This window comes from Xenorhabdus sp. KK7.4 (assembly GCF_963876465.1).
Classification (GTDB): domain Bacteria; phylum Pseudomonadota; class Gammaproteobacteria; order Enterobacterales; family Enterobacteriaceae; genus Xenorhabdus; species Xenorhabdus stockiae.
Genome location: NZ_CAWNQF010000071.1, coordinates 1 through 57,671, shown reverse-complemented (window position 1 = coordinate 57,671; position 57,671 = coordinate 1). Strand labels below are relative to the sequence as shown.

The 57,671-nt window shown below is 42.5% G+C and carries 64 protein-coding genes (1 of these 64 running past the window's edge); 30 read left to right on the top strand and 34 right to left on the bottom strand.

Going from position 1 to position 57,671, the window contains the following annotated elements; translation table 11 throughout:
* From AACS90_RS11105 to AACS90_RS11075, 7 genes are all read left to right on the top strand, one after another.
* A protein-coding gene (locus AACS90_RS11105; RefSeq protein WP_099122736.1) for a hypothetical protein crosses the window boundary here: on the top strand, positions 1–1,561 show its 3' portion. Its footprint begins 182 nt before the window's first position; only the last 1,561 of its 1,743 coding nucleotides appear in the window; the start codon falls outside the window, past its left edge; its stop codon occupies positions 1,559–1,561.
* Between the two features lie 42 nt (positions 1,562–1,603).
* A complete protein-coding gene (locus AACS90_RS11100) occupies positions 1,604–2,038 on the top strand; it encodes a hypothetical protein (RefSeq protein WP_099122735.1) in 435 nt (144 codons plus the stop codon).
* Between the two features lie 8 nt (positions 2,039–2,046).
* Positions 2,047–4,998 carry a DUF927 domain-containing protein gene (locus tag AACS90_RS11095; protein WP_099122734.1) on the top strand — a complete coding sequence of 984 codons (2,952 nt, stop codon included), beginning with the start codon at positions 2,047–2,049 and terminating at the stop codon, positions 4,996–4,998.
* The gene (locus tag AACS90_RS11090; protein ID WP_099122733.1) at positions 4,991–5,542 is read left to right on the top strand and encodes a hypothetical protein; all 552 of its coding nucleotides are present in this window, start codon (positions 4,991–4,993) and stop codon (positions 5,540–5,542) included. Before AACS90_RS11095 ends, AACS90_RS11090 begins: the two co-directional genes overlap by 8 nt.
* A gap of 66 nt (positions 5,543–5,608) precedes the next feature.
* Positions 5,609–6,202, top strand: coding sequence for a hypothetical protein (locus AACS90_RS11085; protein ID WP_099122732.1), 594 nt, complete (start codon positions 5,609–5,611; stop codon positions 6,200–6,202).
* A gap of 161 nt (positions 6,203–6,363) precedes the next feature.
* Positions 6,364–6,798, top strand: coding sequence for a hypothetical protein (locus tag AACS90_RS11080; RefSeq protein ID WP_099122731.1), 435 nt, complete (start codon positions 6,364–6,366; stop codon positions 6,796–6,798).
* Between the two features lie 36 nt (positions 6,799–6,834).
* Complete coding sequence (locus AACS90_RS11075) at positions 6,835–7,014, top strand: hypothetical protein (protein WP_099122730.1); 180 nt, start codon at positions 6,835–6,837, stop codon at positions 7,012–7,014.
* A 592-nt stretch (positions 7,015–7,606) separates the two neighbouring features.
* Here AACS90_RS11075 and AACS90_RS11070 read toward each other — a convergent pair.
* The 30 genes from AACS90_RS11070 to AACS90_RS10925 form a co-directional block, all read right to left on the bottom strand.
* Positions 7,607–8,692, bottom strand: coding sequence for a Replication protein (locus tag AACS90_RS11070; protein ID WP_099122729.1), 1,086 nt, complete (start codon positions 8,690–8,692; stop codon positions 7,607–7,609).
* Between the two features lie 324 nt (positions 8,693–9,016).
* The gene (locus tag AACS90_RS11065) at positions 9,017–9,586 is read right to left on the bottom strand and encodes a recombinase family protein (RefSeq protein ID WP_099122728.1); all 570 of its coding nucleotides are present in this window, start codon (positions 9,584–9,586) and stop codon (positions 9,017–9,019) included.
* Between the two features lie 798 nt (positions 9,587–10,384).
* Positions 10,385–11,074: a helix-turn-helix transcriptional regulator gene (locus AACS90_RS11060; protein WP_099122727.1), complete on the bottom strand. Its 690-nt coding sequence runs from the start codon at positions 11,072–11,074 to the stop codon at positions 10,385–10,387.
* A gap of 438 nt (positions 11,075–11,512) precedes the next feature.
* Positions 11,513–18,427 (bottom strand): LPD38 domain-containing protein, encoded by a 6,915-nt coding sequence (locus tag AACS90_RS11055; protein WP_099122726.1) that lies wholly within the window; start codon positions 18,425–18,427, stop codon positions 11,513–11,515.
* Positions 18,427–19,236: a lytic transglycosylase domain-containing protein gene (locus tag AACS90_RS11050; protein ID WP_099122725.1), complete on the bottom strand. Its 810-nt coding sequence runs from the start codon at positions 19,234–19,236 to the stop codon at positions 18,427–18,429. The genes AACS90_RS11055 and AACS90_RS11050 overlap by 1 nt, the downstream gene beginning before the upstream one ends.
* Positions 19,237–19,246: 10 nt before the next feature.
* Positions 19,247–20,641, bottom strand: coding sequence for a hypothetical protein (locus AACS90_RS11045; protein WP_099122724.1), 1,395 nt, complete (start codon positions 20,639–20,641; stop codon positions 19,247–19,249).
* A gap of 8 nt (positions 20,642–20,649) precedes the next feature.
* Positions 20,650–21,159: a hypothetical protein gene (locus AACS90_RS11040; RefSeq protein ID WP_099122723.1), complete on the bottom strand. Its 510-nt coding sequence runs from the start codon at positions 21,157–21,159 to the stop codon at positions 20,650–20,652.
* A gap of 1 nt (position 21,160) precedes the next feature.
* Entirely contained in the window at positions 21,161–21,397 is a 237-nt protein-coding gene (locus AACS90_RS11035; protein ID WP_099122722.1) for a hypothetical protein, read from the bottom strand.
* The gene (locus AACS90_RS11030; RefSeq protein WP_099122721.1) at positions 21,394–22,239 is read right to left on the bottom strand and encodes a hypothetical protein; all 846 of its coding nucleotides are present in this window, start codon (positions 22,237–22,239) and stop codon (positions 21,394–21,396) included. Before AACS90_RS11030 ends, AACS90_RS11035 begins: the two co-directional genes overlap by 4 nt.
* Positions 22,240–22,247: 8 nt before the next feature.
* Positions 22,248–24,065, bottom strand: a complete 1,818-nt coding sequence (locus AACS90_RS11025) for a hypothetical protein (protein WP_099122720.1) — start codon at positions 24,063–24,065, stop codon at positions 22,248–22,250.
* Positions 24,055–24,501, bottom strand: a complete 447-nt coding sequence (locus AACS90_RS11020) for a hypothetical protein (RefSeq protein ID WP_099122719.1) — start codon at positions 24,499–24,501, stop codon at positions 24,055–24,057. The genes AACS90_RS11025 and AACS90_RS11020 overlap by 11 nt, the downstream gene beginning before the upstream one ends.
* Positions 24,502–24,509: 8 nt before the next feature.
* The gene (locus AACS90_RS11015) at positions 24,510–24,839 is read right to left on the bottom strand and encodes a hypothetical protein (RefSeq protein ID WP_099122718.1); all 330 of its coding nucleotides are present in this window, start codon (positions 24,837–24,839) and stop codon (positions 24,510–24,512) included.
* Entirely contained in the window at positions 24,821–25,261 is a 441-nt protein-coding gene (locus AACS90_RS11010; RefSeq protein ID WP_099122717.1) for a hypothetical protein, read from the bottom strand. The genes AACS90_RS11015 and AACS90_RS11010 overlap by 19 nt, the downstream gene beginning before the upstream one ends.
* Complete coding sequence (locus AACS90_RS11005; RefSeq protein WP_099122716.1) at positions 25,251–25,859, bottom strand: hypothetical protein; 609 nt, start codon at positions 25,857–25,859, stop codon at positions 25,251–25,253. The genes AACS90_RS11010 and AACS90_RS11005 overlap by 11 nt, the downstream gene beginning before the upstream one ends.
* Positions 25,856–26,455: a hypothetical protein gene (locus AACS90_RS11000; RefSeq protein WP_099122715.1), complete on the bottom strand. Its 600-nt coding sequence runs from the start codon at positions 26,453–26,455 to the stop codon at positions 25,856–25,858. The genes AACS90_RS11005 and AACS90_RS11000 overlap by 4 nt, the downstream gene beginning before the upstream one ends.
* A complete protein-coding gene (locus AACS90_RS10995) occupies positions 26,439–27,044 on the bottom strand; it encodes a hypothetical protein (protein ID WP_099122714.1) in 606 nt (201 codons plus the stop codon). Before AACS90_RS10995 ends, AACS90_RS11000 begins: the two co-directional genes overlap by 17 nt.
* A gap of 14 nt (positions 27,045–27,058) precedes the next feature.
* The gene (locus tag AACS90_RS10990) at positions 27,059–27,700 is read right to left on the bottom strand and encodes a hypothetical protein (RefSeq protein ID WP_099122713.1); all 642 of its coding nucleotides are present in this window, start codon (positions 27,698–27,700) and stop codon (positions 27,059–27,061) included.
* 51 nt (positions 27,701–27,751) lie between these two features.
* Positions 27,752–28,648 carry a hypothetical protein gene (locus AACS90_RS10985; protein WP_099122712.1) on the bottom strand — a complete coding sequence of 299 codons (897 nt, stop codon included), beginning with the start codon at positions 28,646–28,648 and terminating at the stop codon, positions 27,752–27,754.
* Positions 28,649–28,657: 9 nt separating this feature from the next.
* A complete protein-coding gene (locus AACS90_RS10980; RefSeq protein WP_099122711.1) occupies positions 28,658–29,623 on the bottom strand; it encodes a hypothetical protein in 966 nt (321 codons plus the stop codon).
* A 27-nt stretch (positions 29,624–29,650) separates the two neighbouring features.
* A complete protein-coding gene (locus AACS90_RS10975) occupies positions 29,651–30,745 on the bottom strand; it encodes a hypothetical protein (protein WP_099122710.1) in 1,095 nt (364 codons plus the stop codon).
* Between the two features lie 9 nt (positions 30,746–30,754).
* A complete protein-coding gene (locus AACS90_RS10970; protein ID WP_099122709.1) occupies positions 30,755–30,940 on the bottom strand; it encodes a hypothetical protein in 186 nt (61 codons plus the stop codon).
* Positions 30,937–31,254, bottom strand: coding sequence for a hypothetical protein (locus AACS90_RS10965; RefSeq protein WP_099122708.1), 318 nt, complete (start codon positions 31,252–31,254; stop codon positions 30,937–30,939). The genes AACS90_RS10970 and AACS90_RS10965 overlap by 4 nt, the downstream gene beginning before the upstream one ends.
* Positions 31,254–31,460 carry a hypothetical protein gene (locus tag AACS90_RS10960; RefSeq protein WP_099122707.1) on the bottom strand — a complete coding sequence of 69 codons (207 nt, stop codon included), beginning with the start codon at positions 31,458–31,460 and terminating at the stop codon, positions 31,254–31,256. The genes AACS90_RS10965 and AACS90_RS10960 overlap by 1 nt, the downstream gene beginning before the upstream one ends.
* On the bottom strand, positions 31,457–31,645 hold the full coding sequence (locus AACS90_RS10955; protein ID WP_099122706.1) for a hypothetical protein: 189 nt from the start codon (positions 31,643–31,645) through the stop codon (positions 31,457–31,459). The genes AACS90_RS10960 and AACS90_RS10955 overlap by 4 nt, the downstream gene beginning before the upstream one ends.
* A complete protein-coding gene (locus AACS90_RS10950) occupies positions 31,642–33,669 on the bottom strand; it encodes a hypothetical protein (RefSeq protein WP_099122705.1) in 2,028 nt (675 codons plus the stop codon). The genes AACS90_RS10955 and AACS90_RS10950 overlap by 4 nt, the downstream gene beginning before the upstream one ends.
* A gap of 9 nt (positions 33,670–33,678) precedes the next feature.
* Positions 33,679–34,191, bottom strand: coding sequence for a hypothetical protein (locus AACS90_RS10945; RefSeq protein WP_099122704.1), 513 nt, complete (start codon positions 34,189–34,191; stop codon positions 33,679–33,681).
* Position 34,192: 1 nt separating this feature from the next.
* Positions 34,193–36,202, bottom strand: a complete 2,010-nt coding sequence (locus AACS90_RS10940) for a hypothetical protein (protein WP_099122703.1) — start codon at positions 36,200–36,202, stop codon at positions 34,193–34,195.
* Positions 36,203–36,284: 82 nt separating this feature from the next.
* On the bottom strand, positions 36,285–36,602 hold the full coding sequence (locus AACS90_RS10935; protein WP_099122702.1) for a hypothetical protein: 318 nt from the start codon (positions 36,600–36,602) through the stop codon (positions 36,285–36,287).
* The gene (locus tag AACS90_RS10930; RefSeq protein WP_099122701.1) at positions 36,599–38,125 is read right to left on the bottom strand and encodes a hypothetical protein; all 1,527 of its coding nucleotides are present in this window, start codon (positions 38,123–38,125) and stop codon (positions 36,599–36,601) included. Before AACS90_RS10930 ends, AACS90_RS10935 begins: the two co-directional genes overlap by 4 nt.
* Positions 38,125–38,820 (bottom strand): hypothetical protein, encoded by a 696-nt coding sequence (locus AACS90_RS10925; protein ID WP_099122700.1) that lies wholly within the window; start codon positions 38,818–38,820, stop codon positions 38,125–38,127. Before AACS90_RS10925 ends, AACS90_RS10930 begins: the two co-directional genes overlap by 1 nt.
* Here AACS90_RS10925 and AACS90_RS10920 point away from each other — a divergent pair, their 5' ends adjacent.
* Positions 38,821–39,309: a hypothetical protein gene (locus AACS90_RS10920; RefSeq protein WP_099122699.1), complete on the top strand. Its 489-nt coding sequence runs from the start codon at positions 38,821–38,823 to the stop codon at positions 39,307–39,309.
* Between the two features lie 153 nt (positions 39,310–39,462).
* On the opposite strand, the gene AACS90_RS10915 is transcribed toward AACS90_RS10920, so the two are convergent.
* Positions 39,463–41,445: a YadA family autotransporter adhesin gene (locus AACS90_RS10915; protein WP_099122698.1), complete on the bottom strand. Its 1,983-nt coding sequence runs from the start codon at positions 41,443–41,445 to the stop codon at positions 39,463–39,465.
* Between the two features lie 384 nt (positions 41,446–41,829).
* Between AACS90_RS10915 and AACS90_RS10910 the strand changes: the two genes are divergently transcribed.
* The 8 genes from AACS90_RS10910 to AACS90_RS10875 all read left to right on the top strand — a co-directional run bounded on the left by AACS90_RS10910 (position 41,830) and on the right by AACS90_RS10875 (position 46,426).
* Positions 41,830–42,450, top strand: coding sequence for a ParA family protein (locus AACS90_RS10910; protein ID WP_099122697.1), 621 nt, complete (start codon positions 41,830–41,832; stop codon positions 42,448–42,450).
* A 52-nt stretch (positions 42,451–42,502) separates the two neighbouring features.
* Entirely contained in the window at positions 42,503–42,742 is a 240-nt protein-coding gene (locus AACS90_RS10905; RefSeq protein ID WP_099122696.1) for a plasmid partition protein ParG, read from the top strand.
* Between the two features lie 367 nt (positions 42,743–43,109).
* Positions 43,110–43,472: a hypothetical protein gene (locus AACS90_RS10900; protein ID WP_099122695.1), complete on the top strand. Its 363-nt coding sequence runs from the start codon at positions 43,110–43,112 to the stop codon at positions 43,470–43,472.
* A 90-nt stretch (positions 43,473–43,562) separates the two neighbouring features.
* Positions 43,563–43,922, top strand: a complete 360-nt coding sequence (locus tag AACS90_RS10895; protein WP_241538282.1) for a hypothetical protein — start codon at positions 43,563–43,565, stop codon at positions 43,920–43,922.
* A 16-nt stretch (positions 43,923–43,938) separates the two neighbouring features.
* Positions 43,939–44,310, top strand: a complete 372-nt coding sequence (locus AACS90_RS10890) for a hypothetical protein (protein WP_193757244.1) — start codon at positions 43,939–43,941, stop codon at positions 44,308–44,310.
* Positions 44,311–44,441: 131 nt separating this feature from the next.
* Positions 44,442–44,801 (top strand): hypothetical protein, encoded by a 360-nt coding sequence (locus AACS90_RS10885; protein WP_193757243.1) that lies wholly within the window; start codon positions 44,442–44,444, stop codon positions 44,799–44,801.
* A gap of 348 nt (positions 44,802–45,149) precedes the next feature.
* The gene (locus AACS90_RS10880; protein ID WP_099122694.1) at positions 45,150–45,629 is read left to right on the top strand and encodes an Hcp family type VI secretion system effector; all 480 of its coding nucleotides are present in this window, start codon (positions 45,150–45,152) and stop codon (positions 45,627–45,629) included.
* Positions 45,630–45,631: 2 nt separating this feature from the next.
* Entirely contained in the window at positions 45,632–46,426 is a 795-nt protein-coding gene (locus tag AACS90_RS10875) for a DUF4225 domain-containing protein (RefSeq protein ID WP_241538281.1), read from the top strand.
* A 4-nt stretch (positions 46,427–46,430) separates the two neighbouring features.
* On the opposite strand, the gene AACS90_RS10870 is transcribed toward AACS90_RS10875, so the two are convergent.
* The 3 genes from AACS90_RS10870 to AACS90_RS10860 form a co-directional block, all read right to left on the bottom strand.
* Positions 46,431–46,754: a hypothetical protein gene (locus tag AACS90_RS10870; protein ID WP_099122693.1), complete on the bottom strand. Its 324-nt coding sequence runs from the start codon at positions 46,752–46,754 to the stop codon at positions 46,431–46,433.
* Positions 46,755–46,974: 220 nt separating this feature from the next.
* Positions 46,975–47,565, bottom strand: a complete 591-nt coding sequence (locus tag AACS90_RS10865; RefSeq protein ID WP_099122692.1) for a hypothetical protein — start codon at positions 47,563–47,565, stop codon at positions 46,975–46,977.
* A gap of 595 nt (positions 47,566–48,160) precedes the next feature.
* On the bottom strand, positions 48,161–48,814 hold the full coding sequence (locus AACS90_RS10860) for a hypothetical protein (protein ID WP_099122691.1): 654 nt from the start codon (positions 48,812–48,814) through the stop codon (positions 48,161–48,163).
* Between the two features lie 1,290 nt (positions 48,815–50,104).
* Between AACS90_RS10860 and AACS90_RS10855 the strand changes: the two genes are divergently transcribed.
* The 14 genes from AACS90_RS10855 to AACS90_RS10790 all read left to right on the top strand — a co-directional run.
* Complete coding sequence (locus tag AACS90_RS10855; RefSeq protein WP_099122690.1) at positions 50,105–50,461, top strand: hypothetical protein; 357 nt, start codon at positions 50,105–50,107, stop codon at positions 50,459–50,461.
* Positions 50,462–50,577: 116 nt separating this feature from the next.
* Positions 50,578–51,018 (top strand): antitoxin PaaA2 family protein, encoded by a 441-nt coding sequence (locus tag AACS90_RS10850; protein ID WP_099122689.1) that lies wholly within the window; start codon positions 50,578–50,580, stop codon positions 51,016–51,018.
* Positions 51,015–51,299: a type II toxin-antitoxin system RelE/ParE family toxin gene (locus tag AACS90_RS10845; RefSeq protein WP_256376542.1), complete on the top strand. Its 285-nt coding sequence runs from the start codon at positions 51,015–51,017 to the stop codon at positions 51,297–51,299. Before AACS90_RS10850 ends, AACS90_RS10845 begins: the two co-directional genes overlap by 4 nt.
* 71 nt (positions 51,300–51,370) lie before the next feature.
* Positions 51,371–52,498, top strand: coding sequence for a hypothetical protein (locus AACS90_RS10840; protein WP_099122687.1), 1,128 nt, complete (start codon positions 51,371–51,373; stop codon positions 52,496–52,498).
* 139 nt (positions 52,499–52,637) lie between these two features.
* Positions 52,638–52,880, top strand: a complete 243-nt coding sequence (locus AACS90_RS10835; RefSeq protein ID WP_099122686.1) for a type II toxin-antitoxin system ParD family antitoxin — start codon at positions 52,638–52,640, stop codon at positions 52,878–52,880.
* Complete coding sequence (locus tag AACS90_RS10830; protein WP_099122685.1) at positions 52,873–53,157, top strand: type II toxin-antitoxin system RelE/ParE family toxin; 285 nt, start codon at positions 52,873–52,875, stop codon at positions 53,155–53,157. Before AACS90_RS10835 ends, AACS90_RS10830 begins: the two co-directional genes overlap by 8 nt.
* A gap of 303 nt (positions 53,158–53,460) precedes the next feature.
* Positions 53,461–53,892 carry an antirestriction protein gene (locus tag AACS90_RS10825; protein ID WP_099122684.1) on the top strand — a complete coding sequence of 144 codons (432 nt, stop codon included), beginning with the start codon at positions 53,461–53,463 and terminating at the stop codon, positions 53,890–53,892.
* 156 nt (positions 53,893–54,048) lie between these two features.
* Complete coding sequence (locus tag AACS90_RS10820) at positions 54,049–54,558, top strand: antirestriction protein ArdA (RefSeq protein ID WP_099122683.1); 510 nt, start codon at positions 54,049–54,051, stop codon at positions 54,556–54,558.
* Between the two features lie 30 nt (positions 54,559–54,588).
* Positions 54,589–54,861 carry a hypothetical protein gene (locus AACS90_RS10815; RefSeq protein WP_099122682.1) on the top strand — a complete coding sequence of 91 codons (273 nt, stop codon included), beginning with the start codon at positions 54,589–54,591 and terminating at the stop codon, positions 54,859–54,861.
* 11 nt (positions 54,862–54,872) lie between these two features.
* Positions 54,873–55,202: a DUF5983 family protein gene (locus tag AACS90_RS10810; protein ID WP_099122681.1), complete on the top strand. Its 330-nt coding sequence runs from the start codon at positions 54,873–54,875 to the stop codon at positions 55,200–55,202.
* A gap of 139 nt (positions 55,203–55,341) precedes the next feature.
* Positions 55,342–55,980 (top strand): hypothetical protein, encoded by a 639-nt coding sequence (locus tag AACS90_RS10805; RefSeq protein WP_099122680.1) that lies wholly within the window; start codon positions 55,342–55,344, stop codon positions 55,978–55,980.
* Positions 55,981–56,013: 33 nt separating this feature from the next.
* Positions 56,014–56,526 (top strand): hypothetical protein, encoded by a 513-nt coding sequence (locus AACS90_RS10800; protein WP_099122679.1) that lies wholly within the window; start codon positions 56,014–56,016, stop codon positions 56,524–56,526.
* A gap of 15 nt (positions 56,527–56,541) precedes the next feature.
* The gene (locus AACS90_RS10795; protein WP_099122678.1) at positions 56,542–56,868 is read left to right on the top strand and encodes a hypothetical protein; all 327 of its coding nucleotides are present in this window, start codon (positions 56,542–56,544) and stop codon (positions 56,866–56,868) included.
* Positions 56,869–57,061: 193 nt separating this feature from the next.
* On the top strand, positions 57,062–57,671 hold a 610-nt coding region (locus tag AACS90_RS10790), incomplete at its 3' end, for a hypothetical protein (RefSeq protein ID WP_153043677.1).

Here is a 57,671-nt window from a genome sequence, read left to right as displayed (position 1 = left end):
GCCTATGACCGTTGTTATGCTTCGACCATCAAAGGTCGGACGCACATTTTATCGTGATACGTATGTGGAAGGCAGTAAAGAAACCCCCGATTGTTACTCTAATGATAATATTACGCCCGCTGCCGATGCGAAACATAAGCAGTGTACGCGCTGTGATTTATGTCCACAAAATCTTCCCGGCTCTGGCATTAATGGTGAATCGAGGGCATGTCGTTATCGGCAATCTATTGCCGTTTGGACACCGGGAGAAAATGACAGTACGTGGGATACCATTTTTCAGGTGAATTTATCATCAACTGCTATCTTTGGGGAAAAACCGAATACCGATGGTTATATGGGACTGAATGCCCTCGTTAACTGGTTTAGAAAACAAAAATTAGATCCCTCGAAAGCCTGGATTCAGCTTTATGTCGATCCTTATTCAGAACATAAACGTATTTTGATGAAACCCAAAGGATACGTTGCTGATCCCGAAGAATACCAACAGGTACGAAAACTGATTGAATCTGACGAACTTGACCGCGTACTGCGGCTCGGTGTTTTGGATACAGAACAAGCAGAACAACTGAGTGCCGAGGGATTCGGACAAATGCCAGCCCATTTGCAAACACCAGCGGCCCATACGCCAGTACGCAATACCGAATCAGTTAATACGGGACAGGAGACTGTAGACCCCTTTACCGGTGAAATTATTTTCTATGACAATCCTATCACCGATAACATACCTACCTACTGGCGGCATACGGAGCTGGGCGCAATTGTTATGTTACAACCGGGGACAAACTTACCCGTTGAAACACCTGACATAGAAGAAGTTACGTTAGCTGATTATCAACAATATGAAGCACACTTAGCGGAAGAACGTCGTATTGCAGAGGAACGTCGTATCGCAGAAGAACAACGTTTGGCCGAAGAGCGTCGTCAGTCAGAAGCTCTGGCAAGACGGGCGGCGGAAGCCAATCGGCAAGAAAATGGCGCGGTCGCAGGCCGTACCCGTACCCGAACACCGGTGACAGACGGACAAAATACCTCAGACGATCATAAAAGTGGCGTCCGCACACGCAATCGAAGTGCCGTGAATACACTACAGAATACGTCAATAACACAAGATAATACTGTACGTACACGCAGTAGGCGTAACGAGGTAGCATCACAGGATACCGTTTCAAATCCAGAGCAGCCCACTCAGACACGTACCCGAAATACGCCTGCGGACTCCTCAGCTGTACTGGGGCGTCGTCGTCACGCCGCACCGACACAAACCAGTTCAACAGGAATAACACGGACGCGAGGTGCAACGGTGACATCCTCAGCAAAAGAACAGCGTTCTGCCGATGTGAATACGCCGACACAACAACGCGTCAGTCGCCGTGCTTCTGTCGTTGAAGCAACCGAAGCCGAAGAGACTTTCTCGAATGCCTCACCGAGCTTACGTGCCGCACAACAACAAGCTGCAGAAGCACCAGATGATGAACAACCCAAGACGCGAGGTAAAGGCAGCCTATTAACCCCTGAAATGGAGGCCGCTTTGAACGCAGCGTTGTTACAAAATAACGATTAATCGCATCAACGATGATCCAATCATGGCATTAAGGAGACGAGAATGTCAGAGGCTACGTTATCTGTGGAACTTACAGAACTTGCGGTAAAGTTGGGTATTAACAATAAAACGTTGGGTTATCTCTTACCCAATATGTCGGCGTCCCAGATTGGACGTCTTGTCAATGCGTCAGCGTATCAGGCTAAATATACCGATGAAGTCCGTTTAGCCATTATGGTATTAACGGAAATAGATGCCGTGGGCGCATTACCGTGCAGTCCTAAGACAGTCTATCCCAATATTCTTTTAGCCTTTGCTGAAAAAGTACAGACCGCATTGAAATACAAATACACGTTGGAAGAGCTGAAACATGACAGCACTTGGGCCAATGATCTCAGTGACGACGGTGAACTTCCCTTCGACGATTCAAAACGCGACTGGGATGTTATTGGATTAAAAAATATTCAATCATTGATTAAAAATAGTATTAACCTATAAGGCACCGTATGGACTTCTTAACGTCGGTTGTTCCTCCAGAGGGTGAAACGGTGCTTGTCACCATCAAAAAGAATCCTCGGACAGCGACAGGTAAAGAAGTTCGTAACTACTGGGTCAATATCCGCGATGGTAATGCTGCCAGATTTATTCAGCAGCATGAGTCAGGAGAGACGGACTTATACTTTGCCATGTCTTCCTTTAACACAAAAGGAACGGAATATGCTGGGCGTCGGGATGATCATGTACAGGAAGTGAAATCCCTATGGCTAGATATTGATGCAGGGAAAGAAAAATTCGAGAAACACCCAAAATGGGCCTACCCCAGCTTTGAAATGGCCTATACCGCGTTTTCCCAATGGCTCGTTGACGCGGATATGTGGCAACCGAATTATATTATTGCCAGTGGTGAAGGTTTACATATTTATTGGATACTGGATAAACCCGTGTCACCGGAACAATGGCGGGTACTTCATGGGGGTTTAGAACAACTCGTCCACACACACGGTTTAAAAATGGACGCAGGCGCAAGTATGCGCATCAGCGGTATTTTACGCGTTCCGGGGACACGACATACCAAAAGTGGTAATGCCGTTCGTATTATAGCCACTGAGTCCACACCCTATACTCTTGCCGAAATGCAGGAAGTATTACCTTATGTACAACCGCAATCGGATAGTCTGGGGGCGATGCCCGATTTTCTTCAAGATGAAAATGATTTTCAGGATGCGGTATGGGGGGTGCAAAAGAAATCATTTTCATTTGCTCAGATCATCGCACGATGTGATATAGGCAGTACAAACCCCAAACCAGGCGGCTGTGACCAACTCGCCTTATGTTATGAACAACAAAGTACCACCGACGAACCGACATGGCGGGGAGCTTTATCGATTGCGATAAATTGTTTTGATGGTGAGGAGTGGATACATAAAATCTCAGATCAGTATCCAACTTACTCCGTTACAGAAACGGAAGCTAAAGCACAATCCGTGATAGATAAACCTTACACCTGTGACATGTTCAGTCGTCTCAACCCGGATGTCTGTCGTGATTGCCCCCATTGGGGCAAAATTCGATCACCCATTGTACTTGGCAAAGTCATTGAAGAAGCCTCCGAAGAAGAATTAAAGTCCATTATTAACCATATTCCGCAAGCACGTCCGGTAACGATACAAGATGGCCAACTCCCCTCAATTACATTACTGAGCAAACAGGTCGCGGAGATAACGGAGCAACCGTTACCATTGCACCGTGATTATAAAATTGCGTCAAGTGCGATGGGGTCGGGGATCTGGAAACGGGCAAAAGAGGCCGATGGAAAAGAAATATTAATTTATAAATATCCGCTTTTGTTTCTTAACCGCGTTTATTCGCCACAGAATGGTGAGTCATTTGTGATGCAGGTGACGATGCCACATGATCCTGCAAGGGTATTTGAATTACCTGTATCCGAGTTACCCAAAGATCAGAGTTTACAGGGCTTATTAAGTAAACATGGTGTCACGGTCACCTCAAAAGGGCAATGGGGAAATCTTATGACCTTTTTACGTCGAACCGCAGAGCAGGCTGCCGATGTACGGGCCGCTGATAAGCAGCACCAACATTATGGCTGGACAGACGATATGTCTGCTTTTCTGTTGGGGAATACCGAGTTTCGTGTGGATGGTTCGGTACGACCAATGATACTGGCGAATAATGGGGGCAGTATGGATAAAGCCTTTCGTATGAGTGAGGATGCGTCTGTAGCCGGTTTTCGTAAAGCGATGGATTTAATTAATGTGCCAGATATGGAGCTGCCACAATTTTTAATGGGTGTGAGTTTTGCCGCCCCATTATTTAAATTAATGGGCGTCCAGGGCTGTCTTGTTCATAGTTATGCAACGAAATCCGGTGTTGGCAAAACAACGTCTGCCCGCCTGGCGGTATCTATTTGGGGACGTCACCAAGTAGATGGAGGCAGTGGTATTGAAGGTCTGACCCGTGACACGGCAGTTGCGCTCTATCGACGATTAGGTGAATTAAATGCCATCACCATGTTCATTGATGAAATCACCGAACGTCAGGGCAAAGAACTGACGGATTTTGTTTATTCCGTAACACAGGGGCGCGATAAAGACAGAGGATTACCCAATACGAATCGTTTGCAAGAAAATAATGGCTCCTGGACTATGGCGGTTTTGTCAACAGGAAACTTATCACTGACACAACAACTGGTAAATATGAATGCGCTGTCTGAGGCGTTAAATGCCCGTGTTATCGAACTCGACATGAGCAATCTACCAAGCCTTTGGGGACGCAACAACGAGAACAAAGACTTCGTTGAGCAAACATTTATGTTAGCCCGCACGATCCATTCTGGTGCTGTTGGAAGACTCTGGTTACGCAACCTCATGCGTAACATGGATCTGGTGAAAAAGCTCTGTGAAGACGTGAGTCGAGAATGTCAGGAATTTTTTGATTTTACACAAAAAGAACGTTACTGGACATGGACAGTCTCACTGGGAATTGCGGGATTAATTCTTGGTAAAGAATTGGGAGTATGGGATTTTGATGTGGCACGGGTCATGACTACCGTGAAAGAACAGTTAGAAAGAATACGTGTCAACGTCGAGCAGGATAAAGTCACCCCGACGAGTATCTTTGAACACTTTATTTCAGCCACATTTGAGAACCGTCTGGAAATCAGAGCAGCAAACACCCCCATTATGTCGAACCAGCTTCCCTCGAAAGAACTCGGTTTGCGTCAGGAAAATTACAGTCATAAATTATTTATTAATAAGGGTTTTGCACGACGTTGGTGTGAAAGTAATAACTATCCTTTTGACCTGTTTAAAGAGCACATGAAGCTATTGCGTGCACGAGATACCCGTAAGCATATGCTAGAAGGTGTCACCAGTATTCCGACAAAATCAAAAAGGCCCAATGTGTGGGAACTTGATCTGAGAGGAGAAACAAATGACTAAACCATCGACACGAAAAAAATCGGTGATCCCGTCTGCCGATAGCCTGCAGGATATCCCTATTGAGCCGAAGCAAAGCAAAGCTCCCAGAAATAAACAATCGTTTGTCGCACCGGATACATTGCAGAAGTCGGAACAGTTAGAAACACAAGCAGCCGTATTACGTTCTGCTACGGAAGATGTCGCCGTTGCCGTTAACTATCCGCCGTCATCCGTACCCGAAATACCGATAACACCATCGACGATGCCGGATGTGAGCATTCCACCCGAATCGTCGTTTAATACTCAGGTTATGACGCAATTGCTGACCGCATTAGCGCGACAGCAGCCATTAAAGACTCCACGTCTTGTGACGGCTGGGGTCGTGAATTATATGCACGTATTGAAAGATATTGATGCAGTTGAGTTTGACCAAAAACTCGATGATCTCTATGCCATGTTACAGTCCCGTGCGGTAGCCAGAAGTGAAAATGCCAAACGACTGCAGAATATGACGTTAGCCATGCACATTTACCAGGAATTCACTGAGCTATGGCTCAATGCATAATGATTAATTGATGCGACTTCTCACCGCTTGCGGTGAGGAGCAGCAGATAAAAAAAGAGAAATTACAATGAGTGTTGTGATCTACGATGCCTTAGAAAATTGTTTGTATGCAGATTCTCTTTGTGTTGATAACTATCATCGCATGACGATTCAAAAAATTTTCACTTACAATCTGAATGGTACAAAAGACACTTTCCCCAATGCGAGTGAAATGTCATTTCATGAACGTGGGTTGGCGGGTTTTGTTGGTGATCCGTCAATCGGGTATGCCCTTATTCATGCCTATATGTGTGGTGGAATGAATTTTTGTGAACAATCCCGCAAAGAATTGCTGGCACATTTACGAGATGTTGATGATGCAGATACAGGAAATATATTAATTATTCCTGAAAAACAAAATTATCTGTGGCTGACGTCAGGACTTTCTGTTCCTTTTTTCCCAGTGCCAAAACAACGGATTGTGATTGGTGATGCTCAAATAACATCACGTGTATACAGCAACCTTGATCATGGTATGTCCCCCAAAGAAGCCATCGAAGATGTCTGTCAGGTCAGTGGAAAATTTGATGCAGCACATTTGGTTTCTGGGCCGGTGATTCATGTGACAACCTCTTCACAGAACACGGAGCTATTTATCAATTTAAACGATATAATTAGATGAATAATACAAAATTATTAATTTAAATGGCATAAAATAGAATTAATTTCATTAAACAAATAATAAACACCTTTAATTCTTTTCAAATTAACTCCCTGAATACACTATATTTATCTATTTAACATAGAAGCCTTACTTATGCCCTGTAAAAAAAGGATAACACTATGAAAAATAGATTTATTAAGGGGAGTGCCCTTATTATTCTGGCGCTTATTCTTGCAAGTATGATGATTTATATGAGTGTATCCCATGCAGAAACGTTAAGTAAGAAACAACTCATTCAGGAAGTCATTAAAGAAACAAAAGCGACTATCGCTGCGTTAAATCAGAACCTTCCTAAACGGATTGATAACTATACGATAATGGAAAAAATAAAACCCAATGATAATGGGTTCATTTATACCTACACAGTGTCAGTGCCTATTACAAAAGAAATGGAAAAAGAACTCCATTCCAATGTGCTTCATATGGTTAAGTCAAACTGGTGTGCGCAAACCTGGTTTAACAATTCGATTTATCAGCCAATCGTTTCTTTCATTTATAATGGAACAAAAAATACACAATCAACCTTTATCATTAACAAATATGACTGTAATTAAAAGACTTTGTTTTTTTAATGGAAGTAGGAGGTGTATATGAACAACGAATTTTCAGAAATATTGGGGTACGTTTTAGGTGGTATTTTTTTTATTGGGTGGTTAACAGCTATAATATTCGATGCTTTGCATAAAGAAATTACGTTGATGATCTCTGATATAGTTATGTTTCCTTTTGGGATTATTAGAGGTATTGGAATGTGGTTTGGAATAAATTGACCATAAGCCCTCTGATAAGGAGAGATCCCCCTCACGTGCAGAGCTGTGAGCGAAGCGAACCTATGGCACGGAACGTGCTTGTACTCGATAGTGTTGCGTCTGAGATGATGACTTGACCGCGTTGGTTTTGAGATTATATCGTAGTAATATCTTGTTGTTGTATGGTTTTTTTTCTGAGTGGCGCGGCGTTAGCCGCTGCAAGCGAAGTCCTTTCTTCTTTTTTCTTTTTGTTTCCTTTTGTATCAATTGTCACTGTTTTTCCTTTGAACGTAGTGAAAAGGACTAACATCTTGCGTTGTGGCCTTTATTTAGAGGCCCAACGCAATGTGATTCCTTATTTATAAGGCTTTTTTGTTCAGAAATAACTTTCGAAATTAATTATATTCATGGGTCATTGTTCGAAATTAAATGAGGATTTATTATCCAATCGGCGAGTGTTAAGACAGATGATCTCTTTTAAGAGAAAAAAATGACATAATCGTTGGAAACACTGATGATTCATCTGAACAAAAAATAAGCCATTTTCGAGTAAAATCAACGGAAAAACCGCGCCTGTGCACGGTTTCATTTGATATGACGATTAAACCATCGATTAGGTGAGTATGACCCCTTCCTGTTCAAGCAAGAGACGATAAAACTGGTCTGAATTTTCCGCTAAATGCGGATGCTGTGCCTTTAACTTGTTCAGGGCAATATGAACCGCCACTGGTGTTGTTGTATATTGCCACTTAACATACAAATCCCAGTATGGTCGAGAGGTTTTATTTTTTTTCTGCAAGCGTGAGAGCGCCTGCTGAGTGCCATTCAGTTCCGCTTCCAGATTCTCTGATTTAGGCTTATCCAAACCGTCAATTGTCTCTTCAATATGTTTGATGGCTTTCGCTTTTTCTTCCAGTAAATCAGGTGCAACAACAGAGCGTTTTATGTTTTTCAGTAGCTTACACAAGGCGTGTTTATTTCTGATATCAATTCCCAATCTTTCCATGCGTAATAAATGGCGCTGGTATTTTTTATTCAGATTTTCAAGCTGACCACTGTCAACGGCCCAGTTCTGAAAAGCGATCAGACTTTGCCGTATCTCCTCACGGGGAATGCCTTTAGAGATGAAAAAATCCGGTGTCAGCCAGATACGTACAGGTTTATTTTGTCCAGCGTCACGATCTTTATCCCGATGAACCACAAGATGCTTCATTTGTTCAAAGACAGAGAGTGCATGTAAAGCAATATCATATGCTTTACGCCCGTTCTCATATTGATGCAGTACTCCCATTGTACTGGCAATAAATTCAAAGGGCACCATGACTTCAAACAGATAATCATGGCCCGGAAAAAAATCGGCATGAGCGACTAATGCCAGTGCGAGCGAGGTCATGGCCTCACGGCTTTCCGTGCGGGCACGCACACGCATCGGCTTACGGGTATAATGGATATTATTTCGTTCAGAATAGGGAATGTATCCCTTTTGTCGCAGGGTGATTAGGTCACTATCCCGCCACCAGTCGTGGCTTTTCAGCGTACGAGCGAGACGCGCAGGCGTTCCCCTCGGAACCTGAATATTTTGATTCGGTGTATTACGCCGGTGGATTTTGGACTGCCCTTTTCGCAGGGCATTGGACTCGCCACGCCGGGTACGAATAGGGTAATCAGAAGCTGATAGGGTGTGTTGAACTTTATACACAACCCCTGCACTTATGGCGGGGATCAAAAAGTTGCAATAGAAGTCTCATCGTTCTATACTCCTACACAGAAACCACAAACGATTTCTGCTCTATGATACCCCGTAATTCTGCTTCCTCCGCCAAGATGACTCAGATTATGGGGTTTCTGCTTTTTAGCAATCAGTTAATTGGATTTCCTGATTGTATTTAGTCACCTTTCGGCGTGACTGACCAGAAATTCTGATTTAAAAACACACATTAATGTCTATTAACTTTAGCACTCTAACGCTCAAGGATCAATTTATCCTCATTAGGGGGTGCCAATTTTGTAAACTTTGCGACATCTACGCATTATCCCTGTTTTTAAACGCATTCAAGACCCGATAAATGGTTGCTTCACCGAGTTTAAAATCCTTTGCTAACGTCCCTATTGTGGCCCCAGCCTGACGGCGCATATAAATGTCGTTTCGCATGGTATCATTTAATTTTGCGGGACGCCCGAATTTAACACCTTTTTCTATCGCTTTGGCAATCCCTTCTGCCTGACGTTCGCTGCGTAAGTCATTTTCAAACTCCGCAATAGACGCCAACATATTGAACATCAAACGCCCTGACGAAGTTCGGGTATCAATATTTTGATCCAGAACAACGAGGTCAATATCTTCTTCCTGAAAGCGGGTAGCAATTTGTGACAAGTGCGTCACAGAACGGGCGAGACGGTCTAGCTTTGTCACAACCAACGTATCCCCGTCACGTAAATAATTCATACATGCCTGGAACTGTGGTCTGTGCGCTGTCCGACCACTCCGTTTTTCCTGATAAATTCGTTTGCAGTCAGCCTGAGTTAATTTTTCAAGTTGAATATCTAAACTTTGGCCTGTTGAGCTGACCCGTGCATAACCTATCTTTGCCATAATTTATCATCGCTCTAAAGACATTTGATTATTTATCATAGTCTTTTTGCGACCATATTTCATGGGCTATTAAAAATAATTTGCACTTTTTGATAGACTGTTGAACATCAAGTAATACATTCAAAATCCCCTTCTTCTTATCATATCGTGATTAAGAAGGACAACATCTACTCAACAAACGATGAACCACAAAGACAGAACGTGTCGAAGCGGATAAAAACGTTGAGTACCGTTGATTATCTTCGGAATTTTAATTTAATGTGTTTTCCCTGGCTAAATAAAAACAGTAATACTTGAAAATAAAAGAGATAAAATTGTGATAATTATAAAAATATGTTTTCCTACATATGTGTTAATGTTAAGTATTATTACTCAGTCTTACAGAGTAAAAATTACTCATATTACGTATAAAAAATATATTTATGAGGGCATCTGCAAAATCCTCTACAAAATAGATCATTAAAGATGATGCAGTTTGTGTTACAGTCAAAGTGATTATAAAAAACACTTATACTATGTTTATCAATTTCGGGAAGAAAGTTGACTCTCGTAACCACAATATTGGAGAAAAATGATATATAACACTTTATAGTTAATAGGGGGTTTGGACAGGTGAATTATTAGAGAATAAAGTTCACGATGTCCAAATAAATTGATTTATTCAGGAAGAAATTTTCTGTATTTATTAAAATACAGTATATCAATTTGCCATTCATGAAAATGTAAAATTAATTTTTCTTATACCCTGAGTCTTATCCTTTTCATGATCGGATATATTTTTTGGATATATGTAAATGGCTATTTTTCTAACGTGAAAGACATTGACCCTCTGAAAAAACTTTCGGGTATGTAGTTAGCTATATTATGTTCATAACAATAATCAACTAAATCTCTCTTACATTTTATCCCTGTTTTTTGATATATATTTTGAATATGATTGGCGATGGTTCTTTGGGATAAAAATAACCTCTCAGCAATTTCTTTAGTCGGAAGCCCCTGCAGAATATAAAACACTATTTCCCACTCTCTTTTACTAAAAAATTCTGAGGGTGGTGTAAAAACTAATGAGGTTTGCACATTTATTTTGTCTAGCCTTTCGAGTGTTATCGTATCTACAGGTCTGCCATGAAAGATGGTTCCTCGGCATACCCCATTTTCATCCATTAATGGATACTTATCACAATACCACGGCTGAAGGTAGGGAAGGTTGTTAAAAGAATGAATTTCAATAGAGGTCACTCTATCTGCTAATGTTTCAACTCGTCTGTCCTGTCTTTGAAATTCATCCTGAAAATTTGACGTGCATGATGGAATTTCACCATCAAAACGACCTTCTATATTATATCCTTTAGGTAGACAAAGTAAGTCATTATGTCTTTTATTGGCATAGATAAATCGTGAAGTGTGATCTTTCGCACCCCAGGCATCATTACTATTTTCCCAAAATTTAATTAACGGCATAATTAAACTTTCTATTGATCTATTCATACGTTACCTTTTGCATATCTTCCTAATTAACAATTTATTCTCATGTTTATAATTTATATTAGAAACAATATTCACTCTCTTTGTAGCTTTACGTTATCAGATTAAATGTTTAATTGAAAACACTCAATATTAAAATAAATAAGAGGTGACGGATTAATTATGTTATTTTTTAATCTGAATGAGATGTAATTTTTGATGACTAACAGTTCGATTATAGGCTAAAGAGAAAATGGTTATCGCAGTTCACTTTAATAGTCTTGAAAGATGATGGGATGTCAATTCACAATATAATGAAGACCTTCAAGGATAATCGCGCCCCACACGACACCTCGCCAAAAGGCACAACACGGACAGGTATAGGCAGAACCGACGAAAAACGAATACACATATCCGAGCGGTGAATGCCATCCACACAAGACGCGTTTCAGCAAAGGAATTTTAGTGTTCATTAACGATATCCTGCAGTTCAATCAATGCCTTGCCATAAATAAGACTGCTCTCGTCATCATACTGACGCATCAATTCCTGATAATGCGCAATCGCCGCTTCATCACCGTCATAAAAGGCTTTGTCCAATGCGCCATTCAGTTGTGATCGTGTCAGGCCCTCAACGCGCAGATTACGCATTGCCTTTGCCCGCTGGTTTTCAATCTTAGCAACCGGATCGTTTTTCATCAGGACATTATATGAACCATCATCATTCAGATTGTTAAGACGGCCTGCCGCAGTAGCCTGAGTAATTAACTCACGATATTTTTGTGTGACAGCATAGTTATTCGTTTTGTACCGATAAGCACTCGTCGCCGTCTGCAGGATAGCATTATCCCCCCACCCAACAGGCCGAAGGGGGGGCGTCGTGGTATTACGTACCATGTTATAGACACCACCGAACAATGATGAGAGCAACGCATCCGTTCTGGCCGGGGAAATATCGACCATACCATTCGATTTTTCATAGAAGAAACGAGTCATGTCTTTAAGAAACTCAGGTGTGGTCGTCTTGCCACGTTCAACGTTTGCCGGAGTCGTGATCTGTTTGCCGCTCCAGTCTACCGGATACTTATTATCGACTTCTTGCCCGAACTCGTTCACACCCATTCCTATCGTGATAAGCGGCTGGGCGGCTGTCGGTAGCATCATTCGCGTGACAGTGTAACTATCTGCATCACCGGCAGGCTGAACGGGCACAAAGGTTTCTGCTGCAGAACGAAGGAGTGACCCTACGGCTTCTCCCATGTCTATTTTTCCGTGTCCTAATAAAACGAGGTTCTGTATCGAAAGCATAAAAGGACGTACTTCATAAGGCATTTCACCACAGATATCCCCGAAACAGATAGACTTCTTGCGCGACTGACTACGGGCGAACTTTGAGCCGCCATCCGTATCTTCATCATCGGGATCATCAAGCGCCGATTGTGTTGCAGCGGCAGCCAGAATGCCTAATCCCATGAGACCGAAGCGACCCACTTGTGTAGACATAATACTGGATATTAACGGCAACGATTGCATTCCTGCATTCCAGAAAGCAAAAAATGCGGGTAAGATTTTACCTGAACCGTGTCGGGTAAAGTTACCCGCCAGATCACGGGAACCTTTGGCCGCTTGTGTAATCAAGTCCTGATTATTTGCAGCCCACTCATCCAGTTCTTTCTGTGTCATGTTCCGAAGATCACGACCAGACTTATATTCCAGAAAATTTAAAAACGCAGAATAACGAAAGACTTCATCACTGGCATGAACAGCACGAATAAAACGATAGTGCATATTTACGGCTGCACTTCCTAATCCCGGAATGCCTTGTTGTTGGAGAATATCTATGGGGTTAGTTGCCGTCTCCGCATTGAGACGTCGGCTAACTGCATCCAAACCATAATAAGCTCCTGCATTATTGCCAGCACCGACCTTTGCAAAGAGCTTTCGCATTGGGTTATCGGTTTTCATGGTGACGCGATCCCGCATAATTTCAGGTAATAACCGAACAACATCGACAAGTGATTTTGTTGCGAGAGTATAATGGTCACTGGCAGACATATTTCGGTCAAAGGCCCCGGAGAAATTCAGCAACGTTAGCACCGTGTTCCATACTGGTGTTTTTAATAAAAACGACGGACTGTAGGTTGTCATATTCGATGCTATGTAACCTGTTGTGGTACGAAGCATTGTCAATAAAGGTGCCATCTCCGGTTTCTGAATTGCCCGCAGCAAATCTTTACCAAAGCGGGTTTGGGTATCGACGACAATTTTGGCTTTCTTGTCACCTAAAAATACCCACACGCCATTTTTATCATTCCATTTCTGGTTTGCCACCGCAATCACATTACCCGCATCATCACGTTCCAGCTTATGGGTTTCCAGTTTAAACAGATCGGCCATACCAAGACTGTTCACCATTTCGTAGAGTGCCCGCAACGCATTATTGCGGGCAACGTTGGCATAACGAATTTGCATTTGATGCAGCATATTCGCCACCGGATCGGCGGCTTTGGTATAGCGTCCTTGAAAGGCTTTATGAATTGATGGACGTTTTTCTCCGGTAGATAACAAGGGGACATAATTATAGGCTTGTTTCATACGGTAATAACTTTCCGTCGAAATCAATCCCGATTTACGTTCCTCATCCAGTAGCATCTGATTAATGTCCCGCATGGGTTTAAGAATGGACTCGATTTGTGCCTGTTTGTCTTCGGGCAACGTGGACAGAAATTCATACGCACCTTCAAGCCCTGAATGTGTTTTCCCCTTGTTATCTGTCCAATGAAATGCCGTGGGATTTTCATGAATACGGGTAGGTACGCCCATTAAGACCAGTTCCTTTTTTATCTGATCCATTTCAATGGCCCGTTGTGCATAAGCATAGTCATGGAAAACATGATACGGAATACCAATAGCCCGCAGACCCTCAATGATACTTTGCTCAATCGTATTCAGTTCGGCACCTGGCCGCCCTGTCACCGCACGCGCACGGGCCATTCCCTCAGTCAGTTTTTCATACAAATTAAGCGGCTTTCCATCGGTTCCCCGGTATCCGAGTCTATCTGCAATTCTATCTATTGCTTTCGTCGGACTGAAAACATCTACGTTGGTCGCCCAAAAATGACTCCACAGACTGGACAGCTGAGTAGTGACTTCTTTGGCTATGGTTTGCGCCGTTTCATTACGTTTGCCGATAGAGTCCAGAATCTTATCGCTCATATCCACAAACGCTTGACCATAGAGATCCGACTGACGAATTTCACCCACAAGCGGCGCGGTGGGGTTTTCACTGATGTCGCCTAAGCGTGCGCCATAATTATCCGCCGCCCATTCTGACGCTTCATTCGCGGTATCAACAATATGCTCACGAAACGGCACATTTTCACCGTCAATTGTGACCTTATAGCGCCCACTGGGTAACATATCGATACGCCCTATGTATTGCCAGTCTCCCGAATTTTCGAGCGGTATCCGCAAAATACCCGAATTAAAGTTCTTATTGCCCGCAATACCAAAATTCTTAAATTCGCCGGCAAGTTGTCCCGATACAGGCATAATATCGGCCCCAACAATCAAACGGGTGAGACCAATAATATCGGACAGATTATCGAATTCTTTGGGTTTTAAACCTAAAAACCGGCGCACGGCATCAACCAATGAACCAAAGGCTTTGCGAAATTTCGGAATGGCGTGTGTGGCAAGTGGATTGGTTCGCAAATAAGCCTGCAGTTGGGGATTGGAAAAGGCTTCGGAAATAAACTCATCAATCGATCTTTGTGCATACTGCAAACCATCGGGTAAATTCCGTTTCTTCGCAAATTCACTGTACATCATGATGAGGTTCGAACGCGCTTTCACTTGTTCAGCACTGAGTTCGAGTATGCGCTTTTCATCATTTAAAACCTGATAGAGTGCATGATGGGTCGCTTCGTGGATCAGATAATAAGGTTGGTCAGCAACCTTATCCCGAATGTAGATGGTTGCATTAACAGGATCATAGGTCGCGTTGACTTCCGCATTACGGACAACAATAGGTTCTGCTGTCAGTTCAATATTCACCGGATACGTTTTGCGTGCGGCTTTCAGCATATTCATCAGCTGCTGTACAATCGGGCTGGTATGCCCGTTGATTTTGACTGCTTCCAGTGCGCCGAGAATATCGCCCATTTTCAGTCGAGTCAGCATGTCAATATTCGGCTGACTTAAGTATGACCCGACTTTAATCTCCCCCGCCGGTAAAGATCTCCCCAATGCTTCGGCCTTAAGCACCTTTTCTGCCAGACGCATTCCGGCCTGATAGGCTTTCGGGTGCACTGTTTCATAGGCCGCTAAGATATCATTGAGAATAGCCCGATTACGATATAGTACACCCGAAGTCATACCCTCGGCTTTCGCCTTGCGTTCGGCCAACAAAGCTACCATACCGGCGGCATCATTCACAGCTGGCAACGCCAGTCGTGTATCACGGTCATTGACCAATGCCCCCACATTTAACGGATCACGAGCATCAGGATGCTTACGCAAGGTTTCCGCAAAAAGCTGTACTCGTTGAGATAAGGCCGTCGTCGCTGTATGCGTTGCATCGGGACGCGCTGATGATATTAAGGGATTTTGCCTTCGCGCCTGACGAATGAGATTATTGGCAGCGGCGGCAGATTGTTCCTCTGCAAGTCCACGCCTAATTTGGCGTTTGCGCTGGTTCAGCCGTATTTTCGGTGTCTGCGCAAGCAATTCATCCGTATTAATGAGTGCGTCTTCCTCACGTTGTAAGTGTGCTTCTGTCCGGCGCAGATGATTGTAGCTCTGACTTTCACGTGGCCCTAAATCTTCCGGCGTTCGCATGGCCTCCAGATGCGCGAATACCTCGTCTTGCCTGTCCCGTAAATTACGCACATCCTGTAACTGCGCAGCCCGTGCTTCCTGACTGGCCTCCTGCAAACGTTGTTCGTAAGCGGGCAAAAAACTCGCCAATTCCAGCGACGGACTTTTTTTCTCCCCGGTTGCTTTCTCGTATGCCTGTGCCAGATATTCATTGGCGTTTGTCCGCAACTGAGTGACCCGTTTTTGTGCTTTAATGGTATTGACCGTTTCGGGCATCACAGCAATCTGCTGGTCAATAGCATCAGCAAGAAGGGTTTGTTCTGCAGCCAGACGTGCAAGTTTGTCACTGTCTGCTTTTGCCAGTTCAGCTGCGGTTACTTTTTGTCGTGCTAGAGTCGCAAGTTCTATATCACGGAGCACTTTGGCTTGTGTCTGCGCCTCTTCCTGACGTAAATGATCGGTCAAACCCAACGCGGGATCATCTACGGGCATCACCGCAAGCATTTTCTGTAATGCGGTATTGGCCGCAATTCGTTCAGTACGGATTTGTGCCAATTTTTCATCCAGTTCTTGGATGCGTTCTGCGTCTTGCTCTGTGCGTAAGCGAGTCAATAATGCTTCTTCTGCAGCGCGTTTAATGCGGTCTGTCTGCTCTAGATGATACAGGGTATTTGCCCGTTCTTCGGGTGATCGGTTCTTAGCCCAGTCAATAAAACTGCCATCATATTCCGCCATTGTTAATGGTGTCGTCCGTTGTCCTTTATCTTCCAATAACAATTGAGGCGGCACTAACTCCATTACGGGTGCGGTTTCATTTGGCTTCTTTCGTAATGGATCATTATCGATAGCAAAAATTTTATGATAGCGTTCCAGATATGCTGGGTGCATATCCAATGACTGATTACCAAATTCTTTTTGCAGGATAACCGCATCATCATCGGCGGTCGGGCCATACTGTTCTTTATCCGCAATCGGATTATTGTCTATCAAATGACGATAGCGTTCTTCCAGACTGGCACGTTCAGCGGCCTGCTGTTCTTTTTTCGCTTTACGAAACAGACGTGATCCGCTGGCATCCATTGCCGCAAGACGTTCCTGCAAGTTCGCTTCCAGTAACCCATTCAATGCCTGTTCCTGCTGAGCAATATCTTTTCTTCCCGCCTCATCTGCCAACGGCCACGCTTCTGCCAGTTGGGCTTTCGATTCCGTCGCATTATTAAAGACCGTTTCATCCCGTGCGATCCGTCCCAGATTGGCGTTCTGTTGACGGGCATGGAGTGCTCCTGGAATACCACCGGTAAAGGGTGCATAGACACCTGCCGAGGCCATTGCCTGAGTGACTTTTTCCCAGTCCACCAGGTTGACATTAAACTGTCCGTTTTTATCAAATCCCATTGAGAGTGCCGCATCTAAACCTGACGACGGCATATTACTAGCTGCATCAACCACCGCTGACCCAAAATAGGATTTTAAGATACCTTTCGCCCCCTTGAGATCGGCGGCTTTTCCAAACCGTAATAGTAAATTCTCAGGGTTAATCCCGTAGGTATAACCAAATTTAGACAACGCGGCATCCACCAAACCTTTACCAAAGACTGCTGCACGTTGCTCTGCAGAAAGTTTATAATCGTTCTTTTCTCCCATATTTTGTGCTGTATGACCTGCACCCAATAAGGCATCTGCCGCCACCTGTGAACGTAACATCATTTTGGCGCGTTGCTTTAGCGTCTGTTCAACAGCTTCTTTTCCTAACAGTTTTGCACCACCTTTAGCGCCTGCCCGTAACAGAAAACCACCGCCTAATGAGGGTAAGATCAGAATGGCGGCATCTTCTCCCAATCCCGTAGGATTGCTTGCCATATGGGCTACCGCTTCTGCGTAACGACCTTGTTCAAGCAGTTCATCACGTCGTTTCACATAATTTCGACGAGACGGTGTTTCGGTCTTTTCACGCGTATCTTTGTCAAACTCATGCACACTTTCCGCTATCTCTGATGATAAGGTTGACGGAGCGAGTGCATTTAATAATCCCGCACCAGCATCTGCTGTACCGGTAATGGCTTGTGCAATTGTTGAGCCTACACCCTGCCAGAATCCCGATACGAGTTTACTGTTTTTAATCTTATCGTTATTGACGGTAAAAAGTGCCCCATTAATTTTACTCGCAGGTTGTGCTAACTGTGCTTCGGTAAACCGTCCAGGGAAACGTTCGTTCACTTCCTTATAAAGACTGTCCAACATCTCACGCTGCGTTTCCTGCGATTTATCCCCAAATTTTTTTGCCCGTAAATAGCCCGTCACATTGACGAAGTTATCAGTCGGAAAAAGATTTGGATCATTCGTATAATCCGGCTTTGGTAAAGGACTCGTCTGCGTATTACCGAGACCGTTTTCCTGAGCCAAAAGCGTTGCTACCAACGCATTATTTTCTTCACTGAGCTGTCGGGCCAATGGATTGGTAATCGTCTGAGAAGATTGCATCGCAAGTGCATTGCGCTTAATGAGGCCAATATTCCCACTACCATTGACTAAAGGAACTTTTAATGGATTTATTGCCATCACGTTACCCCTTGCAATAAGCGATCAATCTCTGCTGCCGTCGCTGGACGTGTGCCAAAAAGTCCCGCTAAAGGCACGGGGGGCTGGCCGTTATCATCATCAGAACTGGCAATACGCTGTACTCCCGATGTCATCCCCTCGGTGCTTCCATCGGCTTGCATGAAGGGCGATGTGTCTTGTGGTAACTCATACCCTACACCGAGCATTTTTGACATATCACCCAAACCAGAAAATTCTAAGTCTAATCCGCTTTGCGCGGTCGTTGGTTGTGTCGTTGATAGACCATACTGTTGCAGCGTTCGCGTAATCGCCGGTGAATAGTTCACCAGTCCCAGATTCGGATTTGTGGGTGTTCCCATAAACTGTCTGATCCGATCCACATAATTGCGCGTGATTTGGGGCAGACTGGCAAATGAACGCTGACCACTCATCAATTGCCTAAGTCGCCCATCTCCCGCATTATAGCCCACGGGAATTAAATCCCACGGTACACCACGACGTCGGGCATCCTGTATATATTCCGCAATTCCATTAATCGACTGTTGTGCATCAAGGGGATCACTAATGTTATAGACTTTACGGTAAGCGGGTGTTAATTGCGCAATGCCCAGCTCTCCGGCTGCGCCCGGCGTGTCGAGGCCCTTAGCTAGCCCCCACCTCGATTCCACACCCAAAATACCTTGAATTAACTTAGCCGCCTGGGGTTCCAGACCATACTGCTGTACCGCTTGATGAACTTTAGGTGCATAATATTCCATACGTGAAACGTATTGTGGATTATTTTTCCAGTACCCATCGGTAAAAGCCATCAGCTCCCCCTTAACCAAGTCCGACCTTATTGGGATCAGGATTTCCCAGCCCGTAATCACTCTGTAGTTTTTCTAAGAGTTGTTGTTGCATTTCTGAGGGTAATTGTTCAAAAGGCACTTGCGGAAGTTTTATGGACTGTGACTTGCCGCCCCGATTTAATTCCAGTTGGGCTTTATTGATATCCGTTAGCATCTTCATTATTTTGAGTTGATGCAACGGATCGTTCGCCAGCGCCGGATTGCCTGCCGTTTTCGCCATCAACGCATCTAATTGCGCCATTTGTTGTGTATAGGTCATATCCTGCTTATACGCGGCATCAGCTCCAATACTTGTAGCCGTCAACATAGGCGGCATATTGGCCGATATTTTCGCGGCGACAACGGAACCATTCGGTAATCGGATAAGGGTATTCCCATCCGTGCCATGTCCATAGGCTTGCGGTGTGGTGGCAAGTAAGCCGTGATTGACCACTCCCGCATTCGAATCAAGATAAAGCTGGCCGTTAATCTGGTTATTACCCAGCACACTGGCTTGCATCGTAGGATTGGCTAATACGCGATCAAACACCCCATACGCATTCTTAGACGCCTCAGTCGCAGCCAAGTTTGCATCTGCTCTCGCCAAATACGGATTCTGCGTTTTTCCTAATGTTTCTCCATACTGCTGTTGCCAATAAGGCGACTCCTGCATCCCTCTGGCTTTTAACAGGTCTTCTTGCTGCACCAATTGTGCTGGCGTTGTTCCCATCAGATTAGCGTAACTTTCTAAGCCACCAATACTGTCTTTTGGCATCCCATAAATGCCGTTTTCCGTCATATAAACGGGGTGTCCCCCATAATTCGTTGTCGGGTTATAGTTGACTGTTGTCGGAGCACGTATGCCTAATGCATCTGCCATGTGCTCCGCACTCAGCTGACGTCCCGGAGCTGTCCCCGCTTTTCGGGATAATGGTGTATTAATACCCGGATATTCCCGCTGCGGTACAAGTTGTGACGATCCTTGCGTGGTCGGCAGCGGGGTATTGATACCTGGAAGAACCGGAGATTCCCGTGTGACTGAGGACGGGGGTAACGGTATACCATGTTTCTGAATAATGGGGTCTAACAATCGACTCAGGGCTTGCGTATCTGTAGGTGAGGGGAGGCTGGAAACGGCAGCGGTATCTGTGAACCCATGACGCTGCAAAGCGTTTCCCAGCGCAGTTAAACCCTGTCCCAAAAGGCTATCTTTAAACGGTTTATGATTATCGGGCAGTTGGGACTGACCTACCATATACTGCGCATAACCTTTATTTTCAAAGTACGGTCTTTTCGGGTCATAGACAAAGCCCATTGTCTTTGCTTGATCAAACAACGTTTGATCTTGAGGACTGATATAAGGCGCAATGGGTGTCGTGTTTGCCATACATCCCCCTAGCGTAATTGCTTGTTACCAAAATATGATTGGAATTGATGCGACATACCCAATGACGGTTCCTGATACGTGCCGAGCAAACCGGGAATTGCGCCTCCGTAGGCGGGGTCATTATTCTGACTCGCAGGTTGTTGTCGCATTTGTAGGCCCATCGGCTGATCGGACTGCGTAAGTTGCCTGTGCAATTCCAGGTATTGCCGTTGAAGTTCTGGGTCATTCCACGGCCCTGGATCTGCTGACATGCCGTCTCGTTGAATTAGCGTACTCAGGCCGCTTAAGTAACGACCTTGCTGAAATTTATTACCCGCATAATCGGCTTCAAAACCCGCTCTTTGACTGCTCAAACGCATGGGATCAAGATACACATTATTCTGGTAACGACGAAAACCATCAGCTAGATTAAGGCCAACCCCTAATGCGTTCGCCAGTCCCGCCCCCATGCCCAGAGAACCAAAGCCTCCCAGTGAACCACCCCAGCTATCGTCTCTTGGCACAAACCCGTAAGCCATATTAACCCCCTAATATTTGCGCAACTCCATCAAACTGATCACTCTGGAATGCGGTTGATGTCGTATCATCGAGTACCCCATTTTTCACGGTCTCCTGCATGGTCTGTATCAACGTATCTACCGGCGACGTTTCTTCCACATCAGTCTTGGATTGCCGCAATAAATACGCGGTCATACGTGGGCTACGGGTATACGTCACTATGGGGATCTCCCCAAAACGTCGATGCATTTTATTCATACGGTGTCCTCTTTCGTTGAAAGGGATAATGACTCCCCGCCATCATCACAAGCCGACGAACCACAAAAACCAAAGAGCATCGGTAAAACGACCCCTAGTGCTGTGGCTAACATTTGCATGTCCCCCATATCCGCTTTTGCCGTGGCACGTAAGGACTGCGCAAGAAAACCATAGTTCTGGCCTGCACCGGCTAAATAGTCCGCAGAAAGCTGTTTGCGGTTCATGACATCACGCTCGAAAATCGTCGTAGTGCGTTCCAGTACTTCAAATGTACGATCAAAGGCTTTCGTCCGTTCTTCTTCAAATGCCTGTGTCGTTGCCAGTGTTGTCGCTATGATTTCTGCACGTTTAATTCCGGCCCATACATCACAGTTCAGACCGTAATGATAACGATCAGCCGTTTGTTGGGCCTCCATATACGTTTTGTTCGCCAATATTTTTGCATTAGCTCGCGCACGGCGCAGAATGCCCTCATAATCCGCTTGGTATCCACACAACGCAAAGGCACATAACGCATCATGTAACTTATCGTCACACGGTCGCAATTTATCCGCCCAGGTATTCAGGTCATATCCTTTATCGCGGAAAAATTTCGTTAAATCCTCCCAATTATTTTCCGCATCTTTTGCTTTGCTAATCAGATCCTTGTTCGTCAGCATTCCCGTCAACGTACCCACGAGCGAACCTATCGCCATCCACTTTCCATCATCGCGGCGAGGGGGACGAGGAACCTGAATAATCGTATTGGTTGAGTTAGCTGTATTATTCGTACCATCAACCGTATTTTTATCTACCGTGACCTGTTGTACAGACTCCGCTTTCTTGCCCGGATCGGATGCCATAATGCCCCCTAAAGTTCGGTCATGTTTGCCGCTAACGCCAGTTCTGATACAACCGCTGTCGATTTCACTTCAATCTGCCAACGACGTACTAATCCCTGTCCATTAATTCTAAAGGGCTTATCGCTCCAAACAGGACGATCTATTCTTATCCGTTCATTTCCCTGTAGAGTTAACGCCACTTTGGGTGCAACAATATACGGGATCGCCGCAGAAGCATCAGGGTACTTCTGCAGAAACTCGCCCGTATCGGCAGGCGTCAACAAACGTTTATATTCTCGCCAAACCAATGTCACCCAATCCATACAGTCATGTGGGATATCTTCGGCATCACTGTGAACGACGCCGACACCTATTGATTCAGGATTTTTTGCTGAGAGAATGGCCGATTTCCAGGTTGCCTGCATGGCATAATCATTCTGTTCCCAGTCAAACACCATTGAACCTAATGCCACGGCCATACTCGTTTCATCGCCAAAATATAATGCATGTACCCGATAACTGAGATACACCAAATCTTTTTCTGCATATGCCTGATCATTCGTTCGCATGGGGAACATAATTGACTGACTCTGCACCTGATCCGTAAACGCAAAAATACGTTGGTCATAAAAACCCAGTACGTAATTCTGTGGTGACATTCTGAGCCACCATTCTTTATCCATCCAGTTTGCGGTTAACAAACCAACACCGGCACCGGTGACAACCGCGATTCCCTCTTCACTGCAATAATAGACGGACTCCCCCACGCACATCACACCTTTCACACTCAGACAGGGCATTCGCCGATTAATACGGGTGATCGTTAGTTTATCGGGTAATTCCCCCGCAATCACAAAGGGGACGCCCTTTGTTAATACCACCGCTTGATACGCACCTGTCTTTGTTCGGAAAGAAACAATACGAACGATCTCATCATCCACAACCAGCGTATTGGCTTCGGGAAACGCATGAGGTTGTTTATGTGCGGAAACATAAATATGACACCCCGACCAAACCAAAATTGCCCCATAGCCAATATTGGCAACTCCCTCCGCACAGGGCACCGGATACCAGGTTTGTGTCATTAACGGATTGCCACCGGCGAACAAATCTGGACAAAAAACAAACGCCAGCGTCTTTACCGATTGTTCATCTATCTGTGCCATTTCCGCTTCTTTATCTCCCACCAAAAGCATATACCAGCGGATCATTGTGGCATTAACCGGCGGTTTTTCTGTTGGCACCAACATGACCGATTCGGCATAGGGAACGAGGATCGGTTCAGAATAATCACTTGGCCCGGACTCTTCTTGGCACTCTGTCACCCAGGTATAACAAAAGGTCAGCACCTGGGGGGGTAATTCCTGATTCGGACAATCCTGTGCTGGTTTCTTCGGCAACGCATTTTGCCAGCAATCATCAGGTACGGGCATATCATCCCGACATTTCTGTCCTGTCAATGTTACTTTAGGGGCCTTGATTGGACGGGGTATACCTAATGCCACCGGCCCCGCTTTGTCTGTTATCCATGCATAACCGCTTCGCCACACCTGGTTGTCTTTAACAAAAAGAAAAGATTGTGGCCCTGCAATATGAATGGGATCTTCGGCAATGGGGGTCACGTGTTCGAAACCGAGCCATGCCCCCCCAATTTTATATAGTGCTTTTACTTCACCACTCATCGGTTTTCCATTGATATCCACCGCATTATAGAGGGGACGGGGGGCACGTAAGGGAACAATCGCGCCTGAATGAAGTAAACAATTTTCGGCAAAAGCAGCAAATCCCGCCCCCAGTTTATCTGATCGGATTTTAGGAATGACCCCCTGAAATTTATTAATTCTCATTGGCGACTCCACAGGGCTTACGGACTAATTCTTTGATACCCGCACAATCAATAGACACCGTGTCTGTCTCACAATCATAAACAAGCGGATACGCATAATTCGGGCGTGACTCCCGCGCAATCGCCCGAATAGCATCTACGGAGCACGCGGTATACACAATCCGGCTTCCGACCGGGAAACACCCCTGACGATTTTGAAAACGGGATATGGTTAACGTATCTCCGTTTCGGCCTGTCACAATCACTTCCTCACACCCAGGATCACACGGTAGACTAATCAGTGCATGAAACATCTGGCCTGCCTGCATTTCAGGAAAATGCCGTCCTTGTCCGCTACGGAGTTTAACGTTTCCCGATTGACAAAAAGATTCGCCCAACGTACCACTCCCCAACAGATCACACGGCAGTGCAAGATACTTATTCGGACATGACGGCATCGTGACTCCTAACTGGTCTGCTGTTTCACTAATTCAAGAATACCTGTATCTGTCCAGACAAACGTAATACAGTCCCCGGCACAATAAGGCATCCTTCCTCCCTCGATACCCCGTTCAACCGCGATAATATCCGGGTACGGTTTTTCATCGTAATTTGTCGTATGATGATATTTTACGACTTCTGCACGACCGGGGCCTTTCAGAATTAAATACGTATGATTTCCAACCCCAACAGCATCAAGGTCACGTGCATGACCATTGGCAATATTCAGAGTATTCTCTGATGCTGTAATATATTGATCGAGTGTCCCTGAAAACGTCACGATTGCTCGGAACATGGCTTCGCCTCCCCATCGATGTGCGTAATGTGTCCTGCTGCGTCTACTGTAATAATGGTGTCACAAGACAACGCATAACAGCCGGGTGTTATACATCCTCCAATTCCTTTATCGGTACACTGTGCAATCATTTCGCAAAGCTGGGCGGGATTCCAGTCAAAATAAAGACAAGTGCCCGCAGGCCAGGATTGTGCAACTGTACTGTCAGTGCCTCGTTCTACATGCAGTTTATTGCCTGACGCCCCATTCACCAGCACTACCTCACGCTTACTGCCTATTCCTTTCATGGTCAAATAATAATGAGTACCCGCAGCTGGCGTCATGGCACCGGCTAATCCCAATGCCACCATGAGAAATTGATCTGATGGCCCAATATTCATAGACAGTGTAGTACTTAAGGCGTACTTCGTTTTATCGATCATGGCAATCTCCACAGGCGATAACCGGTGTGGTATCTTCCGGCCATACTTCTAAATCCGGCACACAACACTGTGTTTCATATTGGTTACACTCACTGGTGCATTCCTGCATCACCGCCGTTGTCGCATTCACGTTGGCGGTCATAAACGGTTTATAAAAATAAAGCCGTTTATTGACTGCAACATGATTTACGATCAATTCACTTTCATAATATCCAGGGGGCGCTTTTAGGAATAGGTCGGGCCAGCGGAAGCGAACTTCTCCTTTCGGTGTGACCGAAATAGCACACATCGCCCACTGCCACTGACAATGGCTTATCCGGCGCAAACGCATAATCATCGACTGGCGCACCCAAACGTCATTACGTTCCTGCGTATAAAAACGAAAATCAAAGAGCCGTTCTATTTCACCCGATTGAATACGTATTGCCTGACGCGCACTGAATGTATAACAGGGTTCGGGTTTACATATTTGTTCAGGACAGACTGGCCCCGTAGATTCACATCCCGGATCATAAACGGGTAAAACACAGGGATCACAATCGATACCACACGCACTGTCCAAATGTGTTCCTGTCCGATTAATCGTATACGATTTCATAGCAATCTCCTGGCGGACGCTCTGGTACGTCGCCGCACCTTTCCTGAGTGCATTTTGGGACGGGAATTAGAAAAATTCATGATCCGGGAGGCTTTCGTATCTGCAATCGCATCATGAAACTGACGGGCAGCAAGCTGTGCCACGACATAATCGACCATTTGTGACCCATACATACTGTGTAAATATTGCCTGGCACCGTCCAATATCGGCATACGAAAACGTGTTAAAAACTCCGTCGGGATCTGGCAATTATCAATACCGGTTATTGCCCAGGAATAATGTACTAAAACACAGGCTCCCTCATGATAATCATCAAACAATTGCACCACATTGTACTGGCCGTCACGTGCCCAACGTGTCGTTGATTCGCCATTAACCGAAACGTTAATAATGCTACTGATAAGCTGATCTGCTGGGATATCCAGCCAGTACTCACAAACGCCGGTCTGATAAGGTATCTGTAGCGTGTCCGTGAAAATTTCCGTTTCTAGCATGAACGTTTTCATGGATTCCACTAAAGCCAGTTGCGCCTGTGCAGGGCCAACGCTTCGACACATTAACTGCAGCGGTGCAACTAAATCACTGACGACTGCCATTGGTTACCCCCAATAATAAGAGCGCATTCTGCCAATGCACGTGTCCTTTTTCCGTATAGACTGTTGACGTTTTGTCGTAAGAATACGCATAAAACATCATAATCTCTTCCAGTGCAGGAAGCAGATCATCGGTCAGTGGGATATTCTCATCTTTAGTCACGGTCGGGATTTGAATACAAAGTCCCCGCACTTTATAGTGTTCATGTGGGTTAACCGGATGGGCTTCATATTCGCCATCGGCACGATTCACTAAATATAATGGGCCGCCTTGTCCATTACATAACACCATATCCCATGCAGAAGGTGTCTCTTCCGTCGAAGCCAGATATCGGATGCGTCTTCCTGCGCGGTTCGTCAGCGTATAGGGGGGCAAAAAAGCCGTACATGATGTATGTAATAAACCATCGGCAGGCAAGTCATACATAACCATTGCACCAAATTGCCGTGGATGATACCGCCCGATAACCCGTAGACTATAGTTAACGGCGATAAGCAGATCCACGTCTTGCCAATGCGTGTAGGCATATCCCGGCTCTTGGTCTTCAAGGCGACGGGATACACGTTCAATCACGCTATTCGTTGTCGCCATAATCACTCCGAAAACTAAAAAACGTCTTTTGACATGTCGTTGAGATCTTGTATTACAACAGCATCATTTCCCATACGGGTTTCATCATAGAATGCTGACACAACTTCATTGCCGTTGCGGAATCCATGCGTTGGCAGCACAGGTTCGACGAAAAGGCGTGCCCCTTGTACGGTTTCATGGAATCGGCGCTGCTGTATTTTTTCTTGATTAATCCGTAGTGCTTCCTGTAAATCGTCATGCGTATAGATATACGTAATATCCGGTACATTCGCTAAGATCACGCGATCAATGGGACTTTCTGCATCAAAAGGCATGATATGACCATACGCATCAATAATGGCTAGCGGCGTTGCCCCCGGTGATACGGGAGGTTTCATGCGATCACGAAGCGCTGTCACATTCTTATCATTCCCACGAATCTGTAATAATTGATTCGGGTTATGACGTGCCTGTAATGCCGTGCCCCCTCGCTGAAAATGGACTCGCTTACGCGGTGCTTTGGATTCATTTAGTGTATCCTCTGGTATCTCATGAGACACAATATCCAATCCTTCATTGGCTTTTTGCTGTCGAGTGTGGGGTGTTTCATAGGCTAACATTTTCGGTGATTCACTGACTTTCTGCCGTCGGGTACGTTGTGTGATTTTTTCTGCCATGATCCGCTCCTGAAAATGAGGGGGAGTCTCATTCTCCCCTTCTGATACACCTTAATTAAGTGGCTGGCACTCTGGGTCGGGAAAAATGGTTTCACAAGGCGTCGGTGCACAGTTACACGGATGCTCATCAAAATATTCCGTGATATCCGCATAAATGCCAACACAAGCATCAAACGGTACATCCTCGTGCGATGAATTTTGTGCCGCTTTAAAGGTATTGACCAGATAACCATTCGTGGTCGTTAGTAAGGGAACGGGTAAACCACTCCCTGTCCCGTCTGCAGAAGCCCCTCGCGGAACCTGTATTGTTACCGTTTGTGACGGCACAGTGATCGATCCCGTCACCTTCTTATCATCTGATGTGGTGAAATTATCTACCTGAATTGTTTGTGCTGGGATCACCACATCGACGGGCGTCGTATTGGCGGTATCCAGTTTTATTGACATCTCATTGGGTAATTTCGTTCGTGGTGCTGGCAAGTTACTGGTGGTTGGCACGAATCCCAGATAAAACCCCGGTTTTGCTAAATCGACCGTTAACTGCTTACCTTCACCATCGACTACATTTATTTTCTCTGCGCCCGTGACTTTTCCTGTTTTCTGATCATACACAGACAGTTCCACAAACGGTGTTAATGTACCTGCTCCCACCCGTTTTACGTGATAGACAATGGCATTAATTAGCCAGCCCGTTCCCAATAGATGGGTGGCAATTTCAGCACCATCGGGCATTTTAAAGTCCGTTTTCTCGCTCAGTTCTGGTACTTCATATGCCCCGGTATAGGCAAAATCTTGGGTATCAATATGGTTTTCTAGCTGATGATTTCGTTTCTTCTGATGACCTGCCGGTTGGACGGGCAAAACATCATTGAATGTTGAAAACAGCGTATCATCAATCCGGCGAAGAACGTTGCCCCCGTCGAATAAGCCAAAGCGTTTCGCTGACATATTGCCTCCTTATTTCTTCAGGGTAGCGTACATTACGGCCATAGCTTCAGGTCGCATGAGTTTAAATCCATAAACCTGTAATCCCTGCCAATAGGTCGCAAAATCGGTGGCATCCGAATCGACCACACGGTTGTAATTGATTTGCGTGATCATCAAAATGGCATCTTTACGACCAAACAGTAAGGTATAACATCGGTCTCCCGTATCAGGATCGATATAGGTGGGGGCTTCATGGGTAAACACAAATGTATATCCCACCATATCAACCCAAACTTCCCCATTCATTAAGACAATCGATTTCGCCTGACCGGATTTTGATGCATCGTACAAAACAGAATCAGGACGATACATCATTGGTTGTAGCGCATACGGTGTAATAATAATAAAAGGGCCACTAACTCCCTGTTCTGCCAGTACTGCACGACCATTGGCAAGTTGTTCACCGATGTTCGTGGGTGATAAAACGACGGGGTGACCGAGTGTCCCTAAGTTATACTGCCCTGTACGCACACCTGCGCATTGTCCCTTATTAAAAGGGGAAACCTGCCAGGGCGTTTGAATGAGAATTTCGCGGGATATCGACAAGTCCATTTTGTTCGCTGCGTCGTCTTTCCAGGAATTAACCCACGTATTAATATTCTCGATCTGTCGCGTATCAATGTAATTGACTTTCAGTGACCAGTATTTTGCCCGATCAATCGTCATACGGAAGATATCTGTCGCTAACTTACTGTGTGTTAGCGGCTGATTCTTCTGATAATCGAAGATTTCCGCCTCTGGCTCACGGCGTAAAATAACTTCATTACCCGTGGTACTGATTTCTTTCGGAATATCCGCAACCTGACTCGTCGTGATTTGTGCGGTTATGCCTTTCATTTTAAATCGTGCAATCAGCGCCTTTCCGATAATCGGATTCGTCAAGAAACTATAATTCGGGTATCCTGACGCGGCTGGCACTACCCCCATCTGTCGCATATGAACTCCTCAGTTTATGCTATGCCATTAATCAACAACACGCCCTTGCAACATTGCCAACTGGAACTGATCTTCTATCTTCTGATAGCGTTCCGCATCCATTTGGCCGGACATAAATGCTGCGTAAGCCTTATCGTATTCGCGCTGACTCAACACCTGTTTGCGTTGAACAGGCGGTGTGTTCCCCAGCGCGGTGCCCTGATAATTGACCGGCTGATGGGATTGCCCTTGACTGCTCTGATTTAGACCACTACGGAATGTCTGTAATAAATTGATCAATCGTTGTGCATCACCCTGTTTCCAGGCCATATCCACGAGTTTTCCATAAGAGTAACCTCCGGCAGCTTCTGAATTGCGAAATGCCGCAAAGGCCGGGTGCGCCGTTAAGGTCTCTACATCAGGCACCTGAGAACGAATGATAATGTTCATTTCCTGTTCCGGTGTCATACCTTGTGAGGCCGGGCTACTCTGTGATGCTTTCAGTTGATTAAGTTCACTTTGCAACCGAAATTGTTCCTGCGCGATACGCTGTAAATTGGGTGCCATACCCTTGAGTATCTTTTGTGTCTGCTCTGCCGCCTGTTTTCGAATATATTGTGCGGCGTCGCCGTAGGTTTTTTCATCTTCTGCCGAAATTTTAATATCATCAATATTGATCTGGGGTATCAGTGACTGCAAAAATTGCTCTTGTTCTTTCTGTTGTTGTTCAGCCAGTTGCTGCTGTCTGACCTGTAAGTCCTGCTGTTGCTGGTGTTGCAGACGCTGATTTTCCAGCTGTAGACGTTGTGCTTCAAACAGCTGTTGTTGTTGTTGATTGTGTTGCATCTGCGCTAACAACGCACTTAGATTCGGGTCGGTGATAACACCAGGTGTATTCGATTGTCCTGATGGTGGCGCGCCTGTAGCTGATGACAAGCCTTTAATATTACCCCGATCATCAAAAAGGCTGATAACATCATACTCATTCTGACTTTGGGTATTCTGTTGTTCGGGTGACTGTCCCTGAAAGCCGTTCTGTGCGGGTAGCGACGCTGAGGGTGTCCATGTCGGTGTATTCTCCTGTGCCGCAGGAGACTGTCCCCATACCGGCTGATTTGTATCATCATTAAATAAACCTGGCATAATGGCACCTTAACTGTCTAAGTCGTTTAATATCTCTTTCAGGACAGCAACGCGTCCTCGGTTAAAATCGTTCGCATCCGTATTTTCATACGCTTCACGGGCATCCTGTAATGCCTGTTGCAGACATTTTATAAACTGCTGAAAACCTTTATTCTGTTTTAACACGGTTATCGGTACTTCACGATTACTGATCATAATGTTCCTCTTACCGTCACGATATAATCCACCACGAGCAGGTTTAAATCCACATCCTGCTGTTGGTCTAAGGCAAACGCATAAGTACCCGGTAACGTACTGACAAATTGTGGACTATTTGTCGAGATTTTAAACTGCTTACTGTCAACATTAAATGGTTGAAAATCAATGTCTTTTACCGTATCACTCTTTTTAGGAGCATAATAGACCAGATAACCGTGTGTGGGATTATTGGTCTGCGCCACACTGGCGATCAAAGTCTGGGGTTTATTATTCTCACCAATGGTGAGGACTTTTGCATAGCTTTTTGCCATTACAGTTTCTCCATTGGGGTTATAAAGAGCACTTGCAATACGGTTTTATATGCCTGCAATAATCGTCTACGTTCTTCCGTTGCCGGATAGGCTTCGTACTGTTCACGGGCCTGCGTTAATTGCGCTTCTAAGAACCAGCGTATATGCCGTCCAATGACATGATTGCGTAATCTGTTAATTCCTCGATACTGTTTATCCGTAATCATAGTGTCTCCTGTGAAATTGCGCGATACACTATTAAGGATTCCCGATGTTCTTTCGCCAGTTCCCCTCGCTGTTCTAACTCGGCATAATTTTCCGGTATTTCTAGACGTTCCCGAAGCAAATCGTAAATTGCTTCGGCTTCGGGCATACTCCGAAAGGTCGCAATGGCTTCTTGTAATTCATTCATGGTTTCCCCAAAATAATATTTGAAATCAGGTTCCTCGGTTTATTGTCACTGTCATATACCACACCCGTTAACACGCCATTTAACTTTAAAGCGGCTTCCATATTCTGGTCTATATATTCATAACCCGGCAGGTCACCAAAACTATCGGTGTAATTTCTCACCGAAAGCTGAGACATGCCTGAACTTTCCCCTACTAAATCTCCTGGAAAGTCGGTGCCTTTTGGATCTTGGGTCAAATTGGCATAAGAGCAGGCAATAAAGGTCTGTTGTGCCCCTTCAAATACTGAATCTTTTCCGGTGATGCCCCACCAGGATTCTTTCGGATAAACGGGTTTTCCGTTCTGCTGCGGCCAGCCGCCGACGGGTTCCTGCAATGCGGCAACGGGGGCATATTTGTTTTGGAATATACAGCCATAATACATAACTTTTCCATCACTCATTCCGTATACCCCATAACCATCCCAACGCGCCCAGGCAGAGGTATAATCTTTATCTGCATTAGGCGTACCCGGTTCATTCGCCGCTTCACACATAAACTGTAATCCCGTACAAACTAATTGTCCCCCTCCTTGTGGTGAACAAGTTTCTATGTCATAAACGTGTATAGCCGTATTATAAACCACATTGTAATAAATCTTTGGCCGTGTAAAACCACTGTGCGACCACCACTGATATGATGGTCTTTGCGGTGTCACTGTAGGTTTTTTATTACCGTCAATTAATGGGTCACCATACGCTTGAATATTTCTGACAGCACCGTTTGTCACGTTAAAACCCGTCCAGATATAATCCCCACCACAACGCAAATGGATGGTATTACTTTCATCCTGCCGGACACGACTGAGCGCCTCTTTTAATGTTTTCAATGGCTCTTTGAGTTTACCGCTATTCTTATCATCTCCCGCGACTGAATCCACGTATAAATTCGTGACATCGACAGTAGCTTGTACGCCAGAATACAATCCGTTATTGCGACTAGTCAGTAAATTACCCTTATCGGGTGAAATTTTAACTCCTAATGGATCGGAAGCTATCCCTGAACCAGTTAAGCTACTATTTACACTGACTTTGATTTTATTGTTCAGACTATTAATCAGCGTTGTCATGACACCCTGATTTGCGACAAATGCGTTAATCACTTTTTGTAAATCGAGATCCAGGCAATTTCCTTCCGTCCCGTCACCGGTGATAAAACCTGTACTTGCAACACACACTTTAACTTTATTGATTAAGGCTTTCTTTATATCATCCATCGATAATGTAATGGCATCACACTGGTTATCAATCTTGATATGTAATCCTTTATCATCCATTGTGATGGAATCAATCACTTTCCAGCAGACACGGGTAAAATCAATATTCAAAGGAATATCATCACCGTTTCCTGTCAGCGGGCTATCCCGGTCAATCTTGACCCGGCGTAAGGCTGCCGCGAGCACTTTAATGACTTTCCCGTTTCCCAAGACTAATTCGATATCGCCATTTGCATCAATATTGCCACTGCTTACCGTCGCATCATCCAGTAATTGACCTAAATTGGCGGTGACTTTACTGCCGTCACCTAGCATCAGTTCAAGACTGTTATCCTTCGTTAAGACTGCACTTTTGAGCGTTTTTTCGGCAACCGCCTGCGTCACCGCTTTTGTGAGATCGACCGTTAACTGTTTACCGTCTTTCAGTGTCAGCGTTATGGCCATACCATTCGTCGTTAAACTCTGCGGTATAATGGAGGCGAGATTCACTTCATGGGTTTTACCCGCCTGATCCACTAACGTGATACGTTCACCATCAAATGACAAGGCTTCAATACCCGGAATAGTAATATCGCCCTTCTGAATAGCCTCTTGCGCCAATGTATTCAGTTCATCACATTTTATAATATGGGTTGCTGGCGCGAGGACATTTCCCTGACAATCGACGAGACCTGCCTGTATTTCATTACAGATTATCTTCTGATTAATGACCGACTGAATATAATTACTGATCTGCTCAAACGTTAATATAGGGGAACAGCAATTAGACATATCTTTCTCCTAACACTTCGCGTTGTTATACAACATAGCCCAGACATGTTCCGTCGTTGCAGGTTCTATCACTACCGTAACATGGCCTGCCGGGGTTTTTTCAATATGAAAGCCACACAGGTCTGCTCCGTATGCGATCCCGACAGGGATATCTATGATATATTCACCTGGGGGGATCATCATGCCACTGCCACGCCAATGTTCCAAAATGGCGTTATAATCTGTATCACAACCTATCTGACATGCCAGTATTCGCTGTACACGCAAGATTATTGCTGATTCACAAAATGGAACATCCTCACACACTAAATGAATCTGACTTAGCGTATTTACAATAAAACGGTATTCCGACAAGTCATTCGGTTTATCATCCGTATCACTGGGTGTCCCTGAATACTTCATATTTCTGAGCTGAGTGACCTGACAGCAGGTGTTTTTATTCTTTGCAGGAGGTTCACAAACTTCTGGCTCAAAAAATGTTGTGATTGAAAAATCAAAGTATTGGCATTTTACCTGCGCCATACTATCCCCCTAACGAATGATTCATTTGATTAATCGTTTGGATGGCCTGCGCACTTCGACCATCCAGAGGTTGTGTATAGTCACTATTATTCATTGCGGGTGCGCCCTCTATTGTCCCACTTTGGGCTGCTCCCACATTGTCCGTCATTCCTGTCAGTGAGGCGATAATACCTTGATCCTGATTCATCGCATCCTGTAACGCGATATTGGGTAAGCCTTTTGTATCGACTCCCATCTGTGATAATAGCTGTTCCAAGATACGCATAATAAATGCCGGAGGGACTTCGAATCCTCTTGCAAACGGTGCAAGCGACTGCAAGACCCAGGTGAGATTGCCTTGTTGTTTTTCTTTTTCCTGCATCCCACGGACACCACTGGCTCTGACATTCACATCTCCTTTCAGAGAAGGATTAGGATTAAACTGTAATTCAATATCTACAAAGCGTTGTATTATCGGTTCAATCACATGATTTTCCGCATACAGTAAGGGTTGTTTAATCGCCTTACTCGCCTGGTTTAACATCATGGAGACTCCTCCAGATGTGCGACCAATCGTTGCTGCCCCTTGTGTTTGTCCAAATGCCAGTCGGGGTATCCCAATTAATTCATAAGCAGACGCATGGGCTTTATCAAAAATACTCCACAGTTCCCCGGCAAGACTGGGGATCGTATAAAAGCGGTAAGCTGGGGCATTCTGACTGAACGAATCTTGTTTAACGGGCGTAATCTTACGTGGATAAATCTCTGTCGGATCACCTTCACCTTTCACACGGGCTGTATCTACTTCACCTAGTGGGCCAGCGGAAAAATCCATATTATTCACGAGTGCTCGGCCCGCCGTCGTACATTGGATCTGAACATCTTCAATCGTTTCAGGAATACTGCTTCCCCAGAGTTCGCCCGGCAAATGGTAAAATGCAGCGGTATAAAATGGTCGGCGCCCCAATGGATCGGGATTTAAAACACATTTAATAATTGTACCGGCTAATACCCAAATTTCCGATTCATAGAGTCGGTATTCATTACTGATATCAACACCATACTCTTTTAATTTCGCACCTTGTATTCGGCCATAATGGATCAACACATCATAGATACCAATCCACGATAAATCAGAGACACTGCCAATTCCAGAGTCACCTAACGCATCCGGCTCTATTTCACTGCCGGTTGCCTCATAAGGTAAAATGTACTTTTCATGATCCTGCAATACATAAAATATCGATTCTGCATCAAAACTAACTGTGCCTGACATATCGAGAAGTTCACTCGACGTAAGTCGCTGGCGTTCAATAACGTACTCACATGACTGTAAATCTTTGGCATTCGGGGACGGAAAAATATTAAAAGGTGAAATATTATATACGCGATGAACCATCTGATCCTGGTAGACCATTGCCATACCGTCCCATACTTTCATCTTCCGTGTTTCATAAACAGGGCCTTTTAAAATGGCTAACGGATATGCAACATAGTTATACAACCACTGACTGAATTCTGTTTTAAAATTAGCCAATTTCAGCTTTTGTAAAACAACCGGATAAAGATTATTCGCAGCTGTTTTCGCCGCTTCGTTATAAAACGTCAGTGCCGTTTGCGACATATTCTTTAACAGGTTTGTAAATAACGATTCGTCCCCTCCCGTCATTTCAATGATACGCTGGATATTGGTTTCAATAGCATTTATTAATTCATCCTGAACAGGCGCAGGCAATTGAGCGACGGGATCGGTTTCTAAAACAAAAGGCTGTTCGAGAATAGGATCAAGTACCTCCTCAACCTGCGCATGAACATTTCGGGTGATTGGGCCGGTAATATTCATAGCGACTTCAATCTCATCGTCCTCTGGATCTACCGGCACCGAATCAATTTGTCCTTTCATCAGGTCAAGGCAACGCTGACAACGGCGATGCGCATCACTGTTTGACGATGCCGCTTGTGTATACCGCGCAACGATCAAATTCCCCAGTGTTGCATTCATCTTTTCCTTACTGCGTGACAGCTTTGCCATGATGTTTAAACCCTGAATTTTTTACTACGAGCAGGACAACCCGTTTTACGATTACCACAACGAGCGTAATACATATTACCTCCTACCTTAAACGTGATGTTAAGTGTGGCGCATTTATCAGAATGAAGTTATAGACAACCGCCATATCGGGTTCTTTCGTTGCAAGAAAGTAATTCTTCACAATGGTCGAGGCCGATCCAAAAAGTAAATCCCATACGGTTGTTATATGCGTTTCTATGGGAATTAACGTCTGACAAAGCGCAGTAACAGCTTCGGGCAGCTCTGTCCCATTATTCGGGCTTCCCTCAATAGTATCGCACATTTGCAGCAGATCATTAACATTTGATTGAATTCTGTTCAACAGAACACGTGTTCCATCAATATCTAACCCCTTAATCATGCTCTTTTCCTCCGCACAAAATGATGCCGAGTTCGTGGTTTTACCCGTTCATCCGGTGCATTGTCACTGCGACCATTTACCACATCATAGCCCAGACATAAGTACTGTAGTGCGTCCATCAGATCCGACACCCAACCAATATGGGATTTTGTGGGTGTCTCCATGACGGCATCTGTCTTACCCTTAATGTTTTCATAAATATACTTATCATCGATGGCCTTAATCGTCATGACACAGTTATCACATATTTGCAGCATAGGTGCCCCCTCACTGTCTAATGTCCGTAAACGGCGACTGACCGCTTCAATACGTGGTTCCATTTTATTCCGAGTATCCCACGGAACTGAGATGGGAATTTTTCGCTGTCGCAATACACCGAAGGGTGACAGTTCTACGGCTTGTCCCTTATCGGCCCCGGCTGGATCACCCCAAGCGCCCGCAATAACATTACGAGAGTATTTCTGCAGGAGTACAGGGCGGCAATAACCATCAAATAATGTGGATACGGCCATTGCCTCGCCCATGACTTCATCGGTGATCACTATCCGTCCTGTCTTCGTACCAATTCCGATTAGCATCACTGGCGTGCGTCCGAAGTCAAAAGCGAGATAAACCGGAGCACCATCAGGAATACGAACACTATTGCGGGAAATAACATGAAGAGGAACGCGAAATTCTGGAAAAACTACCTTACCGGTTTTCAGCGGTGAAAACTGCCCTTCAACATAGGCCCTAATATAATCATCTGAATTTCCCAGCATCTTATAATAATAATTATAGCCATCAGCCAGATTATGAATATTTTCTGCTTTCGGATTCGGTATCCACTCGCCGCCCGAATCTTTCGGTCGTATTAACGCAGGAGGTTGTTTGAACAGTTCAAAATACTCACGACCAATTTCATGCTCTATTTTTTTCCAGATAGGTTTTTTTTGTAATGACCAGGTATAAAGCCAATGACTCTCTTTGGGGCCATTTGTGGTAAATAACATGCCTGTCCAGGTAGGTATGCCACGGACAGCAGATGGATAACGTCCAATACGTGTTGAAATAATTTCTACAATTTCTTCGGGTATCTCTGAGGCTTCATCAATCATGACACCCGTCATTTCTGCCCCCAGCGCATCCCCTAATGCAGCTTCACTGTCCATTGCAGCAAACTGCCATTCACTGTGAATACGTGTTCCATCCGGTAAATCCATCTGCCAGGTTGCCAGAATATTGGGACTTTCCACTACATGACAGTAATTCATGAGGCCACCCATTGCCAGTTTAAACGTTTCTAAAGTGTTACGTTTTAATTGTTTGTTTGTATTACGAATTACTACCCATCTGGTATAACGAGTACGGTCTGCGTTGGCGGGTAACTGTATTAGAGAACGGATAACCAAATCTTTAAAGGCATAGGTGGTTTTTGCTGATCCCGCTGGGCCAATCACCCCCCGGATATAAGCACTACTTCGGTGCATCTGTAATAGCGTTTGATGTTTATCAAAACTTAAGTCTACTTCCAGACGCGCCATTAATCCGCCTCCATATCAATCACAACTCCCTGTTCCGATACGGCTTTTAACTTAGGTGAAAATGGACTCTGATCACCAAAATTAAACACAATATTCGCTGCAGAACCGGGACTTATCATATCGCCTTTTTCATTACGCGGTATCGCATCAGCAATCTGTGCCATTGCGGTAAAGGCCCGTACACGATCCGAATCTCTTGTGTCCTTATTCATCACTAAATCGTGTATGGCATCGAGTTGGGCATCCACCATTAATTTCGCTCTGGCACGCAACATGCCATTCACATCCTTCTCCATGTCTTTTCGGAAAGTTTTGACCAGTAAAGCAAAATCGTCCTCTTTCAATTTTAAAAGGACATCATCATCAGACAGGCTATACGCTTTACAAATAAGACTAATTTTATTATCACCAAAATAGGCGATATCTCGCGCCAATGTCACATCTGTCGCCAGCATCGTCTGCAGCTCACTGCGTAATCGGTCATGAATAACCTGGCTTGACCTTTCACTGTCAGGAAATTTTCGCTCATCAGACCAGAATTTTGATGTCTCGTCCCAGGGTTTTTCCGCTAATTGACTAATTACCGAAAGCGGATCATGCTGTTCTTCATCAAATAACGAAAAAGGAAAATCATCTGGCCCCAGCATAAGATGTAGTGGCTTGTCACCAAACATACGCGATTCCTCAGAGGTCATATGTCCTACCCTAACGGTACTATTATTAAATCAGCCCAAAATTTTCCACGTTATACCCGATTTGGCGATGGCTGCATTTTTGCCCCGGGTTGTTCCTTTTCTAATCCCTGTTATTTTGGTAAAGGTTGTCTCTTTCAAAAAGGCTGTGCTCTCAATTTTATCCCTGATAATAAGCCTCATCCTCCCCATCAAACGGGTGAGGGGAATGTGTTTGCTGAGAACTGTACCCTTATGTATGTTATTGTGGGTGCTGCCAATGTAATACGCAACCCGACCACATACCAACCTGTCTCACAAGGCGTTGGCACCATCATTGGTGATGGACATAATGTTAATCATTCCTGTCAAATATCCAGTACTATTCCGTACACAAAAGGACAGGTTATTTCTGATTGTCATGTGAGCCAGAATTGGAAACAAGCCTCACAACCCGATGGCTTTACTCACGATACCGCTAAAGTCAAAGACACTTCCTGGGGGATAACATGATTCAATTAAAAGACAGTGAAGCTCTTTCTGTTCGAGTAACTGATTGTGCTACCAATAAAAATCAAACGAATAATACACAATCTTATCAATCCGACTATAATGGGAAATCCTATAAACCACCGGTCACATATCAGGGACGAACAAAGAATGATCCTATTTACTCGGCTTAAATTTGAACATATTCGCTTCGTACAACAACATAGTAACCAAATTTAATAACTCTCTTACATCATCTAGTGATGCACCTGTGGGAAGGACTGATCCCATATTCGCTGGATCATTTTTATACTTATCAGAAATGGCTGCCAGACTGTATATATACTCCGGTGATGTTGTGCTTCCTAATTCCGTATGATCAAGATAGAATTTTACTCGGCCATCTTCTGCAAAACCTAGTACGCCACCGCCAAATTTCCCCATTACTGAATCCGCCTGAGCATTAACTTTTCTAAAGCCCGAAAAAATCGCATTCACAGCCTCTTCATTGAAGATTTTATCTTCTTTCTCCTTATAGAAAACATAATTCGAAGCACCCCAGTAAACCCCTGAAACATCCTGTTTATAAACCTGTCCCATATTACTGGTTAAAGGTTCCGCCCAATCAATTAAGTCCTTATTGCTATTATTAAAATCTCTTATGACGACTCCTGTTGGTATGTGTGCGATTTGATACGAACCATTATCACTGACAATCACTTTTATTTTGTCTGAACGGTCGTCATAATCTGGCGCATTTTTCATGGTATGCGGTGACGGATTTTTTTCTGCGTCGTAATCTCCTTCCCAAATAATGTAGGTCATTGGCCCCTTCAACGTATTAAAATCCACCGGATTTGCTTTTGTTGAAGGTAGTTCCTTTACATTCACCAATTTTTGTAACTGCCCCACATTAACCGCATCATAAGACGATACGCCTGCTTTGACATTGGTGAGTCTTCGCTGCAAATCTTCCTCATAATTGCCTATAGATACGGTGTCAGGGTCATTCGTCCTACTTTTATACCCAATAGCAACACTTCCTTTAGGACGTGCTTCGGCACGATAACCTATAGCTATACTATTTTCACGTGCAACACTATAACCACCAACAGAAACAGCGTGATCTTCTTGTGAATTTGCTTGTGTTCCTATAGCAACAGTTTGCTTTGCTGTTGCCTGTGCACTTGAACCTAGCGCTACTCCCCCTACATTGTCTGCCGCAATTGCCCCATCATCACCATCTTCTGCATCTGCGGAAAGAGACAAATATTTTGGTATCTCTTCGGGGACACCAACTACATACAATCCATCGTCAGTAAATGTCAGTCCATTGCGAATATTAGAGGAAATCAATAAAGCGACAAGACTGGGATCATCAGGTTTCGAGTTAGCAGGTAAATGCTGAAATTGTTGAGGATGAAACAGTTTCTCAGGAACATAAAGACCATCATCTTTGTTGGATAATATATTTTGTTTTTTAGCACTGACGACGGCCTCCCCTTTACCAAAGAGTCCATCCGTTTCTACAGTCAGTGTATTCCCCGCTTTCTTCGAAATCCTCAGCTGGACATTATAACCCTGCACAAAGTTAAAAGCGTTTGAATCAAAAAGTAATGGCACATTAAGTCCATTAGGACTCCAACCCAAAATATTCGTCTGCGAATTATCAATCATAACTTTATATGGATCGGTTTGCGTTCCCTTTCCTGAAAAAAAGGTCGCGTCAAAGACTAATTTTCCGCTCTCACTTAGTGGGCTAAACAATCCATCCTTTTCTAAAGTCAGTGCATTCTCTTTTTTACCGGATAATTGCACGCCAATTGTCGTTGTCTTATGTGTCTCATCGACAATGGTCTGCTGAGTGATGATTGATTGATCCTTTGCACTGATTTTATCTTCTACGGTTGGGCCTATCTTCCCTTTCATTGAATCAGCAAAGGCTTGCTCTGACGTATCTGTTCCGGGTAGCTGCCTTGACTTCCAGAATTCATACGCCGATTCACCGGTCTTCCCTTCCATGAATTTCTCAAAAGCACACGGCGATGTATCCGAACCCGGAGGCTGCTGTTCTTTCCAAAATTCATAAGCCGATTCGCCTGGCTCACCCCGACGCATAGGACGATTACCTAATGTGCGATCATTTTCACAACAGCTCATTTTTTCACCCTCAATAGACCTGTTTTTTTAAAAGTATATATCTTAACCAATGACTTTTATATCGTATTCCCAACTGTCACCCTTTCTCATATTTCACTTCCGAAATCAGAATATTTCACATGGGAATTTTGCGTATAGAAAAGTTAACTATAAACTTATTTACTCAAACACTCATTTGAGTTTTTACTCAAATACTCATTTGAGCTTTTACTCTTATACTCATTAGCTCATTTACTTATATGAAGTTATACATTTTTACTCCTTTACTCACCTTATTTCTTTACAGATTAGGTTGTTTATTAAATACTAAGGTGTTTATTAAGTAATCCTTTTATCATTTGAGTAAATGTGTATATGAGTAAAAACACATTTGAGGGTATAAATATGAAAGTACTTTCTTTTCTAAATCCGAAAGGTGGCTCAGGTAAAACAACAGCCGTAATTAACATCTGTACCGCGCTAACTCGCGCAGGATTCAATATTGCGGTTGTCGATACTGATCCACAAATGAGCCTAACGCACTGGAGCAAATCAGATAAAGCTGTATTCGATGTATTCACGGCGGCTTCTGAAAAGGATGTCTACAGCATCAGAAAAGATTTAGCCGAATATGACTTTGTTATTGTTGATGGTGCTGGTTCATTATCCGTTATCACGTCTGCGGCGGTTATGGTAAGCGATCTTGTCATTATTCCTGTCACACCAAGTCCATTAGATTTTGCTGCTGCGGGTAGTGTCGTGACTGTACTGGAAGCACAAGCGTATAGTCGTAAAGTTGACGCTCGTTTCCTGATAACACGTAAGGTAGAACACGCCTTAATGCTTAAAATACTGAAAGAAAGTATAAAAGAGACCGGTGTCGAACTTCTTCGTACAGCAATCACAAACCGTCAATCTTATGTCAAATCAATATTAGATGGTGAGAGTGTATTTGAATTAAATGATGGCGCGGCAAAAGGTGAAATCGAGGTTCTGACCAAAGAAATAACTAAATTATTTGAGTAATTACTCATTTACTCATATGATGTTATGAGCTGATTCTTTGGGAGAAATAAAAATGGCACTCGAAAAAGCTCATAGTAGCACTAAAAAAATGACCTTTGGTGAAAATCGAGATCTAGAACATGTGATGGGTACTTCACCGCCGCCAGAAGTAAAAACTAAGCGTGTAAACGTCAATTTTGGGGAAGAAAAACATAAACGCTTTAAGGCCGCTTGCGTAAAAAATGGCACATCCATCACTGACTTAATCAATAAACTTGTCGATGATTGGTTAAAAGAAAACGAAAATAAGTGACTGTTCGCCACGGTTGGGTGGCGACCGTTCACAGCAAATTTTTTTACTTCACATTTGTATTATTTTTCAGGATTGTTCAGATCATTATTGACGAGTTTTAACGCAGCATATTCATGATCTTCGTTAGCAACTACGCCATAACCCCTCCATCAATGCGAACCTAGAGCAGCCACAGACGGTAACTTTGATATTTCATTTGGAAAAACAAAATATGTTTTGTTTTTATCTTGTTTATGTTTCGTTTAAACAAAAAGAATAATATTGTTATGAGCTGAAATAGGCTATTAAATAACAATTAATTAAATTTAAAGTATTCTCGTTATAAACTATAAAATATCCATTATTAAATGGATGATAAGGATTTATTATGAAAATAACTTACTCTAAGTTCAAAATAATAATCGCAGCTTATCTATTGACATTAATTCCAACAATATCAGTAGCAAAAACAATTGAAACATCATATAAATATCCTATTAATAAGTTAGTTGTTAAACATGAATATACCAAGTTGCCTTATATACTTATTAATGGTAATGGAGGAAATCCCGGAGGTAACGGTGGAAATGGTGGGCCGGGAGGAGCTGGCGATAATTCCCCTGGCGGTCCAGGTGGCACCGGAGGTGATGGAGGTAATAGTGGAAGTGGAAGTGGAAATGGAAATGGAAGCGGGAATGGAAATGGGACAGGAAATGGAAATGGCGGTGGAAATGGCGGCCATAATATTTAAATAAAAAAAAATAACGTATCTGCTTAATTTTTTTAATTTAACCAGATGCGTTATTTCATATTTTTAATATTTTTTTTGGAGATGAATAAAATGAAATTATATAAATTAATTATCGCTGTTTCTATATTGGGTTTTCCTTTTCTATCCTTACAAGCTGAACCCACAAATCATTCCACTTCCACTATGAAAACAAAAATAGCCAAAACCAGTAACCAGATTAATTGTGATGATTTAAATGGAGAAACCGGTCAAAACGGTCAGAATGGAATACCAGGGAGTGATTGTATCAATGGCGGAAATGGTGGGAATGGTGCTGAAGGCGGCGGAAATGGCGGAAATGGTGGGAATGGTGCTGCAGGCGGTGGGAATGGAGGAAATGGCGGAAATGGAGGAGCTAATGGAGGTGCCGGTGGTAACGGAGGTGATGGTGGTAGTGGTGATAATAATTGAGTAGAAGGAGAGCACTATGAATCACCACAAATTATTATTCGTCTTTATATGCTCATTAACAGTCTCCTCAGTATCAGCTTCACCCAATACATTCGTAAAGAATACGTCACATAATAACGGTTATGTTCTCATTGCAAATGGAGGAAACGGAGGGAATGGCGGTGACGGCGATTCTGGAGGAAACGGAGGGAACGGAGGAAATGCTGGTACAGGTAATAACTCTAATGGTGGAGATGGCGGGAACGGAGGAAATGGTAATGGTGCCAATAACCCTGGAGGCAATGGAGGGAATGGCGGCCCCGGAGGAAGTGGTAACAATTCATCCGGTGGCAATGGTGGTCACGGTGGCAATGGTGGTCACGATGGGAACCATAGTACTGTAATTTAAGGAGCTAATTATGATAAAGAAAAAATCATTTTTATTATATCTATTACCTTTATCTATGTTTATCTGTTCTTCACTGATTTATACCTCTTCCATCATCTTTTCCTCAACAGTTCACGCAGCAGGACACGGAAATGGGAGTAATGGGAGTAATGGGAGTAATGGGAGTAATGGGAGTAATGGGGGAGATGGAGGAAACGGAAGTGACTCAGGAAATGGCGGTAATGGCGGTAACGCCGGAAACGGAAGCAACGGAAATGGCGGTAATGGCGGCAATGGGGGAGCTAATGGAGGTAATGGTGGAAATGGAGGAAACGGAAGTGGCTCAGGAAATGGCGGCGACGGCGGTAATGGTGGTCATGGTGGTCACGGTGGTCACGGTGGTCACGGTGGCTCAAATGGTGGACATGATGGACATGATGGACATGATGGATAATTTATATACTAACCAAATAAACTATCACCAATTTAAGTTGGTGATAGTTTATTTCTAATTTTTTCTCTTAAGTAGCACAATAACAACGAGTCGTATCATATTAAGTTAAGTATAACGATCTAAAAACGAAAATAAAGATGACCAACCTTCTCATGAGGAAACCTTACGTGTAATAATCTACACTCTCCGTTTAAAGATAATAAATAAATATGTATCATTACTTAAATTATAATTCACACCATAAAAATCCGCCATACTTTAAATACTCACTTACAGCAACACAAACCTCTAAAAAGTAGACTCTTCATAGTTATCAACCGTACATTAAGATAAAATAACAACATTGACAAACCAATTTATTATCGTGTACTTTCATCATGGATAAAAATACAACAAAGGAAATGAAATGGCTAATATTATTTATTTGACGATTACTGGTAAAACTCAAGGTTTAATATCCTCCGGTTGCTCAACCGAAAACTCCATTGGAAATATTTATCAATGTGGCCGCGAAGATCAGATATATATTTACGAATTAAACCACTCTTTATCTAGAGAACAAAATGTAAATCATTTTCCTGTCACAATAAAAAAACCAATAGACAAATCAACGCCATTATTAGGTATGGCAATATCAAATAATGAAGAATTAGAATGTGTGTTTGATATGTACCGAACAGATAGTAATGGTGGATTGGTTAGATATTTTAGTATAAAAATAACAAATGCCACTATAAGCAACATAGATATAATTTGCCCTAACTCATTAACTCATAATGAAGCACAACCATTAGAATGTGTATCTTTTAAATATAAAAGCATAACATGGCAACATTATTCAGCAGGAACTAGCGGTTATAGCATTTGGGATGATAGGGTTTACTAATCATGTATATAAATAGAAATGATGATTACTTTTCCACTATGGGCGCATTAGCTGCCAGAAGCGTAACGGAGTCATCTCTGGCATTATCAAAATTTCTTGGAAATGTCTCAGTAAAACTGAGATTTCAAAGTGATGTTAAAAAATTCACTGATCATAATTTAGGAATATTATCAAGCGCATCATCTTCTGAATCCGCTAAATCACAAGCAATACAAGATTTAAAGCAAGAAAAATTATATCTTGCTGAGCAAGAAAACACGCTTAGAAATAACATGGCTCAAAAGTATGCAATTATTGAAATAAAAAAAGAAAATGATGTCTACACTTATATTTTAAAGGGGGTAGGTTTAGTTGCTGGAGCTGCACAATTCATCACTGGTGTTGCCCTTGTTACAATGACAAGTCAAACAATAGTTGGTTATGTTGCAGGCTCAGCAATGATAATTCATGGCGCAGGTAATTTCGAAGAGAACTTAACATCAATACTTAATAATGATGCGGATTATAAAGGCTATTTAAAATTAGGCTACGAACATGCTTTTGAATTTATAGGCTCAGATAAGAAGACGGCCAATTTAGTCTATGGAGGGGTGGACATCGCACTTTCTGGATACGGTGTATTTAGAAGTGTATTAAAACCCGAAGCGTGGAGATTATTTTATTATATAAAAGAAGATTACGTTTTAAGTTATAAAACTATGGGCGGATATGCACTTTCATTCGAAATATTAGCAGATGGGGTAACGTTAAAGTCAACCTACGACGCATATAACGACCCCGCAAATAGTAAAAAATAATATATCACAGTCGTTTGTATTTTCTCATAAACACAAACGACCGATAGGACAATTTAAAAGCTGTCATTACTAACGTAAGAGGAAGCAGAATAAATAAAGCAATAAAAAACCCTATAACATTTGCTTCACCCGCCATTAAAAAAAAGTACGCTAAAACTAAGAAAGAAAAAGGAAGAACAAATAACAACCTATAAAAACGACCTTCTAAGCTGATCATTTCATCTAACAATGTAGTTCCATTCTTTTTATTTATAGATTTTAATAACTCCATATCCTTAAAAGTAAATCCACTTTCTTTCATTAATTCTTCTACTTTTTTAGTATCCATTTTTAATTCCGTGTTTATTTGATTCCAACCATCAACAAAAATTATGGAAATGAACTTCAATTGAAATTATGTGGCGTTCATCACCCTATTAATTTTAACTTATTTTTTAAAAAATAGCATTGTAATTTCTATCTAGGTCGTTACAACTATCACCAACTTAAATTGGTGATAGTTTATGTCTGAATCCTTCTTTTAAGTAGCACAATAACGTACCGTCACACTAATCATCAGAACAGCAGCCATGAATTTGATCATGAGGAACCTTATGTTCATATTCTCGCTCGTTTATCACCCGAAGATGGTGTCGAAACGATATAATCAGATAAGCCTGTTTTGCCTGCTCCACGATATGTTGTGGTATTTCTGCTCCCGCATGAGCACCCCCAGGTGCACAACAGGCATAGAACACACTGACGCCTAATAATTTTCCTAAATCAGTTGCTGATATGTTGAGTTTTAACCACTCATGAAACATTTGATCACCCTCGTCATAAGGCGTCATGTCTAATGCTTCAAAATAGATATCCTGCATTGTGGTTTGAAATTCGCCGCGACAAAACTGAATACATTGTCTCGTGTCATCTTTATTTCCTATAACAACAATATCCTTTTTACGGGCTTCCAAAATAAGTTTATCCCAGTCGTTATCTGTTAGGTGTTTCACCTTATCAAGCGAATAATAAAGTTCAAGCCCCAGTGTTCCTTCATACATTTCTATGGGGAGAGAAAGGGGGGAATACGTTATCTTTGGTACAGAGGATAATGCTTTTTCCATGTCGGCCAGAATGGTTTCAACAGTATAGTGTCTCATCTCTATTCCTTAATACGCTTATTACTGGAACAAGTATAGTAGCCGACATTCTCCTCGGACACGTTGGTTTTTTATTATAAATAAGGGGGGGAGGGGTCTCTTTTGACATAGGGGCATCGGTATATTTTAAAAAACGGTGAGAATCTTGCAAGGTTGTCCCACCGGCCGCCATGCGTCATGGCCACCGAATTTCCCATAAGGGGGACTTCCCTGGCGGCTAAAACGTACTTCTTTCACCAGATAGAACATAAATTAACCTATTGATTATTAATATAATTTTAATTATCTAATGACAGTGAAGCGCAGTGTGACAGGCTTTATTGTCTATATCGTAATGAAAAGTTCCCTTTTCTATTCAGTCAATTAGACACAAAAAAGCCCCGCATAGCGCGAGGCAGTTAATAACTGATACATTTTTAATCTATCAAAAAGTATACATTTTGATGCTTCCAGAATATCCCTCTTAAAAGTCCTATCATAAATGTTTTATCAAATCATCTAAGAAATAATGATAGTGTTTTGCCTTTTAAGTTCAGAATAGCAGACATAAAAAAGCCCCGCATAGCACGAGGCATATAATATAGATCACTGATTTTTATTTTATCTCGTCAATTTCTGGAATGGGTTGTTCTTTCATTGCGTCCAGTTCCAGTAACAAATCTAAACGATTGGTAGGATCAAGCTGTAAGAAAAGCGATTTTATCAGCTTATATTGTCGTGCTTGTGGCAACATAGTAAATCCCTCCGCTATATCACACATTTTTGTTACCGCGAGGAATGATTTAGCCTTGATTTCGTCGTCGCGTGTATCTGCCCCTTTCCCGCCATTTTTCGCGTTATCATAGCGACTTTTTGCCGCATTAAATAAACGCCTTAAATTATTAAATACCACGTCTGCATTGACGCATTCGTCTGTATTACTATCAATCGCAGTTGCTTTCAGCTCGCCCCTATCAAACATATCTTTAATTTCTTGTTTGAAAAAGGGTAAAACAGTTTCTAACACTGATCCTTTTTTAACTATTTGAGTTACATAGAAAATAAAAACTTCCGCTTTTAATTTATGATCTGCTTTTGCTACGCGATACACTTCATTAATTAACGTTTTACGCGCGTCTAAACCATTTAGTTTGTACTGATCATGTTTTGCTACTGTCTCTTTCACTTTTTTCATATCCGCAATCGCAGCGGCTGCAATAGTCGCGTTTGCCGCGCTTTTCTTTTGCGTCTTAACGGTATTCGTCAACATAATAAATCCTCTCTCTGTAAGTGGCTATATTGCCTGATATGCAATCAATATAGGTTATTAATTAACCTATGTCAATTTCTCGATACTAATAACAAAAATAAGAATACTGTATGAAATCACATATTTCGTTTTTATAACAATCTGTATGAGGAAAAATGATCTCATTATTCAGAAAGATAAATTCCAAAAACGAAAACATTTCACTGGGTCAATGGGCTATTTTTCTTTTTTTGCGATCACATACGTAAGGTGCCGTTATTTCACCGAGGAGAATCAGATGTTTTTCATACACCGTCAAAATGAATATTAAGTCACTTTTAGTGAATTAATATTCAACCGTATTATTAAGTTATGCTAATACACATAATTTTTTTTTATTCATTCTCTGTGTGCGCGTCACAGAGCAAGCAGCCTATATGACATATCTGTATCCCCGCCGTGTACAGAAATGCGCTGTACGTTATTTATAGAATGATTCTTTCTGTACATTTCAAGTAGCAAGCCGCTCTGTGGGAGCCAGAAGCAAACGAAACATTTATTTAACATGCTGATACATATTATTAACAATCATTATAAATTATTCCTTTCTTTATCAATCAGTTACTGATTAGACATAATACAACTATTTTGTACTTTGATGTGATGTTGTTTGTAACCTGTTGTTATTTAAGTGTGCGCAGGAAATAAAATTTGTATAGACGTTTGCTAAACGTATCGGCGCACCTTATGTCATGTATTATCTCTCTCTGTGTCAGAGATACAGCTATTTTTATTAGAAAAAATCGCAATATAAATGGCATGAGGAAAGAAAAAAGAAGTATGTATATAATATTATTAATTAATAATAAATATATAAATAAACGTATTATTTAGTTCTCTAAATATCGTGCTATTTTTTACTGTTTTTTGCAAAAAAGATCTATCGAGATCTTCGAGCCTAAAAAATTCTCTTCTATGCTTTCTCCCATTCTTTTTATTTCTATTGTTAGCGAGATCTTTTGTTAGTTTTTAGCAAGTGTCATATTGTGTGCAATTTTTCTATTTAACATCTTGATTAAAAACGAGAAAAAAATGCTGCAACGCTTAAAAATACCTACGCAATAAATTGATTTTATTAAATAATTATCTAAAAAGTGGTAGCAAAAATTTAATAGTACACTCTAATTTATCACGTGATTTTTATGCAAAACTGAAATAACAATCTTGTCAATTGACATACTTCTATTTCTTGGAAAAATCAATTACGCCTGATGATACGAAAGGTAAATCAAAACAAGAGGAAATTTTAAGATGAATATGTCAGAACTGACTGAACAGATGAAACCGGAATATGTTTTACTGGATTTATCTAAAGAAGGAACTTTCCCTAAAGTATTTGTGCTAGAAGGCGAATTTCTGCCTGCAACAGAGACACAACTGGCGCGTATCGAATTACGCAGCCGTGATGCGCAAAGTGTTATTTATCACCGAGGTAGTATGGATGCGCAGGATGCCGCATCGACTGCCGTAAAAAAATATTATGAGCACGTAGGCATTACAATAAGTGATACGGTAGTGGAGCATATTGTGTTCGATTGGCCTAAAACAATGAAGTTTACCGCCGTACTTTTTGTTGTTGAAGGCGTATTATGCGCTTTAAAGAAATGAGTATCTAAAAGCCTTAGTCAGAATTATCTAAAATTTTTTTATTTTTCGTTGTGCAAATTACAATTAATTGCAATACTTCTTTTTGTAACTTGCACAGCGATTCCTAGAGGTAACTTATGGCAATAGAAACTATAGATCATTCCACGCTATACCGTTTAGTTGAAGCGGGTGTGGTTAGTGAAGCTCAGGTTGTGAGTACGCTTGGTGGCTGGGTAGTGACAGTGAAATACGGCATGACAGAGTGTTCGTTAACCGCTCAACGCAGTCGTCAGGTACGGCTGTTTAAAAAATTGGAAACATTAGTTAATTACCTGAAAAACGTAGGTATTGCACAGTTTAATGTTGATGCGTCCAACTACAGTTCAGAACACCAGAGCAAGAATGCACGTCCAGATAGAGCCGTGGCGTTAAAACGGGCGCATGAAGCGGCGGCCTATGATGAATGGTTCAGAACACAGATACAAACATCTCTTGACGATCCGCGCCCAGCGATAGTACATGAAGACGCCAAACGTCATTTTGCGTCCCTAAAAGACAATCTACGTAAGAGGATATGATGCGTCTTGAGTGGAAACCTATGGCTTTGGCTGACAGGGAGCAGATTATGGAGTATATCGCTCAGGATAATCCACAGGCGGCGATTGCGCTTGATGATGAATTTGAAGCGTCCGCAGAACGAGCTTGTTTGCAACCTGAGATGTATAAACCCGGCAGGGTAAAAGGAACACGGGAAATCGTAGTGAGGCCACATTATATTCTAGTATACCGTGTTAAACGGGATATATTGATGGTTTTACGCGTTCTTCATGCTGCGCAACAATGGCCGACGACGAAATAACCGGATTTTGGATGGTTGAGGCATAAAATTCCAGAACAGTGATAAGACATAAGGGTCTAAAAGGGGGACTAATGTCACAAGGGGCAAGGTTCGTAGAGAACAGTTATTTAAAAGAAACCACAGAGGCTATGCAGGCGCAGCTAAAAGAAACGGTGTGGTTTTATATGCAGGGTAATCTGGCGGAAACACGGGAACTATTACGTTGGGGGCCGAAGAATCCTGCGTGTCCGCGTGTGTCGGATATTCGGGCATGGATGAAAATACTGGATCTGAATACCGTCGGTATTGCGCGTTTATTTGGCGTCCAGCGGACAACCGTAGCAACAAACTATCTGGGGCCGAAATTGGATAAACAGGTAGGTATGACTGTACCACGCCTGCTGCGAGCCGCATTGTTAACAGGATACTTTAAACACAATCCTGATGCTCCCCAGTATTATGCGGCGATGAGCTTATTGGATGAAATCATCAAAAACGGCGAGCTGGACACCATATGGTGCAAAATTGTGCAGGCTAAACGCAAAGGCGCAAAACCCGAAGTCATTGACCAGTTAAGGCAATCGGCCATTGCGACCATGTGTCCGCAATATCCCGTGAGTTTATCAGACGCGAGCAGTATGACGGGATCGGATAATAAAATTCCCCCCAAAAAAGTACGCCCATCGCGGGAAGTTTATCGGATGGAAGCGGCTGACAAACGGCGCTTAAATAAGGATTACTCACGCCATGTGATTGTTGATGAAGATTTTACGGGCGCGACATTGGACGGCATATACAATGAAACGGTATTCGTAAATTGTATCTTTAATAAAACCACGTTCGTGGGTCAGTTCTATGATGCTGAATTTTACCAATGTCAGGGTACAGAAATCTTACTCAACGGCTTATTTGACCGTGCGCAGTTCTACGAAGCACGATTTGATGTGCTCGAACTAAAAGGATCATTCACCTTTAGCCGTCTAATATCCTCCTTTTTTGGTAACCCCGATGGCATAGAGGCAAAACCGGAGCAATTTGCAGGTGCGGAGGGTATTCTCTCCTATGTGGATATTTCCCTGCCAGAACCCCGAACGATACAAGGCCGCGAAACATTGTCAAAATGGATACAAATTTTTCCTGCAGCAAAAGCATGGTCACGCACCACTCAGCCAGGCACACCAATGGGTGATGTCTTACACGCGGCATATTTTGGGGAATAAGATAGCCCGTGATATTGCGCAGAATAAAATCTGGTATACAGAAGTTGCAGCATATTCTCTAAACGCAATAACTGAGATTGCTTGATTTACGACCACAACATGCGATAATTGTATTAATAGTTAATACAACGGAGGCGATATGAGAAAGATTACAACGATTAGTATGGGCGATCAGCTCGACGGATTTGTTCAGCGTATGATTGAAAGCGGTCGCTATGGAAACGCCAGTGAAGTGATGCGTTCCGCATTGCGTCTGCTTGAACAACAGGAAGCGCATGATGAAGTGATACGCAAGGCGGTTATTGCGGGTCTGGAAAGTGGTGAAAGTGCATTAACCTTACGGGATATTGCGGAGCAGAGGAAGCGTAAACACAATGTATAGACTCTCAAAACAGGCAGCCGAAGATTTTGCCGGAATTTATGACTATACATTCCGGCAATTTGGTGAAGCTCAGGCTGACCAATATACGGAGGCATTAGAAGAGTTCTTCGATACATTAGCCAGAATGCCGCATATTGGGAGGGAATACGATGTTGTTCCTGACGTTATGCGCATTGAGTTTCACAAACATACGATTTTTTATAAGATCCGAGAAAACGATATTTTCATTGTGCGTATCCTCCATCAACAAATGAATCACGCTCATTACTTCCTCTAAATAGGGAAATAATAAGCGTGATTTTTCATATATTCTTTTCTTCGTTTAAGATTAAATCTCATTTACATGATGATGCAACTTCTCCTGATTTTGTTTATATAAATACAACGTCTGGATATTTTCAATTTCAACCATAATTAAAGAGATAGCCCATGCTGATTATGGCATGGGCTATCTCTTTAGCCCCCTAATTTGACATACACACTCTACTTGAGAAAATAACCTGACTGAATTAGGTCAAACAATAATCGTTTGATTGTCACCTATTTATCTTTAATAACTCAATTAATTGAGGAGTGACTTATGCTTTCAGGTATAGAACCCATCACGAAAAAGGAAATCAGATATGACAGAATGCTGGCTTTTTTACCCCGTCATTTTGGTCATTATTTTATGAATGCAGAGACCTATCTTTATAACTGGATGGATAGATACGCCGAGGATTATAACGGGGATTCTTATTCATATTATGAACTCTCTAATCAATCAATATTAATTTGTCCTGATAGTGGCTATTCGTTATGGTCAGAAAATGGTTCATCTTTTAAAGATTTATCACCAGAACAAGTTGGTATTACGGCAACCCTATTTTTACTGAATCATTTCATTTTTAAGACCTATGAACAGGAACCGAAAATGTCAGAGCAATTTAGTCAAAAATACGAGGGTTTAATGGATTATGGTGCAGGTTTAGGGCAAGAAATCTGGACACCAATACGCGCTTTAATTGATTAGTTGCTCCCTTCTGACAGAACATCCTTTCATAAAATAAAAACAGCACCTATCTCATTAATTCTATGGGTTATATTCCGTACTCATTTGACATAGGTGCATACAAAAAGAGAATAGTATTCATCGAAAAGAAATATTATTTATCTGCGAGGTCTGAATATGACACCTGCTATTTTTGTCACGACAAAAAAACGTTTCGCACAAGATCCTAGTCACGGACGCTGGTTTGATCTACTGGATTATACGGATGAAGACGATTTTTTAGAGAACATTAAGACTTTTTACGGGGAACTGGATGAAGACGATAGTTACTTTTTTCCCGATTGGATAGATATTCCCAAAGAAGCACTTAAAAAAGAGGGGCATCTGAACTGGGAATATATAGACGTATTATCTGAGTTAAGTGGCGATAGCCAAGACGCCTATTATGAATACTGTACGAATCTTCTTTATATCGTTGATAAAGAAAAATTTGAAGACGCATATATTACCACACTTGCACCATTAGAATCAGAGAGCGATTTTATTATACAGTACGACAGCGATTTTTTAGATGATGAAGCGATCCCTGAGATATGCAGGTTATATTTTGATTGGGAAGTCTATACACGGGATCGATTTATAGATACCTACATATGTTACGGGCAACATGTTTTTTATCAAATATAATTAACGTAGGCGATAACAGGAGAAAAAGTGATGGCAAGATTTATTACTTTGCCAGCTGGTCAGGTTGTGAATACGGCAAATATTGTTTATATAACCAATGTAATGAAAGTACAGCGCGACACCTCCGGTCAGATTGTTGCAATGACTCTAAAAGAAATTGAGAATGCGCCAGAGCAGCACTGGTATGCGTTTCGCGTAAATATGATCGATTATCATATTTGGGTATTCGGACAAAATGTTACTTCTGAGCATTCCGCTCAGAACGTTCGAAATAGTATCACCACGCAATTAACCACCGTCTAGGAATAATGCCTATGTCAGAGCTTCAATTCGAAACGAGAACGTCGGCTGTTGTCTCTACCGCACACTTATCACAGTCAGACATAGAATTACTCACACAGTACAGTCAGAATGCCCCCGACGAAGGGGATATAGTGGTACGTATCCATAAGGAGGGAGTCGAAATCTGTCTGGCAACAGACGCACATTTAGCGTGTATGGAGAACATAGCAGATACTCTTGACTTATCTGATGGTTTTCTCAATAATCTTCAACGAGTGAAAGAGACGTTGCCAGACCTTTATTCTATCGTGTTTGATCAAGATGCTTTCTTAGTTTCCGGTTTAATCGAATTTGAGTGGTAGTCCAAAAGTTGGGTGATGAATTATTCATTCCTATTCAGACATTTTTAGCTCCATCATGATGGGGCTATTTTTTTGTCCGTCATTTGACATACAAGCCGTACTTGAGAAAATAGAGATATCTTTTTAAGAGGAGAAAACTATGTCTGATTATTATAAAGAATCAAGACCGCGTTGCCTTGTTTGTAAAGGACACGGTTGTTTTATTTGTAATGAAACAGGTTTAATATCCGAATTAAGTTATTACAATGAAAAATCTGTGCTGGCGAATACCGTATTCAGTACATCTGATGTGGATAGTTTTATTATGGCTATCTGTGCAAAAATAAAGAAAGTGATACAAACGGGCATAAAAGTGTCTTCTTTAGAAAAACAACCACTTGATGAATTTATATGGCAATTAAAAAAGGAGATCAGGGTGAATACCAATGACAATATATCACATTCGGATATTGCGACATGGTGGATGCTCAATGAAGAGGCATTACCCACCAAAGAAGCAATAGAAGAATGTTATCTTTTAATTGAACTGCGCACAGAGTGTGACATGGGTGAAGCATGGTGTGAAGAGCGTAGAGTGATTAGGGATGATTATTTTGATGATTATTGCATTGAAGAATTATATGAATTAGGGTATCTCGCTTATCGAAATGGAAATATTAAAAAGGCAGCATGGTTGGAACAATTTATTGACAAAGAAAAATTAATAAATGCTATACAATACGATTATAAATCGATTATTTTATCAAATGGAGATGAATATTGGGTCTATAATCAATAGATATTTATAAAATAAAATCAGGAGATTAACATCATGAAAAAACAAAATAAGAAATTGAAAATCAGCATTCATCATTACAATGAATTAAAACGTATTTATTTAAAAGGTATATCAGAGTTTGCAAAAATAAAAAATGAAGATATTGCAAAGTGTTATGGTCGTGTTCAGATAGCATTGATGACAAAGAAAGATAAAAGTGTCGATGAAGTGAAAGAACACGCCCGCCATTTTTTCTTTTCATTAGTTATTAATGATGAACCCACAAAATACAATGATTTTTATAATCCAGCAACGGATATTGGCGGCTTTCTTGGTACATTGTTAACGTATCTGACGGAGAAACAAATCGATCAGGCCCTTATTCGTATTTTAGAGGAAGCAGGTATTGAAAACCAAAGCGGCGGAATTGCCGAAGCCAGCATAGAAGCACACCGACAGATGGAATTTATCATTCAGGAATTAAATGCGTTCAGAGAAGAACAAAAAGACAAAAGAAAACGAAATTTTTCCCATAAAAATGAAAGAATGGGAAAAACAATACATTAAAAAGAGAGTTAATATATGAAAATGAAACCAGAACATTATCAAGAATTAAAACGGTTATATATTCACACAATAAAATCCGTTGCTTCTTCTGATGAAAATAATTTATCTGACACTTATGATCGTTACTTAGAACAGGTAGATGCACCAAATGATCAACGTAAAAATAGTCGCTTACGTTGGTATTTTTATTTCATCGCAATAAATAAACCAGGAGTTTATTCTGACTATTATCAAAACGGACAAAGTGGATTTAAAGGAATATTGTATTCTTATTTGAATGACGATCACATTGATACCGCGCTAAAAAAAATAGTAACAGAACTGAATTTTGAACCCATTTAATGGTATTTTTACAGCTGTTTTTTTACATACACACCGTATTGAACAATAATAAAAAGGAAACAAAAAGAAAACACAAGGAAAATAGATGACCATTAAAACCTTTTCCGCCGTCACACAAAAGCAAATTGTAAATAGACATCAATATTTCCAGAGCATATCCTGTTTAAATCGGCATATGTAAAGGTATACCGTTATGCAACACACATTAAAAGAAGCCTATCCGACACAGGAAAAGGCACGTCATGTTGCACAAAGGATGGCTAGTGCGGCAGGTGTGCCTATTTGGATTTATCATCGAAAACACAAATGGTTTGTCAGTGGTACAGTGAATTTGTACGGACACAGACCGCTCATTCCAACAGTAAAAGAATTCAGACGCAAACACCCGATTTATACTTACTGGAAACGAACTGATATCCCTATAGTCCATTACATCAGCTTATATGCTGGGAAATATTACATGCTTGTGGATAATGTGATTACCACAGTCCCGTTTTATACGCTAGTCTATTTATTATCACAAGGCAGTTTGTTGGTGATATCACGGACAGATGAAGATAATACAGCAAAAGAAGTGACGTATTATTTGCGACGTTATCTGACAGATCAGGTCTTATACCGTTCTGTCGGTTTTCGTGTCTTTATCGTTCTTGCGGATAAAGATTGGGATATTCTGAAAACAAAGATGTATAACGCTGCGTTGATTTATGACGCGCTATGGAAGCCACCGGTTGGTATAACACAGGAGGAATCATGGCACGTACCCCCGAATCAAAAGTTAAGGAACAGGTCGATAGTTTACT

Excerpts from the sequence above, each read along its gene's own strand:
- AACS90_RS10805 (WP_099122680.1), top strand. The coding sequence starts at position 55,342 with ATGTCTGATTATTATAAAGAATCAAGACCGCGTTGCCTTGTTTGTAAA.
- AACS90_RS10870 (WP_099122693.1), bottom strand. The coding sequence starts at position 46,754 with ATGGATACTAAAAAAGTAGAAGAATTAATGAAAGAAAGTGGATTTACT.
- AACS90_RS10860 (WP_099122691.1), bottom strand. The coding sequence starts at position 48,814 with ATGTTGACGAATACCGTTAAGACGCAAAAGAAAAGCGCGGCAAACGCG.
- AACS90_RS11060 (WP_099122727.1), bottom strand. The coding sequence starts at position 11,074 with ATGAATAGATCAATAGAAAGTTTAATTATGCCGTTAATTAAATTTTGG.
- AACS90_RS10915 (WP_099122698.1), bottom strand. The coding sequence starts at position 41,445 with ATGAGCTGTTGTGAAAATGATCGCACATTAGGTAATCGTCCTATGCGT.
- AACS90_RS10985 (WP_099122712.1), bottom strand. The coding sequence starts at position 28,648 with ATGTCAGCGAAACGCTTTGGCTTATTCGACGGGGGCAACGTTCTTCGC.
- AACS90_RS11030 (WP_099122721.1), bottom strand. The coding sequence starts at position 22,239 with ATGGCATCCGATCCGGGCAAGAAAGCGGAGTCTGTACAACAGGTCACG.
- AACS90_RS10890 (WP_193757244.1), top strand. The coding sequence starts at position 43,939 with ATGAATCACCACAAATTATTATTCGTCTTTATATGCTCATTAACAGTC.
- AACS90_RS10885 (WP_193757243.1), top strand. The coding sequence starts at position 44,442 with ATGGGAGTAATGGGAGTAATGGGAGTAATGGGAGTAATGGGAGTAATG.
- AACS90_RS11080 (WP_099122731.1), top strand. The coding sequence starts at position 6,364 with ATGAAAAATAGATTTATTAAGGGGAGTGCCCTTATTATTCTGGCGCTT.
- AACS90_RS10830 (WP_099122685.1), top strand. The coding sequence starts at position 52,873 with ATGTATAGACTCTCAAAACAGGCAGCCGAAGATTTTGCCGGAATTTAT.
- AACS90_RS11025 (WP_099122720.1), bottom strand. The coding sequence starts at position 24,065 with ATGAGAATTAATAAATTTCAGGGGGTCATTCCTAAAATCCGATCAGAT.
- AACS90_RS11050 (WP_099122725.1), bottom strand. The coding sequence starts at position 19,236 with ATGGCTTTTACCGATGGGTACTGGAAAAATAATCCACAATACGTTTCA.
- AACS90_RS10935 (WP_099122702.1), bottom strand. The coding sequence starts at position 36,602 with ATGATTAAGGGGTTAGATATTGATGGAACACGTGTTCTGTTGAACAGA.
- AACS90_RS11075 (WP_099122730.1), top strand. The coding sequence starts at position 6,835 with ATGAACAACGAATTTTCAGAAATATTGGGGTACGTTTTAGGTGGTATT.
- AACS90_RS10930 (WP_099122701.1), bottom strand. The coding sequence starts at position 38,125 with ATGGCGCGTCTGGAAGTAGACTTAAGTTTTGATAAACATCAAACGCTA.
- AACS90_RS10795 (WP_099122678.1), top strand. The coding sequence starts at position 56,542 with ATGAAAATGAAACCAGAACATTATCAAGAATTAAAACGGTTATATATT.
- AACS90_RS10895 (WP_241538282.1), top strand. The coding sequence starts at position 43,563 with ATGAAATTATATAAATTAATTATCGCTGTTTCTATATTGGGTTTTCCT.
- AACS90_RS10920 (WP_099122699.1), top strand. The coding sequence starts at position 38,821 with ATGTCCTACCCTAACGGTACTATTATTAAATCAGCCCAAAATTTTCCA.
- AACS90_RS11095 (WP_099122734.1), top strand. The coding sequence starts at position 2,047 with ATGGACTTCTTAACGTCGGTTGTTCCTCCAGAGGGTGAAACGGTGCTT.
- AACS90_RS10810 (WP_099122681.1), top strand. The coding sequence starts at position 54,873 with ATGTCAGAGCTTCAATTCGAAACGAGAACGTCGGCTGTTGTCTCTACC.
- AACS90_RS10800 (WP_099122679.1), top strand. The coding sequence starts at position 56,014 with ATGAAAAAACAAAATAAGAAATTGAAAATCAGCATTCATCATTACAAT.
- AACS90_RS11005 (WP_099122716.1), bottom strand. The coding sequence starts at position 25,859 with ATGAAATCGTATACGATTAATCGGACAGGAACACATTTGGACAGTGCG.
- AACS90_RS10995 (WP_099122714.1), bottom strand. The coding sequence starts at position 27,044 with ATGGCGACAACGAATAGCGTGATTGAACGTGTATCCCGTCGCCTTGAA.
- AACS90_RS10950 (WP_099122705.1), bottom strand. The coding sequence starts at position 33,669 with ATGTCTAATTGCTGTTCCCCTATATTAACGTTTGAGCAGATCAGTAAT.
- AACS90_RS11000 (WP_099122715.1), bottom strand. The coding sequence starts at position 26,455 with ATGGCAGTCGTCAGTGATTTAGTTGCACCGCTGCAGTTAATGTGTCGA.
- AACS90_RS11085 (WP_099122732.1), top strand. The coding sequence starts at position 5,609 with ATGAGTGTTGTGATCTACGATGCCTTAGAAAATTGTTTGTATGCAGAT.
- AACS90_RS10990 (WP_099122713.1), bottom strand. The coding sequence starts at position 27,700 with ATGGCAGAAAAAATCACACAACGTACCCGACGGCAGAAAGTCAGTGAA.
- AACS90_RS10975 (WP_099122710.1), bottom strand. The coding sequence starts at position 30,745 with ATGCCAGGTTTATTTAATGATGATACAAATCAGCCGGTATGGGGACAG.
- AACS90_RS11065 (WP_099122728.1), bottom strand. The coding sequence starts at position 9,586 with ATGGCAAAGATAGGTTATGCACGGGTCAGCTCAACAGGCCAAAGTTTA.
- AACS90_RS10955 (WP_099122706.1), bottom strand. The coding sequence starts at position 31,645 with ATGAATGAATTACAAGAAGCCATTGCGACCTTTCGGAGTATGCCCGAA.
- AACS90_RS11035 (WP_099122722.1), bottom strand. The coding sequence starts at position 21,397 with ATGAATAAAATGCATCGACGTTTTGGGGAGATCCCCATAGTGACGTAT.
- AACS90_RS11045 (WP_099122724.1), bottom strand. The coding sequence starts at position 20,641 with ATGGCAAACACGACACCCATTGCGCCTTATATCAGTCCTCAAGATCAA.
- AACS90_RS10960 (WP_099122707.1), bottom strand. The coding sequence starts at position 31,460 with ATGATTACGGATAAACAGTATCGAGGAATTAACAGATTACGCAATCAT.
- AACS90_RS11090 (WP_099122733.1), top strand. The coding sequence starts at position 4,991 with ATGACTAAACCATCGACACGAAAAAAATCGGTGATCCCGTCTGCCGAT.
- AACS90_RS10980 (WP_099122711.1), bottom strand. The coding sequence starts at position 29,623 with ATGCGACAGATGGGGGTAGTGCCAGCCGCGTCAGGATACCCGAATTAT.
- AACS90_RS10825 (WP_099122684.1), top strand. The coding sequence starts at position 53,461 with ATGCTTTCAGGTATAGAACCCATCACGAAAAAGGAAATCAGATATGAC.
- AACS90_RS10965 (WP_099122708.1), bottom strand. The coding sequence starts at position 31,254 with ATGGCAAAAAGCTATGCAAAAGTCCTCACCATTGGTGAGAATAATAAA.
- AACS90_RS10835 (WP_099122686.1), top strand. The coding sequence starts at position 52,638 with ATGAGAAAGATTACAACGATTAGTATGGGCGATCAGCTCGACGGATTT.
- AACS90_RS10850 (WP_099122689.1), top strand. The coding sequence starts at position 50,578 with ATGGCAATAGAAACTATAGATCATTCCACGCTATACCGTTTAGTTGAA.
- AACS90_RS11015 (WP_099122718.1), bottom strand. The coding sequence starts at position 24,839 with ATGTTCCGAGCAATCGTGACGTTTTCAGGGACACTCGATCAATATATT.
- AACS90_RS10970 (WP_099122709.1), bottom strand. The coding sequence starts at position 30,940 with ATGATCAGTAATCGTGAAGTACCGATAACCGTGTTAAAACAGAATAAA.
- AACS90_RS10875 (WP_241538281.1), top strand. The coding sequence starts at position 45,632 with ATGTATATAAATAGAAATGATGATTACTTTTCCACTATGGGCGCATTA.
- AACS90_RS11055 (WP_099122726.1), bottom strand. The coding sequence starts at position 18,427 with ATGGCAATAAATCCATTAAAAGTTCCTTTAGTCAATGGTAGTGGGAAT.
- AACS90_RS11100 (WP_099122735.1), top strand. The coding sequence starts at position 1,604 with ATGTCAGAGGCTACGTTATCTGTGGAACTTACAGAACTTGCGGTAAAG.
- AACS90_RS10925 (WP_099122700.1), bottom strand. The coding sequence starts at position 38,820 with ATGACCTCTGAGGAATCGCGTATGTTTGGTGACAAGCCACTACATCTT.
- AACS90_RS10855 (WP_099122690.1), top strand. The coding sequence starts at position 50,105 with ATGAATATGTCAGAACTGACTGAACAGATGAAACCGGAATATGTTTTA.
- AACS90_RS10820 (WP_099122683.1), top strand. The coding sequence starts at position 54,049 with ATGACACCTGCTATTTTTGTCACGACAAAAAAACGTTTCGCACAAGAT.
- AACS90_RS10905 (WP_099122696.1), top strand. The coding sequence starts at position 42,503 with ATGGCACTCGAAAAAGCTCATAGTAGCACTAAAAAAATGACCTTTGGT.
- AACS90_RS10910 (WP_099122697.1), top strand. The coding sequence starts at position 41,830 with ATGAAAGTACTTTCTTTTCTAAATCCGAAAGGTGGCTCAGGTAAAACA.
- AACS90_RS10880 (WP_099122694.1), top strand. The coding sequence starts at position 45,150 with ATGGCTAATATTATTTATTTGACGATTACTGGTAAAACTCAAGGTTTA.
- AACS90_RS10945 (WP_099122704.1), bottom strand. The coding sequence starts at position 34,191 with ATGGCGCAGGTAAAATGCCAATACTTTGATTTTTCAATCACAACATTT.
- AACS90_RS10845 (WP_256376542.1), top strand. The coding sequence starts at position 51,015 with ATGATGCGTCTTGAGTGGAAACCTATGGCTTTGGCTGACAGGGAGCAG.
- AACS90_RS10900 (WP_099122695.1), top strand. The coding sequence starts at position 43,110 with ATGAAAATAACTTACTCTAAGTTCAAAATAATAATCGCAGCTTATCTA.
- AACS90_RS10840 (WP_099122687.1), top strand. The coding sequence starts at position 51,371 with ATGTCACAAGGGGCAAGGTTCGTAGAGAACAGTTATTTAAAAGAAACC.
- AACS90_RS11040 (WP_099122723.1), bottom strand. The coding sequence starts at position 21,159 with ATGGCTTACGGGTTTGTGCCAAGAGACGATAGCTGGGGTGGTTCACTG.
- AACS90_RS10940 (WP_099122703.1), bottom strand. The coding sequence starts at position 36,202 with ATGGCAAAGCTGTCACGCAGTAAGGAAAAGATGAATGCAACACTGGGG.
- AACS90_RS11020 (WP_099122719.1), bottom strand. The coding sequence starts at position 24,501 with ATGCCGTCATGTCCGAATAAGTATCTTGCACTGCCGTGTGATCTGTTG.
- AACS90_RS10815 (WP_099122682.1), top strand. The coding sequence starts at position 54,589 with ATGGCAAGATTTATTACTTTGCCAGCTGGTCAGGTTGTGAATACGGCA.
- AACS90_RS10865 (WP_099122692.1), bottom strand. The coding sequence starts at position 47,565 with ATGAGACACTATACTGTTGAAACCATTCTGGCCGACATGGAAAAAGCA.
- AACS90_RS11010 (WP_099122717.1), bottom strand. The coding sequence starts at position 25,261 with ATGATCGATAAAACGAAGTACGCCTTAAGTACTACACTGTCTATGAAT.